Origin of the sequence: Massilia cavernae (assembly GCF_003590855.1) — a bacterium.
In the GTDB taxonomy this organism is placed as follows: Bacteria; Pseudomonadota; Gammaproteobacteria; order Burkholderiales; family Burkholderiaceae_D; genus Telluria_A; species Telluria_A cavernae.
The window spans coordinates 1-49,444 of the sequence record NZ_QYUP01000116.1 but is presented as its reverse complement, the minus strand read 5'-3'; the positions used below and the strand labels follow the sequence as shown (position 1 = coordinate 49,444).

The 49,444-nt window shown below is 64.6% G+C and carries 43 protein-coding genes, 2 pseudogenes and 1 riboswitch; of the genes and pseudogenes, 21 read left to right on the top strand and 24 right to left on the bottom strand.

Annotation, left to right across the window (positions count from 1 at the left end; genetic code table 11):
- Positions 1-1,069: ISAs1 family transposase (locus tag D3872_RS13135; protein ID WP_229459315.1), on the bottom strand; the 1,069-nt coding region annotated here is incomplete at its 3' end.
- Positions 1,070-1,256: 187 nt separating this feature from the next.
- Between D3872_RS13135 and D3872_RS13130 the strand changes: the two genes are divergently transcribed.
- The 7 genes and pseudogenes from D3872_RS13130 to D3872_RS13105 form a co-directional block, all read left to right on the top strand.
- Entirely contained in the window at positions 1,257-2,726 is a 1,470-nt protein-coding gene (locus D3872_RS13130; protein ID WP_119811182.1) for a sodium:solute symporter, read from the top strand.
- Positions 2,727-2,815: 89 nt separating this feature from the next.
- Positions 2,816-3,865, top strand: coding sequence for a S49 family peptidase (locus D3872_RS26510; protein ID WP_229459314.1), 1,050 nt, complete (start codon positions 2,816-2,818; stop codon positions 3,863-3,865).
- Positions 3,787-4,668 (top strand): signal peptide peptidase SppA, encoded by an 882-nt coding sequence (sppA, locus tag D3872_RS26505; protein ID WP_229459313.1) that lies wholly within the window; start codon positions 3,787-3,789, stop codon positions 4,666-4,668. Before D3872_RS26510 ends, sppA begins: the two co-directional genes overlap by 79 nt.
- Before the next feature lie 134 nt (positions 4,669-4,802).
- On the top strand, positions 4,803-5,072 hold the full coding sequence (locus D3872_RS13120; RefSeq protein ID WP_119811181.1) for a hypothetical protein: 270 nt from the start codon (positions 4,803-4,805) through the stop codon (positions 5,070-5,072).
- A gap of 632 nt (positions 5,073-5,704) precedes the next feature.
- Positions 5,705-6,667 (top strand): efflux RND transporter periplasmic adaptor subunit, encoded by a 963-nt coding sequence (locus D3872_RS13115; protein ID WP_370660965.1) that lies wholly within the window; start codon positions 5,705-5,707, stop codon positions 6,665-6,667.
- An 83-nt stretch (positions 6,668-6,750) separates the two neighbouring features.
- Positions 6,751-7,356 (top strand): annotated as a pseudogene (locus tag D3872_RS13110) (efflux RND transporter permease subunit); the annotation flags it as partial.
- Positions 7,350-7,928 (top strand): annotated as a pseudogene (locus D3872_RS13105) (TolC family protein); the annotation flags it as partial. The pseudogenes D3872_RS13110 and D3872_RS13105, both read left to right, overlap by 7 nt.
- 104 nt (positions 7,929-8,032) lie before the next feature.
- Here D3872_RS13105 and D3872_RS13100 read toward each other — a convergent pair.
- Positions 8,033-9,505, bottom strand: a complete 1,473-nt coding sequence (locus tag D3872_RS13100) for a serine hydrolase domain-containing protein (protein ID WP_119811179.1) — start codon at positions 9,503-9,505, stop codon at positions 8,033-8,035.
- A 163-nt stretch (positions 9,506-9,668) separates the two neighbouring features.
- Here D3872_RS13100 and D3872_RS13095 point away from each other — a divergent pair, with 163 nt between their 5' ends.
- Together D3872_RS13095 and D3872_RS13090 are read left to right on the top strand one after the other, a co-directional pair.
- Complete coding sequence (locus tag D3872_RS13095; RefSeq protein ID WP_119811178.1) at positions 9,669-10,163, top strand: SET domain-containing protein; 495 nt, start codon at positions 9,669-9,671, stop codon at positions 10,161-10,163.
- A complete protein-coding gene (locus tag D3872_RS13090) occupies positions 10,160-11,005 on the top strand; it encodes a CAP domain-containing protein (RefSeq protein ID WP_119811177.1) in 846 nt (281 codons plus the stop codon). The genes D3872_RS13095 and D3872_RS13090 overlap by 4 nt, the downstream gene beginning before the upstream one ends.
- Before the next feature lie 107 nt (positions 11,006-11,112).
- Here the strand turns inward: D3872_RS13090 and D3872_RS13085 are convergent, their stop codons facing one another.
- The gene (locus tag D3872_RS13085; RefSeq protein ID WP_119811176.1) at positions 11,113-12,405 is read right to left on the bottom strand and encodes an IS701 family transposase; all 1,293 of its coding nucleotides are present in this window, start codon (positions 12,403-12,405) and stop codon (positions 11,113-11,115) included.
- Between the two features lie 137 nt (positions 12,406-12,542).
- Complete coding sequence (locus tag D3872_RS13080; protein ID WP_229459312.1) at positions 12,543-12,923, bottom strand: cupin domain-containing protein; 381 nt, start codon at positions 12,921-12,923, stop codon at positions 12,543-12,545.
- A gap of 488 nt (positions 12,924-13,411) precedes the next feature.
- On the opposite strand from D3872_RS13080, the gene D3872_RS13075 reads away from it, so the two are divergent.
- From D3872_RS13075 to D3872_RS13065, 3 genes are all read left to right on the top strand, one after another.
- Positions 13,412-15,559 (top strand): S46 family peptidase, encoded by a 2,148-nt coding sequence (locus D3872_RS13075; protein WP_119811174.1) that lies wholly within the window; start codon positions 13,412-13,414, stop codon positions 15,557-15,559.
- Between the two features lie 82 nt (positions 15,560-15,641).
- The gene (gene pnuC, locus D3872_RS13070; protein WP_119811173.1) at positions 15,642-16,244 is read left to right on the top strand and encodes a nicotinamide riboside transporter PnuC; all 603 of its coding nucleotides are present in this window, start codon (positions 15,642-15,644) and stop codon (positions 16,242-16,244) included.
- Positions 16,241-16,765, top strand: coding sequence for an AAA family ATPase (locus D3872_RS13065; RefSeq protein WP_119811172.1), 525 nt, complete (start codon positions 16,241-16,243; stop codon positions 16,763-16,765). The genes pnuC and D3872_RS13065 overlap by 4 nt, the downstream gene beginning before the upstream one ends.
- 50 nt (positions 16,766-16,815) lie before the next feature.
- Here the strand turns inward: D3872_RS13065 and D3872_RS13060 are convergent, their stop codons facing one another.
- From D3872_RS13060 to D3872_RS13045, 4 genes are all read right to left on the bottom strand, one after another.
- A complete protein-coding gene (locus tag D3872_RS13060; protein WP_119811171.1) occupies positions 16,816-18,936 on the bottom strand; it encodes a TonB-dependent siderophore receptor in 2,121 nt (706 codons plus the stop codon).
- Positions 18,937-19,018: 82 nt separating this feature from the next.
- A riboswitch (TPP riboswitch) is annotated at positions 19,019-19,117 on the bottom strand.
- A 41-nt stretch (positions 19,118-19,158) separates the two neighbouring features.
- Positions 19,159-20,316, bottom strand: coding sequence for an iron-containing alcohol dehydrogenase (locus D3872_RS13055; RefSeq protein ID WP_119811170.1), 1,158 nt, complete (start codon positions 20,314-20,316; stop codon positions 19,159-19,161).
- Between the two features lie 73 nt (positions 20,317-20,389).
- Positions 20,390-21,016: a hypothetical protein gene (locus D3872_RS25275; RefSeq protein ID WP_147373875.1), complete on the bottom strand. Its 627-nt coding sequence runs from the start codon at positions 21,014-21,016 to the stop codon at positions 20,390-20,392.
- Between the two features lie 7 nt (positions 21,017-21,023).
- Positions 21,024-21,551, bottom strand: coding sequence for an SRPBCC family protein (locus tag D3872_RS13045; RefSeq protein ID WP_119811192.1), 528 nt, complete (start codon positions 21,549-21,551; stop codon positions 21,024-21,026).
- Between the two features lie 113 nt (positions 21,552-21,664).
- Between D3872_RS13045 and D3872_RS13040 the strand changes: the two genes are divergently transcribed.
- Positions 21,665-22,384 carry a glutathione S-transferase gene (locus D3872_RS13040; protein WP_119811168.1) on the top strand — a complete coding sequence of 240 codons (720 nt, stop codon included), beginning with the start codon at positions 21,665-21,667 and terminating at the stop codon, positions 22,382-22,384.
- On the opposite strand, the gene D3872_RS13035 is transcribed toward D3872_RS13040, so the two are convergent.
- Positions 22,381-23,586, bottom strand: a complete 1,206-nt coding sequence (locus tag D3872_RS13035; RefSeq protein WP_119811191.1) for an MFS transporter — start codon at positions 23,584-23,586, stop codon at positions 22,381-22,383. The genes D3872_RS13040 and D3872_RS13035 overlap by 4 nt on opposite strands.
- A gap of 99 nt (positions 23,587-23,685) precedes the next feature.
- Between D3872_RS13035 and D3872_RS13030 the strand changes: the two genes are divergently transcribed.
- From D3872_RS13030 to D3872_RS13015, 4 genes are all read left to right on the top strand, one after another.
- Entirely contained in the window at positions 23,686-24,585 is a 900-nt protein-coding gene (locus D3872_RS13030; protein WP_119811167.1) for a LysR family transcriptional regulator, read from the top strand.
- Positions 24,586-24,652: 67 nt separating this feature from the next.
- A complete protein-coding gene (locus tag D3872_RS13025; RefSeq protein WP_119811166.1) occupies positions 24,653-25,300 on the top strand; it encodes a hypothetical protein in 648 nt (215 codons plus the stop codon).
- Between the two features lie 90 nt (positions 25,301-25,390).
- On the top strand, positions 25,391-25,714 hold the full coding sequence (locus D3872_RS13020; RefSeq protein ID WP_119811165.1) for a thioredoxin family protein: 324 nt from the start codon (positions 25,391-25,393) through the stop codon (positions 25,712-25,714).
- Between the two features lie 58 nt (positions 25,715-25,772).
- Complete coding sequence (locus D3872_RS13015; protein ID WP_119811164.1) at positions 25,773-26,339, top strand: hypothetical protein; 567 nt, start codon at positions 25,773-25,775, stop codon at positions 26,337-26,339.
- Here D3872_RS13015 and D3872_RS13010 read toward each other — a convergent pair.
- From D3872_RS13010 to ompR, 3 genes are all read right to left on the bottom strand, one after another.
- Entirely contained in the window at positions 26,299-26,676 is a 378-nt protein-coding gene (locus D3872_RS13010; RefSeq protein WP_119811163.1) for a RidA family protein, read from the bottom strand. The two genes, D3872_RS13015 and D3872_RS13010, sit on opposite strands and share 41 nt — an antisense overlap.
- 103 nt (positions 26,677-26,779) lie before the next feature.
- On the bottom strand, positions 26,780-28,153 hold the full coding sequence (locus tag D3872_RS13005; RefSeq protein ID WP_229459311.1) for a sensor histidine kinase family protein: 1,374 nt from the start codon (positions 28,151-28,153) through the stop codon (positions 26,780-26,782).
- The gene (gene ompR / locus D3872_RS13000) at positions 28,153-28,854 is read right to left on the bottom strand and encodes an osmolarity response regulator transcription factor OmpR (RefSeq protein ID WP_229459310.1); all 702 of its coding nucleotides are present in this window, start codon (positions 28,852-28,854) and stop codon (positions 28,153-28,155) included. Before ompR ends, D3872_RS13005 begins: the two co-directional genes overlap by 1 nt.
- Positions 28,855-29,124: 270 nt before the next feature.
- On the opposite strand from ompR, the gene D3872_RS12995 reads away from it, so the two are divergent.
- The 3 genes from D3872_RS12995 to D3872_RS12985 all read left to right on the top strand — a co-directional run bounded on the left by D3872_RS12995 (position 29,125) and on the right by D3872_RS12985 (position 32,260).
- Positions 29,125-29,556, top strand: a complete 432-nt coding sequence (locus D3872_RS12995; protein WP_229459309.1) for a hypothetical protein — start codon at positions 29,125-29,127, stop codon at positions 29,554-29,556.
- Between the two features lie 162 nt (positions 29,557-29,718).
- A complete protein-coding gene (locus D3872_RS12990; RefSeq protein ID WP_119811188.1) occupies positions 29,719-31,611 on the top strand; it encodes a flagellar assembly protein A in 1,893 nt (630 codons plus the stop codon).
- Between the two features lie 151 nt (positions 31,612-31,762).
- The gene (locus tag D3872_RS12985; RefSeq protein WP_119811187.1) at positions 31,763-32,260 is read left to right on the top strand and encodes a chemotaxis protein CheW; all 498 of its coding nucleotides are present in this window, start codon (positions 31,763-31,765) and stop codon (positions 32,258-32,260) included.
- Between the two features lie 18 nt (positions 32,261-32,278).
- Here the strand turns inward: D3872_RS12985 and D3872_RS12980 are convergent, their stop codons facing one another.
- The 11 genes from D3872_RS12980 to D3872_RS12930 form a co-directional block, all read right to left on the bottom strand.
- Positions 32,279-34,276, bottom strand: a complete 1,998-nt coding sequence (locus D3872_RS12980; protein ID WP_119811161.1) for an ATP-binding cassette domain-containing protein — start codon at positions 34,274-34,276, stop codon at positions 32,279-32,281.
- A 158-nt stretch (positions 34,277-34,434) separates the two neighbouring features.
- Positions 34,435-35,328 carry a 50S ribosomal protein L3 N(5)-glutamine methyltransferase gene (prmB, locus tag D3872_RS12975; protein ID WP_119811160.1) on the bottom strand — a complete coding sequence of 298 codons (894 nt, stop codon included), beginning with the start codon at positions 35,326-35,328 and terminating at the stop codon, positions 34,435-34,437.
- A 26-nt stretch (positions 35,329-35,354) separates the two neighbouring features.
- Positions 35,355-36,488, bottom strand: a complete 1,134-nt coding sequence (gene dapE / locus D3872_RS12970; protein WP_119811159.1) for a succinyl-diaminopimelate desuccinylase — start codon at positions 36,486-36,488, stop codon at positions 35,355-35,357.
- Positions 36,485-36,844: an ArsC family reductase gene (locus D3872_RS12965; RefSeq protein ID WP_119811158.1), complete on the bottom strand. Its 360-nt coding sequence runs from the start codon at positions 36,842-36,844 to the stop codon at positions 36,485-36,487. Before D3872_RS12965 ends, dapE begins: the two co-directional genes overlap by 4 nt.
- Positions 36,845-37,002: 158 nt before the next feature.
- Positions 37,003-38,145, bottom strand: coding sequence for a PilT/PilU family type 4a pilus ATPase (locus D3872_RS12960; protein WP_119811186.1), 1,143 nt, complete (start codon positions 38,143-38,145; stop codon positions 37,003-37,005).
- 254 nt (positions 38,146-38,399) lie between these two features.
- Positions 38,400-39,227, bottom strand: a complete 828-nt coding sequence (gene dapD / locus D3872_RS12955; protein ID WP_119811157.1) for a 2,3,4,5-tetrahydropyridine-2,6-dicarboxylate N-succinyltransferase — start codon at positions 39,225-39,227, stop codon at positions 38,400-38,402.
- Positions 39,228-39,249: 22 nt separating this feature from the next.
- Entirely contained in the window at positions 39,250-40,458 is a 1,209-nt protein-coding gene (dapC, locus tag D3872_RS12950) for a succinyldiaminopimelate transaminase (RefSeq protein ID WP_119811156.1), read from the bottom strand.
- Positions 40,459-40,545: 87 nt separating this feature from the next.
- Entirely contained in the window at positions 40,546-41,889 is a 1,344-nt protein-coding gene (locus D3872_RS12945) for a diguanylate cyclase (protein WP_119811155.1), read from the bottom strand.
- 265 nt (positions 41,890-42,154) lie between these two features.
- Entirely contained in the window at positions 42,155-43,348 is a 1,194-nt protein-coding gene (locus D3872_RS12940) for an aminotransferase-like domain-containing protein (RefSeq protein WP_119811154.1), read from the bottom strand.
- A 107-nt stretch (positions 43,349-43,455) separates the two neighbouring features.
- A complete protein-coding gene (locus tag D3872_RS12935) occupies positions 43,456-43,920 on the bottom strand; it encodes a RidA family protein (protein ID WP_119811185.1) in 465 nt (154 codons plus the stop codon).
- Positions 43,921-44,002: 82 nt separating this feature from the next.
- Entirely contained in the window at positions 44,003-44,881 is an 879-nt protein-coding gene (locus tag D3872_RS12930; protein WP_229459308.1) for a DMT family transporter, read from the bottom strand.
- Positions 44,882-45,033: 152 nt separating this feature from the next.
- On the opposite strand from D3872_RS12930, the gene D3872_RS12925 reads away from it, so the two are divergent.
- Positions 45,034-46,521 carry an aminotransferase-like domain-containing protein gene (locus tag D3872_RS12925; protein WP_119811153.1) on the top strand — a complete coding sequence of 496 codons (1,488 nt, stop codon included), beginning with the start codon at positions 45,034-45,036 and terminating at the stop codon, positions 46,519-46,521.
- An 82-nt stretch (positions 46,522-46,603) separates the two neighbouring features.
- Here D3872_RS12925 and carB read toward each other — a convergent pair.
- A partial coding sequence (carB, locus tag D3872_RS12920; RefSeq protein WP_119811152.1) for a carbamoyl-phosphate synthase large subunit occupies positions 46,604-49,444 on the bottom strand: 2,841 nt, incomplete at its 5' end.

The window sequence follows — 49,444 nt, the reverse complement described above, 5'->3', positions numbered from 1 at the left end:
CGATCCCGAGCTTCGTGGTCTTCTCGTTTTTCAGTAGGTTGAGAGCAATTCGACGCAGGATGGCGAAATTTTGCGCAGCTTCGCCTACGCGGATACGGCAATCGTCCTCGCGAAATGCGACGTCCAGAACCCAGTGCATGCAGTTTTCGATGCCCCAGTGTGCCCGTACGGTCTGAGCGAGATGCGCCGCTTTGGCCGGCAGGCTGCTGATGTAGTATCGGCGTTCGACGCTGGTTTTGCCGCTACTGTTTCTGCCAATAATTTCACGCGTCGATTCGATCATGATTAGGCTTTGCAGGCCGGACCAGTGCTGGTTTTGCTGACCGAGCCAGGCGACGTCGTTGGTTACCAAGCAGCGCCGGGTTTCGATCCGTCCGTGATCTTTTTCCGTCTGGCTGTCATCCCAGAACGGGCGATCCAACTTGCCGCTATCTGCGGCATCGAACCACAGCTTGACGGCTTCGGACAGACCGGGCTGGTTGTCCTTCACGCCCAGCACATAGTCGGCGCCGCTTGCGACGATATTGGCCGCGATGTCGTGCTGGCATCCCATCGCGTCAATCGTGATTATGGCGCCTTTGATGTCCAGCGTCGCCAACAGTTCCGGTATCGCCGTGATCTCGTTACTCTTGTCGGCTGTCCGGACCTGTCCCAGCGTCAAACCGCTTGCGCTGCTCCATGCCGACACTAGGTGAATGGCACTCTGCTTGCCATCATGCGAGCCACGTACGCACTTGCCATCGATGGCAATGTGCTGTCCCTTCAGCGAGGGACACATTGAACTCATCCAGCGCACGAAGCATGCCTCGAACTGCGTTGCGTCGAGCAGCGAAAAGACCCGTCCGAAGGTGTCGTGCGAGGCGATGCCATTGGCAAATGGAAGGTGCTGGCGCAACCAGTCGAGCTTCATCTCGCTCCATTCGACAACATTGGTCCAGCTCTCTGCCCCACTGATGACGGCGCAGATCGCGGCCAACAGTAATTCGTCGAGTTGATATGCGCATTGCCGCGCACGCGGATCGCGCAATTCATCGAATGCTTCCACCAACGACATCGGTCCGTTTGCCATTTTCTCGCTCAAATATCGAGAGTAAACGCCATTCTGAGCGAGTTTACAAGCAATACTTGCAACCTTTGCTCATGACAACGAGATCGCCTTCATGCAATTGCCCTGGCTGGGGGGCGGCTGGCGCTCCTCCGGGTGCCGGGATGGGTGTATATTGCTGGCGAACTCGTCAATTCGCAATGGAACGCCTATGTCCCCGGTACTACTTTTCTGTGTCCTGATTGCCTACTTCGCCTTGTTGATGGGCGTGGCCTGGGCCACCTCGCGCAACGCCAACAACGACAGTTTCTACATCGGTAACAAGAGCTCCAACTGGATGCTGGTCGCCTTCGGCATGGTCGGCACCACGCTGTCGGGCGCCACCTTCATCAGCGTGCCCGGCGCGGTCGGCTCGGACGCCTTCGGCTACGGACAGATCCTGATCGGCTACGTGATCGGCTACATTGCGGTGGCCTACATCCTGCTGCCGCTGTACTACCGGCTCAAGCTGACCTCGATCTACCATTACCTGGACGTGCGCCTCGGCCGCCGCTCCTACCAGTCCGGGGCCTCCTTCTTCATCCTCTCGCGCCTGCTGGGCGCCACCGCGCGCCTCTACCTCGTGGTCAACATCCTGCAGGCGATCATCCTCGACAGCCTGGGCGTGCCGTTCTGGCTTACCACCCTGGTCATCCTCGGCATGATCCTGATGTACACCTACGAAGGCGGCGTCAAGACCATCGTCTGGACCGACACCCTGCAGACGACTTGCATGCTGATTGGCCTGGTGGCCTGCGTGGTCTACCTGCTGACCCAGCTCGACATGTCGGTCGGCCAGAGCCTGGCGGCCATGGACGCGCGCGGCCTGTCGACCATCTTCACCACCGACTTCGACAGCCCGAACTTCTTCCTCAAGCAGATCGTCGCCGGCGCCTTCATCGTCCTGACGATGACCGGCATGGACCAGGAAATGATGCAGAAGACGATCTCGGTGAAAACCCTGAAGGACTCGCAAAAGAACCTGCTGAGCCTGACCCTGATCCTGATGGTGGTGCTGTCGATCTTCCTGTTCCTCGGCGGCCTGCTGTACCTGTACGCGCCCGTGGCTGGCGTCACCGCCACCGGCGACAAGATATTCCCGGCGGTCGTCATGGGCCAGCTGCCCGCGGCGGTGCAGATCATCTTCCTGATCGCGCTGATCTCGGCCCTGTTCCCCAGCGCCGACGGCGCCATCACCGCGCTGACCTCGAGCTTCTGCATCGACCTGCTGGGCCTGAAACGCCGCGACGACCTGTCGGAGGCGGACAAGGTGAAATGGCGCCAGCGCGTCCACCTCGGCTTCGCCTTCCTGTTCCTGCTGCTGGTGATGGCCTTCAAGTGGGCCGACAACCCGAGCATGATCATCGTGATCCTGAAGCTGGCCAGCTACACCTACGGCCCGCTGCTTGGCCTGTTCGCCTTCGGCATCCTGACCAGCCGCCACCTGAACGACCGCTGGGTGCCGGCGATCGCGGTCGGTGCCCCCATCCTGTGCGGTTTGCTTGAGTTCAATCAGGCGCACATCCTCGGCAGCTACCGCCTTGGACTTGAACTCCTGATGGTCAACGGTATATTGGTGTTTGCCGGCTTGTGGGCCATTTCGAGCCGCGAGCGGCGCGATACGGCCGCGGTTGCGGCCTGATTCTTCCGAGAACATAATGACAACGAAGCCCGGTTTTCGCTTACAGTGCTTATCGGGATTACCGTAATCACTTATTTGCTGGAGTATCGATGTCATTCAAGCCCATGTATTACCTGCGCCGCGGCTTCGGCATGTTCTGGACCGCGCTCGACGCGACCCGGCGCACCTTCTTCAACCTGCTGTTCCTGCTGATCGTCATCCTGCTGGTATGGGGCGTGTTCTTCGGCGGCGCCAAGCCGATCGCCAGCAAGACCGCGCTGGTGCTCGACCTGAAGGGCAGGCTGGTCGAGCAGCACAGCGGCACGCTGCGCGAAGCACTGGTGGCCAACGTGCGCGGCGACGAGCGCCGCACCGTGCAGCTGCGCGATGTGCTGGCCGTGCTGGATGCGGCCGCCATGGACCCGCAGATTACCAGCGTGGTGCTGATGCTCGACGAACTCGAAGGCGGCGGCCAGGCCATGCTCAATGAAGTCGGCGGCGCGCTGGAGCGCGTGAAGGCGACCGGCAAGCCGGTGGTGGCCTGGGGCGGCAGTTACGACCAGCGCCAGTACCGCATCGCCTCGCACGCCAACGAGGTCTACCTGCACCCGATGGGCATGGTGCTCATCGAAGGCATGGGCCGCTACCGCAACTACTACCGCGATGCGCTCGACAAGGTCGGCGTCACCGTCAACCTGATGAAGGTCGGCACCTACAAGAGCTTCGCCGAGCCCTTCATCGGCAACGGCCCGTCGGAAGAGGCGGCCGAAGCGGACGCCTTCCTGTACCACGCGCTGTGGGGCAGCTACACCGCCAGCGTCGAGAAGAACCGCAAGCTGCCGGCCGGCGCGATCGACAAGGCCATCCAGGCCCTGCCCGAAACCATGACCGCGCTGAACGGCGACACCGGCAAGCTGGCGCTGCAAGCCAAAATGGTCGACGGCCTGAAAACCCGCGACGAAGTGCGCGAGCTGATGATGAAGCGCGGCGCACCCGACCTGGAGAAGAAACCTTCCGCCAGGTCTCGTTCAACGAATACCTGGCGCGCCAGCGTCCCAAGCTGTTCGGCGACGGCGTCGGCGTGGTGGTCGCCTCCGGCGACATCATCGACGGTAACGCCAGCCCGGGCACGATCGGCGGCGTGTCCACTGCAAACCTGATCCGCCGCGCACGCGAGGACGAGCAGATCAAGGCCATCGTGCTGCGCGTCGACTCGCCGGGCGGCAGCGCCTACGGCTCGGAACTGATCCGGCGCGAGCTGGAACTGGCGCGCAAGGCCGGCAAGCCGGTGGTGGTTTCGATGGGCAATGTGGCGGCTTCCGGCGGCTACTGGATTTCGATGGCGTCCGACGAAGTGATCGCCGACCCGACCACCATCACCGGCTCGATCGGCGTGTTCGCCATCCTGCCGACCGCGGAAAAAGTGGTCGGCAAGATGGGCATCCACACCGCCGGCGTGCGCACTACGTGGCTGGCGGACGCCTACAATCCACTGCGTCCGCTCGACCCGCGCTTCGGCCAGCTGGTCCAGTCGAGCATCAACCACATCTACAGCGAGTTCACCACCAAGGCCGCCGCGGCGCGCAACACGACGCCGGCAAAGATCGACGAAGTGGGCCAGGGCAGGGTATGGACCGGCGTGCAGGCGCAGGAACGCGGCCTGGTCGACACGCTTGGCGGCTACCACGACGCGATCGCTTCGGCGGCGCGGCGCGCGAAGCTTGGCGCCGACTACCGGGTGGCCTACATCGAACAGGACAGCTCGCGCTTCGAGCGCTTCCTGCAGATGTTCGGCGCGTCGGCCGCCACCGCGGTGAACATCGAGCTCAAGCTTGGCATGCTGCCGACCGGGATCCCAACCGGCGCGGTGGCCGGCGTGACCCGCGACCTTGGGTGGCTGGCCGACCTGACCGAGGGCCGCAAGCCGTTCGCGGCGGTCACCCATTGCATGTGCGGCGAATAGCGTACCTGTCGGCGGATTGACAGCGGCGGCCCTGGTGGCCGCCGTTTTCAATTCCGGGGTGCGCCAGCTAACAGACCCGCCGGCGCAGCCGTCCTACCATCCGTTTTCAGGCTCAACGAGCGAAGGAGAATGACGTGGACGAACAGGACCCGAAACGCAAAAACATGCAACCGCCGATTCCGAGCCACCTGCCGGACCAGGCGCCGAAGGAAGACGAGGAAAAGATCGCGGGCACCGACCAGGTGCCGGGGCACGGGCCGCACGACAAGCCATTGGCCGGGTCGCCGGGGCTGGCCTCCGGCCCGAAGATGGACAACGTCGGCGGTGCAGGGCTGGGCAAGGCGCCCGGTGACGGCGACTCGACCACGCGTGACCGCGATACGAAAGTCGATCAAAAACCATAAGCACCGTCGTTTCCGGCATTGCCGGAACCGACTGCCCGCGAAAGCGGGCACCCATACTGAGTGTGCGTCATCGATTCAGCATGGGTGCCCGCCTCCGCGGGCACGACGTGATCAGAGTTGTAGCCAGTATGTAACGCCATGTACGGCAGTTACATCTAAAGCAAGCTGCCCGGTTCTTCCTCTGCGGCATGCCAGTCAGCCGCTCATCACTACCCCTCCCGAACCCTGCAAACACCCTGTATTGTCGCGTTCAGCGTGCGGTATGAGACATAAGTAATCCATGTCTCCATGCTAGAGTTCTTGCAAGAAATGAATCATTTTTTGCGCCGCCCGGCACACAAGGACCAGCATGATGGAACGACACTTACAACGCCGCCGACATCCCATGCCCGTTACCCCGCGCAACCGGCGCGCCAAAATCATCGGCACCGATGATCGCGGTACTCCGCGATAGATCGCGCTTGCGCCCTGCCTGGTGATCTCAGCGAAAAGCCCGACGCCGGCGGCGAGCTCCCCGGGAGGGCCCGGTCCCGCAGCGCAGCAGCTCCCCGGCCCAAGGCGGGCGGGCGGACCGAGCGGCACGCGGCCCTTGCCGACGGGGAGGACGCAGGGCTCCCGCAACCACCGTCGGCGTGGCCACCGCCGAACTGGCCGACATCCCGGTCGTCATCGACGCCCTGGGCACCGTTACCGCGGCGGCCACCACCACGGTGCGCCCGCAGGTTTCGGGCATCCTCCAGAAAGTCCACTTCACTGAGGGCCAGCTGGTCAGGCAGGGGCAGGTAATGGCCACCATCGACCCGCGCTCGTTCGACATGGCGCTGCTACAGGCGACCGGCCAGCGCCAGCGCAACGAGGCGCAGCTGGAAAGCGCGCGCGTCACGCTGTCGCGCTTCCGCACGCTGCTGGTACAGGACTCGATCGCGCGCCAGGAAGTCGACACCCAGGCCGCGCTGGTCAAGCAGCTCGAAGGCACCATCATGACCGACCGCGCGGCCGAAGGCGTGGCGCGCCTTAACCTCAGCCACACCCACGTCAAGGCTCCGATCACGGGCCGGGTCGGCCTGCGCGTGGTCGACATGGGCAACCTGGTGGGCAGCGGCGACGCCAACGGCATCGCCGTCATCACCCAGCTGTCGCCGATCGACGTCGAATTCGCGGTGCCGCAGGACCAGGTGCCGCTGCTGCAGGAGCAGATCGCCGGCGGCGGCACCTTGCCCGCCACCGCGCTCGACCGCACTCGCAGCAGGACGCTTGCCAGCGGCCGCTTCGCCGCGCTGGACAACCAGGTCGATACGCAAACCGGCACGGTGCGCGCCAAGGCCAGGTTCGAGAACACGAAGCAGTTGCTGTTCCCCAGCCAGTTCGTCAACCTGCGCCTTCAGCTGCGCACCATCGAGGATGCCGTGATGGTGCCGGTGACCGCGCTGCGCCACGGCGCCAAGGGCGATTTCGTCTACGTGCTCGACCCGGACAAGCGCACGGTCGCCGTGCGCGAGGTCGCGCGCGGCCAGGCGACCGTCGACAAGGTGCAGGTGCGCACCGGGCTGAAGGCGGGCGAACAGGTGATCACCGAAGGGGCCGACCGCCTGTAGGACGGCGCCAGCGTTACGCTGGCGGGCGACCAGCCGGCAGCCGGCGCCGGGCAACGCGGCCGCCGCCAGCGCGAGAGGCAGTAATGAATCCGTCCGGCCCCTTCATCGCGCGCCCGGTCGCCACGGCGCTGCTGATGCTGGCGATCGTGCTGTCCGGCCTGGTGGGCTTCCGCTTCCTGCCGCTGTCGGCGCTGCCGCAGGTCGACTACCCGACCATCCAGGTGCAGACGCTGTACCCCGGCGCCAGCCCGGAAGTGATGTCGCGCACCGTCACCGCGCCGCTGGAACGGCAGTTCGGCCTCGGCCAGACGCTCGACGTCGCCGAACAGGAAGTGCAGGCGGCGATCAATGCGGGCAGCTCGCTGCTGCCCGCCGACCTGCCGGCGCCGCCGGTCTACGCCAAGGTCAACCCGGCCGACGCGCCGGTGCTGACCCTGGCGATCACCTCCGACACGCTGCCGCTGACCGAAGTGCAAAACCTGGTCAACACCCGCCTCGCGCTGAAGATCAGCCAGGTGTCCGGCGTCGGCCTCGTGACCCTGAGCGGCGGCCAGCGTCCCGCCGTGCGCATCCAGGCCGACACGGATGCGCTGGCGACCCAGGGCCTCGGCCTCGATACGCTGCGCACCGCCATCGCGGCCGCCAACGCCAACAGCGCCAAGGGCAATTTCGACGGCCCGACCCGCTCCGACCGGTCGGCGTGCCGTCGACCCTGCTCGAGCGCCGCCCGGACATCGCGGCCGCCGAACGCCGGGTGGAGGCGGCCAATGCGCAGATCGGCATCGCGCGCTCGGCCTACTACCCGAACATCGGCCTGTCCGGTTCCATCGGCAGCGGCGGCAGCCGGGTGTCGGACCTGTTCAGCGTGTCGAACGCGGTGTGGTCGTTCGGCCTGTCGGTGGCGCAGAGCATTTTCAACGCGGGCGCCACGCGCGCGGGCGTCCAGGGCGCGGAAGCTTCGCACCAGGTCGCGGTGGCGCGCTACCGCCAGACCGTTCTCGATGCCTTCGGCGATGTCGAGAACCAGCTGTACGCGGCGCGCGTGCTGGCCGACCAGCAGGTGTTGCGCAAGCAGGCGTCGGACGCGGCCGACCAGGTCGAAACCCAGATGCTCAACCGCTACAAGGCGGGGCAGGTGGGCTATTCGGAAGTCGTGCAGGCGCAGACCAGCGCGCTGGTGCAGGTGCAGGCCGACCGCCAAGCGACGGCAGTGGCCCTGATCCAGTCGCTGGGCGGCGGCTGGCACGCCACGCCCCGGTAAGGGCTAGTGCGCGGCGGCCGGCGGGTTGATGTCGACCTGCTGGACTTTCGGGTCGCGTTCCGGCGTCAGCGTGAAGAACACGTCCATCGTGCCAGTTTCACCGATCAGCGCGAAGGTTCGCGCAGCTGGTTCTCGGCCCTGAGCGGCCCCACTGACTTGATCCGGCCGATCGGCGCCAGCTTTTCGCGCGCATGGACAATCCAGTCTTCGCGCGAGCGGTCCATGAAGAAGTTCTCGGCCACGATGGCTGCGCCAAGCGGCTGGTCCCATGACTGCAGCAGTTCGGCCACCTGTTTGTGGCGCTGCGCCAGCACGGCCGACGGCATCGCCGCGCGCGCGGGCAGCTTCGCCTTCTCGACCAGCAGGTTGAGCGCCTTGCTGGTCGGACCGTACACCTGGCCGTAGCGCAGGTTAGTAAAGGCGATGACGCCGATACCGTGGTCGGGCGCGAAGCGGTACTGGCTGCCGTAGCCGGGCAGGCCGCCGGCGTGGCCGACGGTGACGACGTTGCGGCTGTCGCGTGCCCAGTGCAGGCCGTAGCCGTAGAAGCCGACCTTCGGATTCGGCGTCTTGTCGTCGGTGAGGGTGGCCTTCGGCGCCATCGAGGCGAACATGTGCGGCTGCTGCATTTCGCGCACCGAGGCGCGCCGCAGCGGCCCGGCCTCAAGCCCGTCGCGGGCCGGCCATGCGTCGAGGTGGAAGGCAACGTAGCGCGCGAAATCGTCCATGGTCGTGATCAGGCCGCCCATCGCGGCGCCGTCGCCGTCATGCAGCACTGGTTCGGCCACCCAGTTGTCGCGGTCGCGCCGGTAGCCCTGGGCGAAACGTTCGCGCGGCACCTCGTCGAATTCCCATACCGTGTTCTTCATGCCCAGCGGGCGCAGGATGTTCTGCGTGATGTAGTCCTGGAAGCGCAGTCCCGATACTTTAGTGATGACTTTACCCAGCAGGATGTAGCCCAGGTTGCTGTACTCGTACTCCATGCCGGGCGCGTTCGAGAACGACAGGCCGGCGCCGACGATGCGCGCGATGGCCTCATTGTCCACAGCCATCTGGCGGTCGCCCCAGGGATTATCCTCGGGCAATCCGGTCGACATGGTCAGCAGGTGGCGCAAGGTGAGCGGCGGCGAATCGGCGGTCGGCAGGCGCAGCGTGCGCAGTTCCGGCAGGTAGTCGGCGGCCGCGTCGTCGAGGCGCAGCTTGCCGCGGTCGCGCAGCTGCAGCACCGCCATCGCGGCGAAGCTCTTGGTCATCGAGGCGATGCGGAACGGTGTGGTGGCGCCGGCGGGCGTCTTGCGCTCGACATTGGAGAACCCGATCGAGCGCACGTGCGCAAGCCTGCCGTCCATGACCACGCCGTACACCAGGCCCGGCAGCCGTTCCTTCTTCGCCAGGTCGGCATACATCGCGTCGATTTCCGGCAGCAGCGCGGACACGCGCGCGGCGCGTCCGGCGTCGGCAAAGGCCGGCGGCACGAAGCTGCCGGCGGCAGGTGCAAGCTGGGCAAATGCGGGTGCGCCGGTGGCGGCAAGCATCAGGACAAGGGCGGTCGTTGCGATGCTGCGTGGTCTTTTCATGCGCGATGATCCTTTGTTGTTGGCTGGCGGCTGGCGCTGCCCGGATTAATTTACGGAACCAGGGCAATGATACAAGTTCAATCGGAAGCTGTGTGTGTCATGGCGGTCTCGTTGTGGTGTAATGCGTCTGAAGCAGCGCCCATAATTTTTCTTTGAATCGCAGATGACCAATACCACCAAAACCGACAGCGTGCCCTACGTGGTGCGCCGCTCCAACATTCACGGCAACGGCGTGTTCGCGCGCCGCAAGATCCGCGAGGGCGAAGTGATCGACGAATACAAGGGCGAACGGATCGATTGGGATGAAGCCAACCGGCGCGCCGAACAGGCGGACGGACCGCTGAACCACACCTTCTTCTTTTCGCTCGCCGACGGCCGCGTGATCGACGGCGGCAGCCAGGGCAACGACGCGCGCTTCATCAACCACGCGTGCGAGCCGAATTGCGAAGCGCAGGAAGACGACGGCAGAGTGTTCATCCACGCGCTGCGCGACATCGAGCGCGGCGAGGAGTTGAACTACAACTACGCGCTGGTATACGAGGAACGCCACACGGCGGCGGTCAAGCGCCAGTTCGCCTGCAACTGCGGCTCGCCCGGCTGCACCGGGACCATGCTGGCGCCCAAACGCAAGGCTAGAAAGGCCGCGGCCAAGAAGTGAGCATCCGGAGTGCCGCCATCGGGCTGTCGCTGCTCGCCGCCATGCCGGCGCGGGCCGACAGCAACGCGGACCTGATCGGCTTGATCAACGCCTACCGCGCCGCACCTGGCGAGTGCGCGGGACGCCAGGCCCGCCCCGCACCGCCGCTGGCGCCGTCAAAAGCGCTGTCCGCCATTCGCATCGGCACCGGCACCATCCTGCAGGCCGCGCTCGAGGATGCCGGCTATGTGTCGCGCCGCGCCGAAGCCATCACCGTGTCCGGCCCGTCGGATCCGCGTGAGGTGATGGAGCTCATCGAGCGCAGGTACTGCGCCTCGCTGCTGAGCCCCCAGTTCACCGAAGCGGGCGTGCGGCGCGACGGCGGTGAGTGGCAGCTCGTGCTTGCGCAGCCTATCCCAAAAGTCGTACTGCCCGATTGGCCCGTGGCGGGACGCACCATGCTCGGCGCCGTGAACGCCGCGCGCGCCGTCGCGCGCAGCTGCGGCGAGGAAGACTTTCCGCCCGCGCCCGCACTTTCGTGGAACCAGGCACTGGGCGAAGCGGCCCAGGCCCACAGCCGCGTGATGGCCAGGACCAAACGGCTGACCCACCAGGAGCCGGACGGCAGCCAGGTGGGCGAGCGCGCCTCGCGCGCCGGCTACCGCTGGCTGCGCATCGGCGAGAACATCGCGTCCGGCCAGCCCACGCCGGAAGAAGCGGTGGCAAGCTGGCTGACCAGCCCGGGCCACTGTGCCAACATCATGAGCGCCGGCTTTACCGAGATGGGCGCGGGCTACGCCATTAATCCCGACAAGCGCCTTGGCACCGTGTACTGGACCCAGGTATTCGGCATGCCGCGCTAGTCTTACTGTGTCACAAATTAAATCGTGTCATGCGGCGGCAGCAAGGACAGTGCTGTAGTTGTGCTGCGATGGCACTGGCGATTTGCCATCGCAGCGTTGCAATAGAGTCAGACACATGACGCTGCGCTCGCCCGGCTTCCGCGAGCGACGTAATCGTTGGGTAAACCAGGCGTTTTTGGTTCCGCAGTGTTTTTTTTAGCGCCTGGATGCTTGAGGCGCTGCATGGTCAAAAAGCCGTAAGCGGCAATGCAAAGCGTGGCGTGATGGTGAAACCCCCGCCAACCGCGACCCTCGTAATGCCCGAGCCCGAATTCTTGCTTCAGTTCCTGATAGTCGCGCTCGATTCGCCAACGCATTTTTGTCACGAATACGATTTGCTCAAGGGTTGCATCGTCGGGCGCTGTCGAGAGGAAGTATTTCAGAGGCTCCACGTCGCCCTCCGGCCATTCGATCAGCAGCCATTCCTCGGCGCGCATCTCGGTACCGAGGTAGTCTCGGTGAGCGGGACGCACCCGCACGGCGGCAAAGCGAGAGGACAGGTTGGTATTGGAACCTTCCCTCCATATGACCGAGCGGTAGGCTTGCGACGGCAGCGACATTGCCAATGCTTTCACGGAAACCGGCTCGTTGCCGACCTCGCGGCGTAGCCGCGTCGGACGTATGCCACGACCACTCCATGCCTTGGGCGGCAGCGGCGCAGTGCCTGGCGCCCACACCGTGGTCGCCGGCCGAATGCCAACCGCATACAGCATGCCCAGTTCGGTAATGCCATCGCGAAAGCCAGTGTCGTCACCATACCCAGCGTCGGCCAGGACCACGCCCGGTGGCGTGCCCGATTCAAGCGCGCCGCGCAGTTGCTCAAGCGCGATTTCGGGCTTGGTCGCAAAGGCGATCTCTTCCGGCACTCCAGCCACAGCTCGACGTTCCGGATCGCTTGCCCAATCTTTGGGAAGGTAAAGTTGATAAGCGATTGGCATACTACCCAGCTCGGTGGCGAGCGACAAGCTGACGGCAACCTGGCAGTTGTCCTGCTTGCCAAGTTGACCGCAATACTGACGCGCCACGCCCACCGAATGCTTGCCTTTCTTTGGGAAACCTGTGTCGTCGATGATCCAATAATGTCCGGTATCGGTGACCAACAGCGGTTTGACGTGATCACACACCGATGCCAGTACGGCGTTGTCCGACCACGCCGACTTCGCCACAAAATGATGGAGGGATTGATGTCTGGCGCGCACACGTATCGGCTCGATATGCGCCGCGAGCGGCTCGACGCTCTTGCGGGCAATCGGAAGCATGAGTCCTTTGCAGTAATCCTTCAAGCTTGCCCTGCGATCCATGTGGCCCAATGCCTCGCAGAGGTGCTCAAGGTAGATATCCAGCTCAGCCAAATTCGCCATTCCCGTCTCCTGTCGTTATAGACAGTTCAACAGTATACGCACATAATTTACTTTATGACACAGTAAGACTAGGTGGTTGGATCGATAAACTGCACCCAAATGCCGTTCGACCGATCCAACAGTTCGCCTGCACTACACTATTTCTTCCTCGGGTCGTCTGCGGGGTTGACGTAGTTAATGGCCCAAGGCCCCACACCGTGAACTTGAACGATGGTCGCCTTCTTAGTCCAACCAAAGTGATTGGTCTTCGGCTGCATGATGGCGACGCTGCCGGCGGATAGTGCCTTTGTCTTGGATCGGTCCAGTTTGTCCCCGGTGCCCATGTTGAAAGTACCGGAGATCACCGTGACGTGCTCGATCGCCGGATGCCAGTGGGCGGGTATCTGGTAGTTCGCCGGGAGTTTCACACGAATGGTAAACGGCACCGCCTCGTTGAGCGGGCCTTCGATTACAGCAAGCTTCGCTCCAGCCGGCAACGATGGTACGTCCGTCCACTTGAACTCATCCGGGGTGACCATTATGTGGGTATCCGATTGGGCCCAGGTTGCGGGCCCTCCCAGGCAGCTTAGGGCGAGAGTTACGAACAGTGCAGGAAGCGTGTTTCTCATAGTGATCTCCTACGAACGTTTTTGTTGGAGCCATGAAAGATGGCCGGCGGGCATCGGCTCCATCACGCCCGCCTAGCGCCTGAGTTAAGGGCACCAGCGGCACAAAAAAACCAACCATTTGGCCCACGAACCGCTGAATGACGAAACCGTAAATTTTGCTGCGTCGAACGTGAAGTAGACACCCCCAACCGCCTCCTCCTCCCCCGACCAGTCTTGAGATTCCGCACGGAAGACCAGTGCCTTTATTTTATTATCAAAAAATTACCTTACTTTAGCATACCCGAATCCTACTAAGCGAAACATCGTCAATACGCCCGCCATTCCACGATACAAAATGATTCTCACCTAATTGCAACAGCGATATACTCCCCGCTTGCTTTCTTTTTTGGGGTTATATTTTGTTCAAATCCATCGCATTGCCAGTCATCTTGCTGGGCGTTTTCGCCACCGCGCAAGCCGACGAAGGCCAATGGCAGCCGCACCAGTTGCCGCAGCTGAAATCCGAACTCAAGCGCATCGGGATCACCATCCCGGCCGAAAAGCTGAACGACCTGACCCGCCACCCGATGAGCGCCATCGTGTCGCTGGGCGGCTGCTCGGCCTCGTTCGTGTCGCCTGACGGCCTGGTTGTCACCAACCACCACTGCGCGTACGGCTCGATCCAGCGCAACGCGACCCCGGAAAAGAACTACATCGTCAACGGCTTCCTGGCAAAGACCCGCGCCGAAGAACTGCCGGGCGGCCCGAACGCGCTGGTGTATGTGACCGAAAAGGTCGAAAACGTCACCGACCGCGTGCTCAAGGGCCTGTCGCCGGCGATGAGCGGACGCGAACGCCACGAGACCGTGGAAGGCCGCGTCAAGCAACTGATCGCCGAATGCGAGTCCGACAAGGCCTACCGCTGCTCGGTGCCGAGCTTCCATCGCGGCCTCGAGTACTACCGCATCAAGCAGCTGATGATCAAGGACGTACGCGTGGTGTACGCGCCGCCCGACATGGTCGGCAACTACGGCGGCGACGTCGATAACTTCGAGTGGCCGCGCCAGACCGGCGACTTCGCCTTCCTGCGCGCCTACGTCGGCAAGGACGGCCGCCCGGCCGATCCGTCGCCGGACAACGTGCCTTACAAGTCGAAGGACTTCCTGGTGGTGTCGGCCGAAGGCCTGAAGAACGGCGACCCGATCCTGCTGGCCGGCTACCCTGGCCGCACCAGCCGCTACAAGCTGCCGTCCGAGATCCGTTTCGCGCGCGACGCCAACTTCCCGCTGCGCGTGACCGAGATGCAGGCAGACCTGGCCACCATTGCCACCGCCACCAAGGGCAATGCGCAGTACGACGTGCGCTACGCCAGCGTGGTCAAGAGCATCAACAACGTGCTGAAGAAAACCCAGGGTCTGCTGGACGGCTTCGCGCGCAAGGACATCGCCGCCATCAAGGACGTGCAGGACGCCGAGTTCCGCGCATGGTTCAACCAGCCGGCCAACCAGAAGGGCGCATCCAAGACCCTGCTGGCCGACCTGGACGCGGTGATCGCCGCCGACATGGCGCTGTCGGAAGAGGAGTTCGGATGGGCGGTCGCTACCAACAGCGACCTGCTCAAGAGCGCACGCACGCTGTACCGCCTGGCGCTGGAACAGCAGAAGCCCGACGCCCAGCGCGAAAGCGGCTACCAGGAGCGCGACCTGTCCTTCATCAAGGCGCGCCTGACCCGCCTCGAGCAGTCGTTCGTGGTGTCGGTCGATGAGGCTCGCTTCATCGGATCGCTGCAGCGCTACGGCAAGCTGGCCGCGAAGATTCACCCGCAGGGCCTCGACCCGCTGCTGCCTGCCACCGACGCCGTCGGTGCTCTGTACAAGCAGACGCAATTGGGCGACACCGCCCAGCGCCTCGGCTGGATCGGCAAGGACGCCGCAAGCTTCAAGGCTTCCGACGACGCCTTCATCAAGCTGGCGGTCAAGCTGCATGACACCGCGCTGTCGCTCGAGAACCGCCGCAAGGAAATCGACGGCAACCTCGAACGCGTAATCCCGCAATACATGTCGGCCGTGATCGCATGGAAGAAGTCGCAGGGCAAGCCGGTCTACCCGGACGCCAATTCCACGCTGCGCGTCACCTACGGCACCGTGGCGCCTTACTCGCCGCGCGACGGCCTGGTCAAAGGCCCGTTCTCGACCGTGGAAGGCATCGTTGAGAAGCACACTGGCGCCGATCCGTTCAACGCGCCGGCACCGCTGCTGGACGCCATCAAGGGCAAGCGCTACGGCGTGTTCAAGGACGCGGCACTGGGCACCGTGCCCGTCAACTTCCTGTCGAGCGCGGACACCACCGGCGGCAACTCCGGTTCGGCCGTCATGAACAAGCGCGGCGAACTGATTGGCCTGAACTTCGACTCGACCTACGAGTCGATCACCAAGGACTGGTACTTCGACAGCGCGATCACCCGCGCGATCCACGTCGACATCCGCTACATGCTGTGGGTGATGAAGGAAGTCGACCATGCCGACAGCCTGCTCAAGGAAATGACCATCAAGTATCCGAAAAAGTAAGTAAAACGAAGGGCCGCGCAAGCGGCCTTTTTTGTATAATCGCTTCGCCCCCATACCCCGCGCTCCACCGCCTGCTCCGCTGATGAACGAATCGCTTCCCTTACTCGGTTTTACGACCACGCCGCTCGAACTTGTTTCCTTTGTACTGGCGGTGATCACCGTGCTGCTGAACATCCGCCAGAACCACTGGGCCTGGCTGTTTGCTATCCTCTCGTCCGCGACCTACGGGGTCGTGTTCTTCGGCGCGCTGCTGTATGGCGACATGGCGCTGCAGCTGGTATTCATCGCGGTATCGGTATGGGGCTGGTACCAGTGGCTGCACGGTGGCGCGCACCACGAATCGCTCCAGGTGACGCGCCTCAAGCAGCGCGGCATCGCATACTCCATCGGCGCCTGGATCGCCGGCTTTGTGCTGATCGCGCTGTTCCTCCGGACTTATACCAACACCGACGTGCCGCACATCGACGGCTTCCTGACCGCCGGCAGCCTGGTCGGGCAGCTCCTGCTGTCGCGCAAGAAGGTCGAGAACTGGCACGTGTGGATCGCGGTCGACGTGCTGTATGTCGGCCTGTACGTCTACAAGGGCTTGATGCTGACGGCCATCCTGTACGCGGTGTTCGTGGTGATGGCGTGGATCGGGCTGCGCGCCTGGAGCCGCTCCGCGCAGCAGGGATTGCCGGCATGAGCGGCGTACTGCGCGTGGCGCTGCTGGGCGCGGAGTCGTCCGGCAAGTCGACGCTGGCTGCCGCGCTGGCGACACATTTCGATACCGTCTGGGTGCCGGAGTACCTGCGCGAATTCGTCGACACGAAGGGACGGGTCCCGGTTGAGCACGAGCAGCTTGGCATCGCGCGCACGCAGATGGAGCGTGAATATGCTGCCGCTGCGGTCGCGAACCGTTTCCTGTTCTGCGATACCACGCCGCTGATGACGGCCATTTACAGCCGCCACTACTGGGGCAGGTTGGATGAGGAACTGGCCGAGCTGGAACTGGTGCACGACTACGCGTTCACGCTGGTGACGGCGCCGGATAGCCCTTGGACGCCCGACGGCCTGCAACGCGAGTCGGATGAGGTGCGCCAGCGGGTGCATGGAGAAGTGATGCGCGTGCTGGACGAGCGCGCGATTCCGTTCATGGTGGTGACGGGGAGTTTGCCGGAACGGGTGATGCAGGTGGATCGCTTGCTGAAGGTGGCGCGGGGATAGGGACGGCTTTTGGGCTACCGCGGCCCCGCGGTAGCCCATGCTGACTTAAATCAGAAGTCGACCTGCGCCGACACCCTGAACGTACGCGGGGCACCCGGCAGCAGGTAACCGCCCAGCGCCGGCGTCACATCGCGCCAGTAAAACTTGTCCGTCACGTTCTGCACGCCCGCGCGGAAGGTCGTGTTCGCACCCGCCACGCGGGTCGCCCAGGCCGCGCCCAGGTCCAGCGTGTGATATCCCGGCACGATGGTGCGGTTTTCCACGTCGAAGGCCTTGTTGCCCGCATACTGCCAAACGCCGTTGACCTTCAGCCCTGGCACGCCAGCCACCGCATACTCTACCCACGCAGCCGATTTGAACTTTGGCACGTTGGTCACGCGCTTGCCGTCCATGCTGTCTTGCCCCGTGCCCGACTGCTCGGTGTCCAGCGCCGCCAGCGACAGGCTGTATTTCAGGTCCTTGGTCGCCTTGCCCTGCACGCCCAGTTCCAGGCCGCGGTGCTGCGCTTCGCCGGCGCGCACAAAGGTGCTCGTTTGGTCCGCGTTCAAACGGGTGAATTCCAGCCCCTTGGTGATCTGGAACAGCGCGACGGACACGTTGAAGTCATTGCCCAGTGCACCCTTGACGCCGAATTCGAGCTGCTTCGAACGGCTCGGATCCAGCGCGCGGTTGGCGTTGGTGGTTTCGATCTCCGCTACGCCGCCATGTTCGAGGCCGTGCGCCAGCGAGCCGTAGACGGTCCAGTCCTGAGTCGGGTTGAAGACCAGCGAGACGTTCGGCAGTGTGAACGAAGTGTCGCTCGGCGCGATCTCGAACTCGGTGCGCTTGACCTGCACATGGCGCAGGCCGGCGTGCAGCTTGAACTGCTGCGACAGCGTCAGGATGTCCTGTACGAATACGGAGCGTTCGTTTTCGCGGCGGCGTTCGAACACTGGGCCGGTGGTCGGGTTGCCTTCCGCAGGCGGCACGATCAGGTTCTGGTAGATGTTGCTGTAACCGGCGTAGTCGTACACGTAGTCGCCGAAGCGGTCCTTGCGGCGGAACAGCGAAGCGCCGAAGGTCAGTTCATGGCCGATGCCGCCGGTCGCCAGCTTGCCCTGCAGGAGGGCCTGCGCGCTGAACGGCGACTTCGATTCGCCCACGCTCTGGTAATCGTACACGTCGTAGTCGCCATTCGAGCAGTAGCCCGGATAGAAGCCTTCGCCCTCGTTGCTGCAGCCGTAAGGGAAGGCGGTATAGTCGTCGCGCTGGAACTTGTGCTTGTTCATCGCGAGGCTGGTGCGCCAGTCGTTCGGCAGCCGGTACTCGAAGCGCAGGCCGATGTTCGAGCTCTTGGTCTCGACCGGCTTGGTCCACGGCTGGTCGTTCAGCAGCGTCTTGGCCGACACGCCGGTTGGCAGCACTTCATTGCGGATTAGCTGGTAGCCGGGCGCGGTGATCTGCGACTTGTACTGGTAGTCCATGTCCAGCTGCAGCAGAGCGTTGTTCGAGATTTGCCAGTCGAACGCACCGGACACGAACTCGCGCTCGCCGTCGGCACCCTTGACGTAGGAGCGCAGGCGTTCGCCGGCCGCGTTGATGCGGTAGCCGAAGCGCCGGTCGTCCGAGCGTCCGCCCAGGTCGACCGCGCCGTACAAGGTACCGCGTTCACGCGCTTCAACCGTCACCGAACGCAGCGGGGTGTTGGTCGGACGCTTTACAACGTAGTTGACGATGCCGCCGGGCGCCGCGACGCCGGCCTGCAGGCCGGCCAGGCCCTTGAGCACTTCGATGCGTTCCTTGTTCTCCAGCGGGATCTGGGTGTCGCCCGGGATCGCCATGCCGTCCTTGCGGTAGCTCGACGAATTATCCAGCGCGAAGCCGCGGATCGAGAACTGCTCGGCGTAGCCGACTGCGTTGTAGGCATCGCTGACGCTGGCGTCGAACTTGGCGGCGTCGGTGGTGTTGCGGATGCCGAGGTCCTGCATCTCTTCACGGCTGATCGCGGTGATCGATGCCGGCGTGTACAGCAACGGGGTGTCGGAGAATCCGCCGATGCCGGCGCGGCCTGCCGCGGTCGACTGGCCCTTGATGACGACTTCGGGCATGGCGCTTTGCGCGCTGGCGGAGGTAGCGAAGGCCTGCAGGAGCGCAAGGGCGATCGCGGTGTGCTTCAGGTTTTGTGATGACATTGAGTGTGCTCGTAATCCGCGCCGCAATAGCTGCGCGTTGCTTATAAAAAGCCGGAGCCAACGGGGGGGAGCAAACAAAGGGGGGAAGGACTTTGCGCTTTCCTTCGCTGGCATTATCCAGATCAGGTACGGAGGGTATCTCTCACCCGGAACAAACGTTCCAGGACCCCTAGCAATGTCGATTTTATCACGAACATGCGGTTCGTGATGCAGCCTGCATGCTTACAGGCTCATTTGTAGTACCTTGCGCGACACCTCGGCGGTCACGTCGCGGTGTTCGCCCAGCCGCGTCATGCGGTGCGCTTCCAGCGCCGCGATCACCGGCTCGATGCTCTCAGGCCCGAGGCCGTAGTCGCCCAGGCGGGTGCCGACGCCCATCTTGTTGAAGAACTCCTCGGTGCGTGCGATGGCCGCCTCGATGCGGGTGTCTTCGTCGCCGCCGGCCAGGCCCCAAACGCGCTGCGCGTACTGCAGCAGCTTGGCGCGCTTTTCTTCCTTGCGGGCACGCAGCATGCTCGGCAGGATCACCGCCAGCGTCTGGGCGTGGTCCAGGTTGTACAGGGCAGTCAGCTCGTGGCCGACCATGTGGGTAGCCCAGTCGTGCGGAACACCCGCGCCGATCAGGCCATTCAGGGCCAGCGTAGCGCACCACATCACGTTCGAACGCACGTCGTAGTCGTCGGTATTGGCCAGCGCCTGCGGCCCTTCCTCGATCAGCGTCAGCAGCAGTCCCTCGGCGAAGCGGTCCTGCACTTTTGCGTTGACGGGGTAGGTCAGGTACTGTTCCATGATGTGGGCGAAGGCGTCGACCACGCCGTTGCCGACCTGGCGCGGAGGCAGCGAGAAGGTCTTGGACGGATCGAGGATCGAGAACTGCGGGAACACCTTGCGGCTCATGAAGGAGCGCTTTTCCTGCGTGGACTTGCGGGTGACGACGCTGCCGCTGTTCATCTCGGAGCCGGTTGCCGGCAGCGTCAGCACGGTACCGAAAGGCAGCGCGCTCACGATGTTGGCGCTGCGCTGCTCGAAGATCGACCACGGGTCGTCGTCGAGCATCGCGCCGGCCGCGACGAACTTGGTGCCGTCGATGACGGAGCCGCCGCCAACGGCCAGCAGGAAGTCGATGTTTTCCGCCTTGACCTGGGCGATAGCGCGCACCAGGGTTTCGTAGCTCGGGTTGGGTTCGATGCCGCCGAATTCGAGGACTTTGTGGTCCGTCAGCGCCGCCATGACTTCGTCGTACACGCCGTTCTGCCGGATGCTGCCGCCGCCGTACAGCATCATGACGCGCGCGCCGGCCGGCACCAGGTTCGCGAGCGATGCGATCTGGCCCTGGCCGAACAGGATCTGGGTGGGATTGTAGAAGTCGAAGTTGAGCAAGGTGTACCTCGGTGAGCGATAGGCAAGGCAGCGATTATCGCCGAAATGGGGTGCATCGCGCTGGAGGCGCTCCTTATTTGACGCGGCATTTGCCGGTCATGACAGTCTTGGCGAAGAAGGGGATTGCGAGCAGTCCGCCGACGCCGATCGTGATGCCGCCGAGTTTTATCGCGGGCGGGTCGTGCTTCATCGGATCGGAGCCAAGGCAGTAGGGGACAGTGGCGAAGTCGGCATCGTCAGCGAAGCGTTCGTACTTGTTCTTCGCGCGGCCGGACTTGACGAACTTCTGGGTGTCTTCGCGCGCCTTTTGTTCGTCGAACGCGGCCTGGATGGCGGCGCGCACTACGCCCTTGTCCAGGCTGCGCGCGATGACGCTTTCCTGTTGCGCCAACGGGTCCGGCGAATCGGTTTCGGGCGGCGTTTCGGAAGGCTGGGGAGTGGGTTGTTCGGTGACGGGCCGCGATTGGACTGGCTTTCGGCGCGGCCTGGGAATGTGTGCTGCCGTGGTGGTGCTTGCAACGACGGATGCGGGGGCCGGGGCGGGCGGCTCCGGCCTTACCCACACAAGCCGCATGCGCGACGGTTCGGGGAGATCCGCATCGCGGGGCCGCAGCTGCCATGCGAACATGGCGTAGAACCCGGCGTTCAGGACCAGCGCAAGAGTCAGCCCGGCGAGCCGCCGGTTCCACGGGTGCGGCACGGCCGGCTTACTTCTCCGCCACCGCCTTCATCTGCGCCAGGCCTTTTTCGAAGTCCTTGCCGATCATCTTGTCCATGCTCATGAAGACGCTCATGATCTTGGAGACGAACGGCATCGGCCCGCTCATGTTCCAGGTAACGGTGGTGCTGTCGCCTTGCGGGACGAAGTTGAACCGGGTGACATTGGAGGACTCGAACGGCTCGACGAAATCGAGCTTGATGGTAACCTTGGAGGGCAGGGTCTGGTCGGTGATTTCCATGCGGCCCTGGCCGACGTCGTCGTTGCCGTTCCAGGTGTAGACCGCGCCGACGCCGCTGGCCGGGCCGCTGAAGCCGCGCTGCATTTTCGGGTCGAGTTGTTCCCACGGCGACCAGCTGGTCCAGTTATGGAAGTCGTTTACCAGAGGAACGATTTTCTCTGCTGGAGCCTTGATGGTCGTGCTGCGGGTAACCGTGAAACTGTCCGGTTGCATGGCAGCCATGCCGAGGATGACGGCCAGGATGACGACGACGGCGAGTGCGATTTTTTTTAGCATGTTCTGATCCTTTTTTTTCATCGTTTTGGGCGGCTTGCGCCTGAGCGGAAGAGTAGCATGATTGTCTAGCCAAGTTGGCACAATTATTCGGCAGAACGGGAAGGGAGAAAAGCATGGAATACCAGCTGTTTTACTGGCCCACGATACAGGGCCGGGGCGAGTTCGTGCGGCTGGCGCTGGAGGAGGCCGGCGCTCATTATGTCGACGTGGCGCGCGGGGAGGGCGGCATGGACAAGCTGGCGGCGGCGCTGCGCGAAGTGGAACACCCGGCCTTCGCGCCGCCCTTCCTGAAGGCCGGCAGAATGACAATCGCGCAGACCGCCAACATCCTCCTGTATCTTGGGGCGCAGCACGGACTGTCGCCGCGCGCCCAGGAAGGCCGGCTGTGGGCGCACCAGCTGCAGCTGACGGTCGCCGACCTGGTCAACGAAGTCCACGACACCCATCATCCGATCAGCGTGGCGCTCCACTACGAAGAGCAGAAGGACGAAGCGAAGCGGCGCGCGGCCGAGTTCATCGCCTCGCGCATCCCCAAGTTCCTGGGCTACTTCGAGAAAGTGATGTCGCAGCCTGGGCACCGCGGGCACTACATGCTGGGCGCCCGGCTGTCGTACGTCGACCTGTCGGTGTTCCAGGCGATCGAAGGGTTGCGCTATGCCTTCCCGAATGCGATGGCGCGCATCGAGCCGATGCATCCGAAACTGCACAAGCTGCACGAGCGCGTGGCGGGACGGGCCAACATCGCCCGCTACCTCGCTTCGCCGCGGCGCATCCCGTTCAACGAGCAGGGCATCTTCCGCCACTACCCGGAACTGGACGAAGCGCCGGCCTAGTGCGCCGCCACGGTGCGCGCGCCGGCCGATACAGGAGCGATGCCGTCGCGGCGGTCAAGCAAGCCGGCCAGCGTGGTCAGTCCCAGCGCGCCGGCGACGATCAGGGCGCCGATCCACGGGGTGGCCATCAGGCCGAGGTGGGTGACCACCAGGCCGCCGCCCCAGGCGCCGATGGCGATGCCGACGTTGAAGGCGGCGATGTTCAGGCCGGAGGCCACGTCGACCGCATGCGGCGCGTCGCGTTCGGCGCGCTGCACGACATACACCTGCAGGCCGGGTACGTTGCCGAAGGCGACCGCGCCCCAGGCCAGCACGGTGGCCACTACGAGCCACGGGCTGGCGGCGGTGAAGGCGAGCACCAGCAGCACCAGCGCGAGCAGCGCAAACACCACCTGCAGCGCGCGCACCGGGCCGTGGCGGTCGGCCAGTTTGCCGCCCCAGATATTCCCCACCGCGACCGACACGCCGTATACCAGCATCACCAGCCCCACGCTGGACGGCGCGAAGCCGGCCACCTCCTGCAGGATGGGCGCGAGATAGGTGAAGGCGATGAACGAACCGCCGTAGCCCAGCGCCGTGATCGCGTAGACCAGCAGCAGGCGCGGCTTCTTCAGCACCGCCAGCTGCGCCATGATGCCGGACGGCTTGCCGTTCGGGATATCGGATGGCACCAGCAGCCAGCTGCCGGCAACAGCGATGAGGCCCAGCAGCGACACCGCCAGGAAGGTCGACTGCCAGCCGAAGGCCTGGCCGATGAAGGTGCCGAGCGGGACCCCGGTGACCAGCGCCACCGTCAGGCCCGAGAACATCAGCGCGATCGCACTGGCCGCCTTGTCGCGCGCCACCAGCCCGGTGGCGATGGTGGAGCCGATCGAGAAGAACACGCCGTGGGCGAGGCCGGTCAGCACCCGCGCCGCCATCAGGGACGCATAGTTGGGCGCCATCCAGGCCACCAGGTTCCCGGCGGTGAACAGCACCATCAGCCCGATCAGCAGCTGCTTGCGCGGGATGCGGCCGGTCAGCGCGGTCAGGACCGGCGCGCCGACGGCGACGCCGAGGGCGTACAGGCTGACCAGCAGCCCGGCGGAGGGAACGGACACGCCGAGCGAGACGGCAATGGTCGGGATCAGCCCGACGATGACGAATTCGGTGGTTCCGATGGCGAAAGCGCTGAGTGTCAGCGCCCAGAGTGCGAGAGGCATGGTTTTTTCCTTGTGGTACATGTGAAGCCGCAGTGTGCGCGTGCGCCCGCAAGAGAAAAATGCCTTGCCGTACAATACTCTTTTGACTTGGAGTCACGAATGCTGAATGTCGGCGCCCTGATTACCTTCGCCACGGTGATAGATACCGGCTCGTTTTCCGCCGCCGCGGAACAGCTCGGCCAGACCCCGTCCGGCGTCAGCCGCAGCATTTCGCGGCTCGAAGCGCAGCTCGGCACCACGCTGATCCTGCGCACCACGCGGCGGCTGGACCTGACCGAGGAGGGCGAGTGGCTGCTGGAGCGGGCGCGCAAGGTGATCGCCGACCTGGAGGACACCGAAGCGCAGGTGGCGGCGCGCAGGTCGCAGCCATCGGGGCTGGTGCGGGTCAACGCGGCCACGCCGGTGCTGGACCACTTGCTGGCGCCGCTGGTCGCGGACTTCATGGACGCCTATCCCCTGGTCCGGCTTGAACTGGCCAGCGGCGAAACCGTGATCGACCTGATCGAAGAGCGCGCCGACCTCGCCATCCGGATCGGCCCGCTGGTGGATTCGACGCTGAATGCGCGCAGCCTCGGGCACAGCCGGATCCGGGTGCTGGCCGCGCCATCCTACCTGCAGCGCCATGGAACGCCGTCCTCGGTGGACGACTTGGCCTCGCACCGGCTGCTGGGATTTACGGCACCGCAATCGCTCAACACCTGGCCGCTGGCGCACCGTGACGGCGAAGGACTTGCCGTGGCGCCCGCGGTGCACGCTTCCGGTGACGGGACCATGCACCAGCTTGCCCTTGGCGGAGCGGGCATTGCCTGCCTTGCGGATTTTCTAACGCGCGGCGACCAGCGCAGCGGCGCCCTGGTGCCTGTCCTTCCGGACGTGGCGCTTGCATGGACGCAGCCGGTGTGGGCGGTTTTTTACAAGCAGGGCGCACTCGCGCCGCGGGTGGCGGCGCTGGTGGACTTCCTGGCTCAGCGCATCGGCAAGTTGCTCGACCCGCCATGAGCCGCACTTTACATACCGTGGCCAGGCCTCATACTACGGGAACCTCCAACTTCAAACTGTCGCCCCCATGATCCGACCTGTGCTCCTGACCGTGCTGCTGCTGTCGCCGCAAGCTTTCGCCGCCGCGCCGGTGGAACTGGAGCGGCGCGAGGCCACGCCGCAGGAAGTGGCTTCCTTCAAGGAGTTCTATGTCAGCGCGCCGGGCCAGCCGGTCTTCAGCGCCACCCGTGCGCCAGGTGCGCGGGCGTGGGAGGTCGGGGCGGTGGTGTCCGGCGCCCCATACCGCGGCCTGGGCGCCCTGTGCCGCGCGACGAAGCGGGAGTTCGCCTACGACGCCCGCGCGCCGAAGGAGTCGCGCTGGAGCGAGCGGCGCACGGTACGGCTGGCGTGGCTGGACCGCAGGGCCGGCTGTCCGGCGCCGGCCCGCCCGGCCGAACTCGCGCAGCGCATCCCCGATGCCGAGCTGATACCGCTGATGAACAACTACATCACCCTGCTACAGCGCGCGCGCCTGCTTTTTTCGGGGAACACCAGCTGTGCGCCGCTACGCTCCGACCGCTTCGCACTGAGGTCGTTCGACGTCAGCGCACCGCCGTTTGGCAAGGAAGAGCTGCACGGCCTCGTGTTCGAAAACGAGCGCGGTGCGCGCGCCACGGTATGGGTCAAGAAGCGCGGCGCCGAACTGCTGCCCTGGGACGTGGCCTGTTCACAGTAGGGCTGCCTTCGGTGCGCGACGCCCGCGGGCGGCATGGCATACTTTGATTGACCGGGGCAATCGGCCCTTCCGGGATATCTAGGAGCCAGCATGGGAAAAGCATACGAAACCACGCAGCCGGAACGCAGCGCCATCGACGCCATGCCCGGTATTGTCGCACTGGAATTCGGCACCGGATGGTGCGGCTACTGCCGCGCCGCCGAGCCGCACATCGCCTCGGCGCTGTCGTCCAATCCCGCCATCCAGCACATCAAGGTCGAGGACGGCCCGGGAAGGCCGCTGGGCCGTTCGTTCCGCGTCAAGCTGTGGCCTACCGTCGTGGTGCTCAAGGACGGCAAGGAGATGGCGCGCGTGGTGCGGCCGGGCGATACCAACGAGGTGCGCCAGGCCTTGGCCGAGGCGGCGAAGGAATAAGGTTGACACCGGCGCGGCGCGCGCCTATCGTGCTTTCACTTTCAACAGGGGAGCATCGATGACATTCCTTCGAACGGGCGCCATGCTTGGCGCGCTGGCCGTATCCGGCCTGGCCCATGCGCAGGCGGACGCGGGAGCCGCCTTCTTTGCCGGCCTTGGCGCCTTGTGCGGCAGTTACTTCGAAGGCGCGTCGGTGTATCCGCGCGATCCGGGCGACCCCTTCGCCGGCAAGAAGCTGGTGGCGCACGTGGCCAGCTGCACAGCCAATGAAATCCGCATTCCCTTCACCGTGGGCGAGGACAAGTCGCGCACCTGGATCATCCGCAAGACGCCAGCCGGGCTGGAACTCAAGCACGACCACCGCCACGAAGACGGCACGCCGGACGCGCAGACCATGTACGGCGGCCTCGCGGGCGGCCAGGGCACGGCGCTGGCGCAGTCCTTCCACGCCGACGCCTATACTGCCGCGCTGATTCCGGCGGCGGCCACCAATGTATGGACGATCAGCCTGGCGGCGGACGGCCGCGCGATGGCCTACAACCTCGAACGCGGCGGCAAGCCGCGCTTCAGGGCCGAGCTGGCGCTCAGGGCTTCGCCACCGCCACCATCTGCACCTCGACGCTGAACCCATGATGCAGTTCCGGCACCGGCACCACGGCCCGCGCCGGTTTGTGCACGCCAAATCGGCGCGCGTAGATCGCATTGAACAGCGGCCAGTTGGCGACGCCGACGATGTAGGCGGTGCACTGGACCACGTCGCTGAAGCCGCAGCCTGCGGCATGCAGGATCTGTTCGCACTGGTCGAACACCGATGCGCACTGGGTGTCGAAGCTGTCGGAGGCGGGATCGGCCGCGCCCCGCTGCGGCAGCACGCCTGACAGGTAGACGAAACCGTTGGCCTCGACCGCCTTGGAGTAGTGGCCTGCCGGCGCGGGCAGGCCGGGCGCCTGGATCAGCTTCATGGCGCGCTCGATGCCGCGATGACGTCGGGACGCTTCGCGGCTTGTTCGATGTCTGTGTAAGTAAGCATGTCGGTCAGCGGTAAGGAGAATGCGACAGTATGGCTTATTCGGCCAAGGGCATCGCGATCTGGATGCGCAGGCCGCCGCCTTCGCGGTTGCCGACGCTGAGCTCCGCGTGGTGGCGGGAGACGACGCGCTCGACGATCGCCAGCCCAAGCCCGGCGCCGTTGGCCTGGCCGCGCGCCGTGTCCATGCGCGTGAACGGCTTGAGCAGCTGTTCGATCTGGTCGGCCGGCACGCCCGGCCCACGGTCCTGCACCTCGATCAGCGCGCGCTTGCCGTGGCCGGTCGGCTTCACCCGCAGCGAGATGTCGATCTCGGTGACGTCGGTCCCCGGCGTCTGGCCGTAGCGGCGCGCGTTTTCGATCAGGTTGTTGATCACGCGGCGCAGGTCGGTGGCGTTGCCCATCACGAGGATGTCCCGCGCGATCTCGCATTTGACCTTCATCCCGGGAAGGCGCTCGGCGGCGCGCGCGCTGTCTTCCAGCAGCCCGCTGATGTCGATTGGGACGAAGGTGGCCGTTTCGGTCGGTTTGGCGTAGTCGAGGAACTGGCCGATGATGGCGTCCATCTGCGCGATATCCGACTGCATGCCCTCGCGCGCCTCGTTGCCCAGCTGGGCCATCTCGAGTTCGAGCTGCATGCGCGCCAGCGGCGTGCGCAGGTCGTGCGAGATGCCGGCCAAAATCACGGCGCGGTCGGACTCGACCTGCTGCAGGTCGTCCACCATCTGGTTGAAGCTGCGGTTGGCCTCGATGATCTCCTTCGATCCTTTTTCCGGCAGCGGGGAGGGGCGCTTGCCTTGCGCGATCTCGCGCGCGGCCGCCGTCAGGCGCGCCAGCGGCAGGTTGACCAGGCTGGAAATGAGCGCCGCGCCCAGCACCGACAGCACGCCGACCACCGTTGCCCAGCCCAGCCACTGCACGCCGGTCAGCCCGGACAGGCGCTCGCGTTCGAGCATCAGCCAGTATTTGTCGTCGTCGATGTTAAAGCTGATCCAGAAGCCCGCCACGCCGCCCACGCGGCTCGAGAAGCGGGTGTCGGCGCCCAGCTTGTCCTTGACGATGCGCTCGATTTCCGGCATCAGCGGGTTGTCCGGCGGCGGGTCGACCAGGTCCGAGTCTTCCAGCGGGAAGATGCGGATGCCTTCGTTCGATACCAGTTCGAACAGCAGCTCGCGGCGCAGCTCCGGCGCCGAGTGGGTCAGCGCGGCGCGCGTGATGGTGACCACGGAGATGACCAGCTGCGCGGTCTGCTCCACTTGGGGGCCGCGCTGGACACGGTTGATCATGCCGATCCACGATGCCATCGACACCGTGGTCAGCGCGCTGAGCAAAAGGAAGGTGCGCCAGAACAGGCCGCTCCTGAACCAGGCCAGGCGCGGCGTGCGGCGCCGTTCTGCAGTCGGTGGAAGCACTAGCGCGGCTGGCCTTCAGGGATGAATACGTAACCCAGTCCCCATACGGTCTGGATGTACAGCGGGCTCGATGGATCGGGTTCGATCAGCTTGCGCAGGCGCGAGATCTGGACGTCGAGGCTGCGGTCGAACACTTCGTACTCGCGCCCGCGCGCCAGTTCCATCAGCTTCTCGCGCGACAGCGGCTGGCGCGCATGGCGCGCGAATACCTTCAGCACCGAGAATTCGCCGGTCGTCAGCGGCACCGTTTCGCCGTTTTTCTTGAGCGTGCGCGTGCCCAGGTCGAGTACGAACTGGCCGAACTCGAAGGTCTGCGGGGTTTCCGACGGCGCGCCCGGGATTTCGTCCGGCTGCTTGCGGCGCAAGACCGCGCCGATGCGGGCCACCAGTTCGCGCGGGTTGAACGGCTTGGGAAGGTAGTCGTCGGCGCCCATCTCGAGGCCGACGATGCGGTCCACGTCTTCGCCTTTGGCGGTCAGCATGATGATCGGGGTCTGGTCGCCGGCGCCGCGCAGGCGGCGGCAGATCGACAGGCCGTCTTCGCCGGGCAGCATCAGGTCGAGCACCAGCAGGTCATAGCGTTCGCGCAGCCACAGCTTGTTCATCGCTGGCGCACTTTCCGCGGTGACCACCGAGAATCCTTGCTCGGTCAGGTAGCGGCGCAACAGGTCGCGCAAGCGGACGTCGTCGTCTACTACCATAATCTTCGCGCTGTGGCCACTGGCAGGAGTGGTCGTTGTATTGTTACCTGAGTTCGGTGTGGTTGGCTGGTTCATATGGCTGTCAAATTTGTCATATTCATGTCGCTATGGTAACGTCATATCGCTCAGCATTATCGCGTTGCCCTGTGATCATTACATACTGTTACAAACCTTACCCATTTGGACTAACACCCCTGGGTGAATGCTCATACACTGGGGGCAAGCGAAAAGAAGCTTATCTGTTTATATGGCATCGCGGAAGAGGAACACATGAATAACCTGCACAACAAAATCGACGCGGCAGCAAGCGCCCAATTTTTCGGCCGGTTTTCGTTCGTCCGCCGCATCCTGGTGGGTTGCGCCATTGCGGGCGCCATGGCGTCCGTGGCCCATGCCGGTCCTGGCGACCGCGACGACCAGCGCGCCCAGCGCCCCGACCACCAGATGCCATCGCCGCAGGAGCGGCAGGACCGCCAGCGCCAGTTCGACACGCGCCAGTTCGATGCGCGCCAGTTCGATGCGCGCAACTTCGAGGCGCGCGCCGAAGAGCAGCGCCGCAACCTGCAGATGCAGCAGGACCAGCAACGCGGCAACGAGATGCGCCGCGGCGGCCGCCTGACCCCGGACGAGCGCCGCGACCTGCGCCGCCAGATCAACGAAGCAGGGATCGACCTGTATCCAAACGCCCAGCGCGGGCGCTGATCGCACCTCCTTTTCGCCTTAAAAGTGACAATTCGGTGATTTTCTTGCCGGCACTTGTGTTGACAAGTGCCGCGTCGTGCTAATCTTGCTAAAAGTCTTACTATGAAAGTAAGAATATTTGCAATTCGCTAAGAAAATTCAACCAGTCCCTGGGGTGTGGTCGTGACAATCGAGTCTACTGTTGTGCCGCCGGCGCAGGCCGCAACCGGAGCCGGCTTGCAGGCCGCGGCGCTGGAACACTGCATCGTCCGGCGCGGCGACGGCATCTATGTCGACCCCGCCGTTGCCGGCGCGACCCTGCAGGCGGCTGTCGACAGCGTTTTCACCAGCAAGAACTACTTCTCCGGCATCGACTACGCCTACCTGGTCAACGCCATCTACAAGCGCGGCGCCCAGCCGGCGCGGCCGGGCGACATGGTGCGCTTCGCATCCGACATCGTCGCCTTCCCCACCGACCGGCGCGGCCTGTACAAGGCGGTCAAGGTCAGCGACGGCAAGGCCGAATACTATTTTGAACCAGTCTACTTGCCCAATCCCGACGACCCCGGCGGAGAGGGCGTGCCCGCGCGGCTGAACGCCGACGAATTCGTGGCCGACCTGTGGACCAAGGGTATCCGCTTCGGCATCGACATCGGCGCCGTGCGCGCGGCCATCGCCGGCGGCAAGGCCGAGCGCGTGGTGGTGGCGCAGCAGCTGGACGCGGTGCCCGGCGTCGACGCCCACATCATCGAGGTCAGCGACGACCTGCACCGCAGCGATGCGCCGCGCCAGCTCGCCAACGGCAAGCTTGACCTGATGGCGTTCCAGAACCGATTCCCGCAAATCCAGAAGGGCGCGCGCCTGTTGAAGAAGGTGCCGCGCGCGGCCGGCTCCAACGGTTTCGAGCTGTCCGGACGCGTGCTGGAACCCGACATGCCGAAGGACGTTGACCTGCAGGTGATGGTGGGCCCCGGCACCACCATCGAAAACAATGCCGACGGCGAGTTCTTGGTGGCGTTGCAGGACGGCTTCCTCAATGTCGACCGCGCCACCAGCCAGGTGTCCGTCGGCGACAAGATCGTCAGCCGCGACGGCGTCAGCGCCAGGACCACCGGCAACCTCGAACTCAAGGGCGATTACGAGGAGTTCGGCGAGGTGCAGGAAAAGCGCGTGCTGGAAGGCGAGAGCATCACCGTCCACGCCGACGTGTACGGCAACCTGGTCTCGCGCGGCGGCACGGTCCTCCTGGACAGCAACCTGGTGGGCGGTTCGGTCCACAACGCCGACGGCAATATCACGGTGCAGGGCGTGGCCTCGGCCGCCATCATCCAGACCTCGAAAGGCGAGGTAAGGCTGGCGCGGGCGGAAGGCTGCGTGATCTCCGGTACGCGCGTGTTCGTCGACCATGCGGTCAACTGCGACATCATCGGCGACGACGTGGTGGTGCGCCAGGCCGAGGGCTGCGCGATCGCTGCGCGCCGGATCGAGGTCGAATCGGCGGGCGCCCGCAAGAACACCGAAATGCTGCTGTACGTGCTGCAGCCGGATACCAAGCGGATCGACGAGGTGATGACGCAGATCGGCGCGCGGGTGGGCGAGTTCGTCCAGCTGGCGGCGCAGCGCAAGGCCGAACTGCAGGCGCTGGCCGGCCAGCCCGACGTGCGCCAGTACATGCTGCTGGCGACCCGCGTGCGCAAGGGAGAACTGGTGCTGACGGCCGAACAGGCGCCGCAGTTCCAGAAGATGGGCGTGGCAGTCGGCCCGGGGTTGCGGGCGATCGGCAGACTCAATGAAGACATCAAGGCCGCCGAAGCCGAACAGCAGGCCGGCACCGCGCTGCTGGAGAAGCTGCAGGGCCAGCGCATCGCCAGCGCCGGGCTCAATTCGGTCAAGGTCGGCATGCTGACCGGCGAAACCACCGTGCGCTCGATGGTCTACCGTCCGGACGACAGCAGCAACTACGACCTGCCGCCGCGCGAAATCAAGGCCAAGCTGCGCGCCGGGGTTCCGGCGGGCGAGCGGATCTTCAGCGGCAGCGTCGGCACGGTGGACTGGAACAGCGGCTCGGCGCTTTAAGCCGCAGCGGTAGACCAAACGGAGCAGTGGCCCGCGGTGCGAATAATGCCGCCCGTGAACTGTTGATTGCAGTCAACGCCCACTAGGCGCTATCCCCGTACTATAGGAATTCGTTACCTTGCCGCATCCCCGCAGCGACGAAAGGACCGCCATGTACCATTCCGACAGCCACCCCTGGACCGGCCAGATCGAATTCCTGAGCTTCCGGCTCGGCGGGCTCGAGTACGGGCTCGAGTTCAGCAAGGTGCAGGAACTGCGCAGCCTGAAATCGCTGGAGCGCTTTGCGTCGGACGGCGAAATCATCAGTGGGGTGGCGGTGTCGCGCGGGGTGATCATGCCGATCGTGGACATGCGGGTCGCATTCGACGACAGCGCGCGTGCGCCGGGGCAGACCGACGTGATCGTCCTGCAGCTGTCGAGCTGCATCATGGGAGTGGTGGTGGATGGCGTGACCAATGTGGTGACGCTGGACGCCAGCCAGATCTCGCCGCTGCCGGGCAGCGGCCAGGTGTGCGAGCCGGGATACGACTACCTGATGGGGCTGGGCGAGGCCGACGGCCGCCGCCTGGTCCTGGTGGATATCGACAAGCTGATGTCGATCAGGCGCAAGGCGGGCAGGGAGGCTGCGGGGACGCAGCAGGCCGCCTAGCGCCCGGGTGAAATCGCGTCAGGCCGCAATCCCTTCCAGCTGCTCCTGCAACTCCATCCATTCCCCCTCCAGCTGCGCCAGGTCCTTCGTGTAGAAAGCCTGGTCCGCCAGCAGCGGCTTCAGTTTCGCCTTGTTGGCCGCTTCGTACACCGACGGCTCGGCCAGCTTCGCATCGACGTCGTTCTTCTGCTCCGTGCGTTTGGCGATCTGCTCTTCGAGGCGCTTGATCTTGTTTTCGATCGGCTTGCGCAACGCCGCCATTTTCTGGCGCTGCTCGGCGTCGAGACGCTTCTGGTCCTTGCTGCTGACCGCAGGCGCGGCCACTGGCGCAACCGGCGACGCCGACGGATACACCGTCTTGTTTTCCTTGCCCGCGGCCGGCAGCACGCTGGTTCCCTTGCCAAGCTTGGTCTGGAACAGCCAGTCCTTGTAGTCGTCCAGGTCGCCGTCGAAAGGCTGCAGCTTGCCGTCGGCGACGATGATGAACTGGTCGGTGGTCGCGCGCAACAGGTGGCGGTCGTGCGAAACGACGACCAGCGTGCCTTCGAACTGCGCCAGCGCCATCGTCAGCGCCTCGCGCGTTTCGAGGTCGAGGTGGTTGGTCGGTTCATCGAGCAGCAGCAGGTTGGGGCGCTGCCACACGATCAGCGCCAGCGCCAGGCGCGCCTTCTCGCCGCCGGAGAACGGCGCGATCGGGCTGGTCACCATCGTGCCCGGGAAGTTAAAGCCGCCCAGGAAGTTGCGCAGTTCCTGCTCGCGCACCGTCGGCGCGATTTTCGCCAGGTGCCACAGCGGCGATTCGTCGTGGCGCAGCATCTCGACCTGGTGCTGGGCAAAGTAGCCGATCGCCAGGCCCTTGCCGACGGTGACCTCGCCGGTCAGCGGCGCCAGTTCGCCCGCGATGGTCTTGATCAGGGTCGACTTGCCGGCGCCGTTCACGCCCAGGAGGCCGATGCGCTGGCCGATCTGCAGCGAGAACTTGATGTGCGAAACGATGGTCTTGTCGCCGACCTTGTCGCCGTGGCTGTCGAGGATCGGATAGCCGGCGTTGACGTCTTCCATCACCAGCAGCGGGTTCGGCGCGGCGAGCGGTTCGCGGAACTCGAACGAGAATTCGGCGGCGGCGCGCAGCGGCGCCAGTTCTTCCATCTTGGCCAGCGCCTTCATGCGGCTCTGGGCCTGGCGCGCCTTCGAGGCCTGGGCCTTGAAGCGGTTGACGAAGGATTCGAGGTGGGCGCGCTGGCGCATCTGCTTCTCGAGGGCGCCGGCGGCCAGGATCATCTGGGCCGCGCGCTGGCGTTCGAAGCCGGAGTAGTTGCCGGAGTAGCGTTTCAGCTTGCGTTCGTCGATGTGGACGATGACGTTGACGATCTCGTCGAGGAAGTCGCGGTCGTGCGAGATGATGATCAGGGTGCCGGCGTAGCGTTTCAGCCAGTCTTCCAGCCAGATGATGGCGTCGAGGTCGAGGTGGTTGGTCGGTTCATCGAGCAGCAGCAGTTCGGAAGGGCACATCAGTGCCTGCGCCAGGTTCAGGCGCATGCGCCAGCCGCCCGAGAAGCTGGCCACCGGCTGCTGCATCTGCTCCATGCTGAAGCCGAGTCCCAGCAGCAGCTGTTCGCCGCGCGACTGCACGGTGTAGGCGTCGGCATCGGCCAGCGCGCTGTACACCTCGCCGATGGCGATGCCGTTGTCGCTCGATTCCGGCTCGGCTTCGAGGCGTTCGAGTTCGGCCTGCAGGCGGCGCAGGTTGACGTCGCCGTCGATGGCGTAGTCGAGGGCGGCGCGGTCGAGCGGCGGGGTTTCCTGGGCCACGTAAGCCATGCGCCACTTGGCGGGGAAGTCGATTTCCCCCTGGTCCGGGTGCAGCTCGCCGCGCAGCATCGCGAACAGGCTGGATTTGCCGGCGCCGTTGGCGCCGATCAGGCCGATCTTGTCGCCGGGGTTGAGCGTGAGGTCCACGCCGTCGAGCAGCGGCTTGGTGCCGCGCATGAGGCTTACGTTGATGAAGCGGATCATTGAGTACTTTGAAAGAGTTCTTGGCTGGGCATGGCGGATGCGGCCTCGGCGGCAGCCTGCTTATCCGCCCTACCGGCCATTGTCTGCGTAGGGCGGATAAGCGGGCTGCCGCCGAGGCCGCATCCGCCGTTTGTTGCCTGTTAGGCGTTTTGAAGCTGTTAGGCGTTTTGAAGCTGTTCGGCGGTGAGCATGAACACCATGTCGTCGCCGGCGCTGGTGGTCACCCAGGTCAGACCCAGGTGGCCGAAGGCGGCTTCGGCGTATTCGCGCTCGTTGCCGATTTCGACCATCAGGATACCGTCCGGCGTCAGGCGTTCGGCCGCGCCGGCGACGATCTTGCGCACCAGGTCCATGCCGTCGGCGCCGCCGTCGAGCGCCAGCTGCGGCTCGTGCAGGTATTCCTGCGGCAGCTGCGACATCGAGTCCGAATTCACATACGGCGGGTTGGTGACGATCAGGTTGTATTTCTTGAACGGGACGTTCTGGTACAGGTCGGAGTGGATCGGGTTGACCCGGCCTTCGAGCTTGTACTCGCGGATGTTACGCTCGGCGACAGCCAGCGCGTCGGTCGAGATGTCGACCGCATCGACCACCGCATTCGGGAAGGCGTCGGCCATCATGATCGCCAGGCAGCCGGAACCTGTGCACAGTTCGAGGATGTTCTCGACCGCGAAAGGATCTTCCACCCACGGGCTGAGCGACTGCGGGATCAGTTCGGCGATGAAGGAGCGCGGCACGATCACGCGCTCGTCGACGTAGAACGGATAGGTGCCCAGCCACGCTTCCTTGGTGATGTAGGCCGCCGGCACGCGCTCGGTGGCGCGGCGCTCGATCACGGCCAGCACGTTCAGCACTTCATCGGGCAGCAGCCGCGCGTCGAGGAAGGGTTCGAGCTTGTCGAGCGGGAGCTTGAGCGTGTGCAGGATCAGGTAGGCGGCTTCGTCCAGCGCCTCGGCGCTGCCGTGGCCGAAGAACAGTTTCGCACCGTTGAAGCGGGTGACCGCATAGCGCAGCAGGTCGCGCGGCGTGGTGAAGATGGTATTGGTAGTCATGGCTGTTCTCTCGGTTTTTGGCGAGCTTACGCCAGCAGGTTTTCCAGGGTACGGCGGTAGATGTTCTTGAGCGGATCGACGTAACGCAGTTCGATGTGTTCGTCGATCTTGTGGATGCTGGCATTCGGAGGCCCGAATTCTATCACCTGCGGGCAGATGCGGGCGATGAAGCGGCCGTCCGAGGTCCCGCCGGTAGTCGACAGTTCGGTGTGCACGCCGGTCTCGCTTTCGATCGCCTGCGCCACCGCGTTCGACAAGGTGCCGCGCGGGGTCAGGAAGGGCAGGCCGGACAGCGTCCAATCCAGCTCGTACTCGAGGTTATGCTTGTCGAGGATGGCGTGGACGCGCGCTTCCAGGCCATCGGCGGTGCTGGCGGTGGAAAAACGGAAGTTGAAATCCAGGGCCAGCTCGCCCGGGATGACGTTGTTGGCGCCGGTGCCGGCGTGGATGTTCGATACCTGCCATGAGGTGGGCAGGTAGTACTCGTTCCCCTGGTCCCACTGCTCGGCCGCGAGTTCGGCCAGCGCGGGCGCGGCCTGGTGGATCGGGTTGCGCGCGTGCTGGGGATAGGCGATATGGCCCTGGATGCCCTTGATGCGCAGCTTGCCCGACAGCGAACCGCGGCGGCCGTTCTTGATCATGTCGCCCAGGACGTGGGCCGAGGTCGGCTCGCCGACCAGGCAGTAGTCGAGCGTCTCGCCGCGTTCCTCCAGGCGTTCGCACACCACCACGGTGCCGTCGACGGCAGGTCCTTCCTCGTCGCTGGTGATCAGGAAGGCGATCGAGCCCTTGTGCTTCGGATGCGCGGCGACGAATTCTTCGCAGGCGACGGCCATGGCGGCCAGCGAGGTTTTCATGTCGGCCGCGCCGCGGCCATACAGCTTGCCGTCGCGGCGGGTGGGCGTGAAGGGCTGCGAGTGCCACTGGTCGACCGGGCCGGTGGGCACGACGTCGGTGTGGCCGGCGAAGACGAACACCGGCGACTCGGTACCGCGGCGCGCCCACAGGTTGGTGACGCCGTTCGATTCGATGGTCTCGCACACGAAGCCCAGCGGCTCGAGCAGTTCGGCCATGCGCTGCTGGCAGCCTTTGTCCTCGGGCGTGACCGAGGACTGCGCGATCAGCGCTTCGGTAAGCTGCAAGGTGCGCGAGGCGATCATGGCCGGGCCTTGAAAAGCTCGCTGTACTGGGCGCCGGAGAAACCGACCGACAGGCTGGCCGCGCCTTGCAGCACCGGGCGCTTGATCACCGACGGGAATTCGAGCATCAGGTCGAGCGCTGCGTCCTTGCCGGTGACGGCTGCGCGGCGCTCCTCGGGCAGATTGCGCCAGGTCGTTCCCTTGCGGTTGACCAGCACCTCCCAGTCGAGCTGCTCGAGCCAGACGGCGGCGGTGGCGCGCTCCAGCCCCTGCTTCTTGAAATCATGGAAGACGAAGTCGTGGCCGTTGGCGGAAAGCCAGGTGCGGGCCTTCTTGACGGTGTCGCAGTTGGGGATGCCGTAGAGAACTTTATTCATATTATATACGTGTGCGGTACATGGGCGACGAGCGGCCGCCAGTCTGGAAATGACGGCGTCAACTGCGCATGGGGACGGGCGCAGCATACCATATGGGCAGCCGCGGCGGCGGAAGGGAGGCCGTTCCTGAACTGTCGCGCCGGGCGCGGCCGGTTTGCTCAGGAATTGAGGGTGAACTCGGTGAAGGAAGGCGAATCGTCCTTCTTGCCGGGTTCGGGCGCGGCGTCGGTAGCCTTGCTGTCCGGGCCATTGTTGAGCAGCCAAAGCAAGTTGGTGGCGGAATCGGCGTTGGCCAGCGCCTCGTCCTGGGTGACCAGGCCACTCTGCACCAGCTGCAGCAGGGCGTACTCGAACGACTGCGAGCCGGGCGACAAGCTCTTGTCGATGGCTTCCTTGATCTGGCTGATCTCGCCCTTTTCGATCAGGTCGGCGACGTAGCGCGTGTTGACCATGATCTCGACGGCGGCCTGGCGGGTGCCGCCCGCGCTTGATCGCACCAGGCGCTGCGACACCACCGCCTTGACGGCGGACGACAGGTCCTGCAGCAGCGCGGCGCGGTTCTCGATCGGGTAGAAGCTGATGATGCGGTTCAGCGCGTTATAGCTGTTGTTCGCGTGCAGGGTCGCCAGCACCAGGTGGCCCGACTGCGCGTAGGCGAGGGCGGCCGACATGGTTTCCTTGTCGCGGATCTCTCCGATCAGGATGCAGTCCGGCGCCTGGCGCATCGAATTGCGCAGCGCCACCTGCAGGCTGGATGCATCGCTGCCGATTTCGCGCTGGTTGACGATCGACTTCTTGTTCTTGAAGAGATACTCGATAGGATCTTCGAGCGTCAGGATGTGGCCTGCGCGCAGCTCGTTGCGATGGTCGAGCATCGAAGCGATGGTGGTCGACTTGCCCGAGCCGGTGGCGCCGACGAGCAGCAGCAGGCCGCGCTTTTCCATGATCAGGTCGGCCAGGACCGGCGGCAGGCCGAGCTCGGACAGGGCCGGAATATTCGCCGGCACGAAGCGGAACACAGCGGAGACGGAGCCGCGCTGGCGGAACGCCGACAGGCGGAAGCGGCCCAGGTTGGGGACCGAGATACCCATGTTCAGCTCGTTATCGCGTTCCAGTTCCTGCAGCTGCTCGGGCGAAGCGACTTCGGCCAGCAGCGACATGATGTTTTCCGGATCCAGCTTCTGCTGGTTAATCGGGATCAGGTTGCCGTTGATCTTGATATGCACCGGTGAATTCACCGCGAAGAACATATCCGACGCGTTCTTTTCCTTCATCAACTGAAACAAACGGTCCATCGCCATCATCGTCTCCTGTTACCAAAATCGGGGTCAGACCCCAACAAAATTCGGCCAACCGGCCGAAACAAATTCGGGGTCAAATTCGGGGTCAGACCCCAACAAAATTCGGCCAACCGGCTGAAAACTGCTCATATATCGGGGTCTGACCCCGATCTTGTTCGAGTTCGTGGTCTGTCCCCGATCTTGTTCGGGGACTTCGCGCAAAAGAATTTGAACATTGGGGTCTGACCCCGAATTGGGGTCTGTCCCCGATTTGCTTAGATGCCGCGCAGGAGCTCGTTGATGCCGGTCTTGGCGCGGGTCTTGGCGTCCACGCGCTTGACGATCACCGCGCAGTACAGGCTGTATTTGCCGTCGTCCGATGGCAAATTGCCCGATACGACCACCGAACCCGCCGGCACCCGGCCGTACGTCACTTCGCCCGTCGCGCGGTCGTAGATCTTGGTCGACTGGCCAATGTATACGCCCATCGAAATCACCGAGTTCTCTTCGACGATCACGCCTTCCACAATCTCCGAACGCGCTCCGATGAAGCAGTTGTCTTCGATGATGGTCGGATTGGCCTGCATCGGTTCGAGCACGCCGCCGATGCCGACGCCGCCCGACAGGTGCACGTTCTTGCCGATCTGCGCGCACGAACCCACCGTCGCCCAGGTGTCGACCATCGCGCCTTCATCGACGTACGCGCCGATGTTGACGTAGGACGGCATCAGCACCACGTTCTTCGCGATGAAGCTGCCGCGCCGCGCTACCGCCGGCGGCACCACGCGGAAGCCGCCCTTGGCGAAGTCGTCGGCCGTGTAGCTGGCGAACTTGGTCGGTACCTTGTCGTAGAACTGCATGGTGCCGTCGCCGCTCATGACGGCGTTGTTCTCGAGGCGGAACGACAGCAGCACGGCTTTCTTGATCCATTGGTTGACGATCCACTCGCCGCTGTCCTTCTGGGCGACGCGCAGGCTGCCGTCGTCAAGGCCGGCGATGACGTGGGCTACCGCGTCGCGCAGTTCGGCGCTGCCGTTGCCCGGGTTGATTTCGGCGCGCTGTTCCCAGGCGGTGTCGATGATGTTCTGGAATTGTTGGGTCATGATGGTCCGTAGTGGTGAGTGCTTAGAGGTCTTTGCAAAACTGGACGATGCGCTGGGCCGCTTCGAGCCCTTCGTCGATTTCGGCGACGAGGGCCATGCGGATCCGCCCGGTGCCCGGATTGATGCCGTGTGCATCGCGCGCGAGGTAGCTGCCCGGCAGGACAGTGACATTGTATTCGGCATACAGGCGGCGGGCGAATTCTTCGTCCGACAGCCCGCTGCCGCGCACGTCCGCCCACAGGTAGAAGCCGGCGTCGGGAAGTTCGACGTCCATCACTTCTTTCAGCAGCGGCGTGACGAGGCTGAACTTTTCGCGGTACTTGTTGCGGTTCTCGACGACGTGGCTTTCGTCGCTCCATGCGGCCACCGACGCGGCCTGCACCGGCGGCGACATCGCGCCGCCGCAATAGGTGCGGTACAGCAGGAACTTCTTGACGATGGCGGCATTCCCGGCGACGAAGCCGGAGCGCATGCCCGGCACGTTCGAGCGCTTGGACAGGCTGGAGAACACCACCAGGTTGGCATACGGGTTGTCGCCGCCCGCGCGGCCCAGCTCGCGCGCGGCTTCCAGCGCGCCCAGCGGGGCGCTGCCGCCGTGGTAGATCTCGGAATAGCATTCGTCGGCCGCGATCACGAAGCCATAGCGGTCGGACAGCTCGAACACCTGCTTCCAGTCGTCCATGCTCAGGGTGGCGCCGGTCGGATTGCCGGGCGAGCAGATGTACATCAGCTGCACGTTCGGCCACACGTCGGCCGGCACGCTGCCGTAGTCGCAGCCGAAATTGCGGGCCGGGTCGGAGTTGACGAACCAGGGCGCGGCGCCGGACAGGTAGGCCGCGCCTTCGTAGATCTGGTAGAACGGGTTGGGGCACATCACCAGCGCGCCGGGGCGGGCGCCGTCGATCACGCAGTGGGCGATGCCGAACAGCGCCTCGCGCGAGCCGTTCACCGGCAGCACCTGGGTCGCGGCATCGAGTTCGACGCCGTAGCGGTGCTCGATCCAGTTGGCGATGGCGCTGCGCAGCGGGTCGCTGCCGTGGGTGGTCGGGTAGGTGGCCATGCCTTGCAGGTTGTGCGCCAGCGCTTTCTGGATGAAGGCGGGCGTCGGATGCTTCGGCTCGCCGATGCCGAGGCTGATCGGCTGGTACTCAGGATTGGGCGTCACGCCTTCGAACAGGCGGCGCAGCTTTTCGAACGGGTAGGGGTGCAGTTTGTCGAGGTGTGGATTCACAGCGGGTACCAGGTGGTATAGGCGGAATGGCGGGCTTCATTATAACGCCGATATGCTTGCCCCGTTGCCAACGGCCCCGGTGCCGGGCTAGCGCTTGACCAGCGACTTGACCGCGTCCCACGCCATGCCGCCATTGTCGACCGCCACCACGCGGTTGCGGCCTGCTTCCTTGGCGCCGTACATGGCGCGGTCGGCCGCGACAAACAGCTTTTCGACGTCGTCGAGCTGGGTCGGCACCATGGTGGCCACGCCGATGCTGACCGTGATCGATCCGGAACTCGGCGAGCGCGGATGCGGCATCTGCAGTGCCTCCACCTCGGCTCGGATGGTTTCGGCCAGCGCCGCGGCGTCGGCGGCAGGCGTGGCTGCAAACAGCACCACGAATTCCTCGCCGCCGTAGCGCGCCGCCAGGTCGGTGACGCGCAGCGCGTGCGCCTGCAGCACGCCGGCCACCTGCTGCAGCGCGATGTCGCCGGCCGGGTGGCCGAGCGTGTCGTTGTACAGCTTGAAGTGGTCGACGTCGAGCACCACCAGCGACAGCGGCTCGCCACTGCGCACCGCGCGCTGCCATTCCAGCTCGATGAAGCTGTCGAAGTGGCGGCGGTTGGCGATCTTGGTGAGCGGGTCGAGCAGGGCGGCGCGCTGCAGCGCGGTTTCGGACTGCTTGTGGTGGGTGATGTCGTGCAGCAGGCCGATGAACAGGGTTTCGTGCATCGCCATCGGCGCCAGCGTCAGGTCCATCGCGCGCCCCGAACCGTCGCAGCGGCGGACGATGACTTCGCGCGCACCGGGCTGCGGCGCGAATTCCGGCTCCTCGGCGCAGCGCGCGAAGTAGTCGAGGTATTCCTGCGCCACCGGGGCGCATAGCAGGTCGTCCAGCGATTTCTTTTCCAGCGCCTCCGGCGTGCAGCCCAGGTAGCGGCCGCAGGCCGGGTTGGCGTACTGGATGCGCCCCGACGCTTCGATGATCATCAGGCCTTCGACCATGCTGTCGACGATGGTGCGCAGGCGTTCGGCCTGCTCGTGCTGGCTGTCGTTGGTGCTGCGGATCTGCAGCTGGGCGCGCACCCGCGCGCACACTTCGGCCATGCGCAGCGGCTTGCTGATGTAGTCGACTGCGCCGATGTCGAAGCCGGCGACGACGTCCTCGGTGCCGGTGCGGGCGCTCATGAAGATCACGGGAATGCGCTGGGTGCTCGGGTGGTCCTTGAGCTGGCGGCAGGTTTCCAGGCCGTCCATCCCGGGCATCACGACGTCGAGCAGGATCAGGTCGGGGCGCACGCGGCGCGCGATGCTGAGCGCGCGCTCGCCCGAATTGGCGACGAAGGTCTGGTAGCCCTGCTGAATCATCAGCTTGCGCAGCAAGCCAAGGTTGGCCGGAGCGTCGTCGACTATCAGGATGGCGGCATCGCGGCGCGCTGGAAGATTCATAATGGCAGGAAGCTACATGCTTGGCCTTGGCCAGTTAGAAGAAAAATGCTTCCAGATGATAATAACGCCCTGATATCTCGCCAAGCAAGAAATGTTTCCCAAAGGTTAGTATTGACTGGAACATCCCTCCTGGCTTTCCCCTCTGTAAACGGAAAGCCCTCCGCGAGGGAGGGCTTGTTGTAGCCGCGCAACCGCCGGTGGCTGCGGCGTTGCTACCGATGGCAGGCGTGTGGCGGCAGCCATGCGCTTGCCATCAGCTGGGGGCTTACATCTGCGCGGCGATCAGCTTGCCGAGGATGGCGATGCCTTCGCGGATACGCTCCGGCGGCACCGTCACGAACGACAGGCGCAGCGTGTTGGTTTCCGGATCGTTGGCGTAGAACGGCGCGCCCGGCACGAAGGCCACCTTGGCGGCGATCGCCTGGTCCAGCAGCTTCATCGCGTCGATGTGCTTCGGCAGCGTCACCCAGATGAACATGCCGCCTTCCGGGCGGGTCCACTGGACGCCCTTCGGGAACTGCTCGGCCATCGCGTCCAGCATCACCTGGCACTGGTTGGCGTACAGGGTGCGGATGCTTGGAATGTGCTGCTGCAGGAAGCCGTCCTTGACCACTTCGTGCACCACCATCTGGGTGATCTGCGCGGTGTGCAGGTCGGCGGCCTGCTTGGCCAGCTCGAGGCGGCGCACCAGCGGCAGCGGAGCCACCACGTAGCCGAGGCGGATGCCTGGGGTCAGCACCTTCGAGAACGAGCCCATGTAGATGACGCCGTCCGGGTTCATGTTCAGCAGCTTCGGGTAGGGCTCGCCCTTGTAGCTCAGCGCGCCGTACGGGTCGTCCTCGATCAGCGGGATGCCGAGGCGGGCGCAGGTTTCCACCAGTTCGATGCGGCGCTCGACCGACAGGCTGCGGCCGGTCGGGTTCTGGAAGTTCGGCAGCGCGTACAGCAGGCGCGCGCCTTCGGCCACAGCCGGAATCGACGACGGCACCAGGCCGTGGTCGTCGGTCTCGACCGACTTGAATTCAGGGCGGTACACCGAGAACGCCTGCAGCGCGCCCAGGTAGCTCGGGGTTTCGACCAGCACGCGGCTGCCTTCGTCGATCAGCACCTTGCCGATCAGGTCGAGCGCCTGCTGCGAGCCGGACACCATCAGCACCTGCTCGGGCACGATCTTGCAGCTATCGGTGGACAGGTAATCGGCAATCCATTCGCGCAGTGGCGCGTAACCGTCGGTCGGGCCGTACTGCAGCGCCATCTTGCCGTTCTCGGACAGCACCTTGTCGTAGGCCGCCTTCATCTGTTCGACAGGGAAGGTGGCTGGCGACGGCAGGCCGCCGGCGAACGAGATGATCTCGGGACGCTGGGTGATCTTCAGGATTTCGCGGATGAACGAGCTTTGCAGCTGGCTGGCGCGGTCCGAAAAACGCCACTGGATCGGGTTGGGATTTTCAATTTTCATGCTGGTCTCACAGAGGTAGGGCCGTGCGGGTGCCAGGCCATTATAGAGTACGCTGGGTAAGCGTACTCGGGAAGGGCCGCACTGGATAAGTGTTGCCCGGGTCTAGTTCAGACGGCGATTTCGACGATCATTTCGATCTCGACGCAGGCGCCGCGCGGGATCTGCGCCACGCCGAAGGCCGAGCGCGCGTGCTTGCCGGCGTCGCCGAACAGTTCGCCCAGCAGTTCGGAGGCGCCGTTGGTGACCAGGTGCTGGTCGGTGAAGTCGGCGGTCGAATTCACCAGGCTCATCAGCTTGACGATGCGCTTGACGCGGGTCAGGTCGCCGTTGCAGGCTTCCTGCAGGGTGCCCACCAGGTCGATGGCGATGGCGCGCGCGGCAGCCTGGCCTTCTTCCAGTGTCTTGTTCTTGCCCAGCTGGCCGATGTTGACCGAGCCGTCGGCGTTCTTGGCGATGTGGCCGGAGATGAACACCAGGTTGCCCGTCTGTGCGTACATGACGTAGGCCGCGGCAGGCGCGGCGGGAGGGGCCAGGGTGATATTCAGTTCTTTGAGTTTTTCGTAGACGGACATGGTATTCCCGGTTTCGGTAAAAATAGACAAGGCAGTATTGTACGTCGGCCACGACAACTTGCCTAAGCTTTTGGCGCCAGGCTCAGCGCCTGACCTGCATCTTGCGGCCCGCCGCCACCACGGCAATGACGGCCAGCGCAAACACGAAATTCGATGTTTCGAGCGGTTCGCCAAGGATCAGGGCGGCCCCGGCCAAGGTCATGAAGGGCTGCACCAGTTGTACCTGGCCGACCCGGGCGATGCCGCCCAGCGCCATTCCCCGGTACCAGAAGAAGAAGCCGATCAGCATCGAAAATGCCGCCACATAGGCGAATCCTGCCCATGCCGCCGGTCCGGCCGCGGCGAGCGCCGCGTGGTGCGGCCAGGTCAGCCACAACACCACGGGTGCCAGCAGCGGCGCCGACAGCACCAGCGCCCAGCAGATCACCTGCACGCCACCCAGCGTCCGCGCCAGCCGCCCGCCCTCGGCGTAGCCGGCCGCCCCCAATACCACCGCGCCCAGCATCAGCAGGTCGGCCGGATGCAGGCTACCACCGCTCTGGCGCAGCGCGAAGCCGACCGTCAGCGCAGCGCCGAGCAGCGCCATGCCCCAGAAACCGGCCGAGGGTTGTTCGTTGCCGCGCAGTGCGGAAAACACGGCCGTCGCCAGCGGCAGGATGCCGACCAGCACCGCGCCGTGGGAGGCGGGAAGGGAGCGCAGCGCGACCGAGGTCAGCCACGGGAAGCCGATCACGCAACCAACCGCCACCACCGCCAGCGAGGCCAGCGCCGAACGGGGCGGGACGGGTGCGCGCTTCCACGCCAGCCAGGCGCCGGCAAGCAGCGCCGCCACCAGTGCGCGGCCGAGGGCAACAAACACCGGCGGCAGGTCGGCCACCGCCATCCGGGTGAAGGGCAGGGTAAGGCTGAACATGGCGACGCCCACCAGGCCGAGCAGCATGCCGCGGGTTTCGTCGGACATGGCCCGCGCGGCGGGGCGGGAGGTGACTGTGCGTTCTGCATGCATGTGCGGCTTTCGGTGGATTTTCGGGTTCAATAGGGTTATCCTAACCGAAAGCACCAGTACACTACCTATACACTTACCCAGATAATTACGCATACTGTGACGGCGAAATGACCAATACAACATCCGGCAACCCGAGCCGTGCCGCCGGCCCCCCTGTGGCGCCGCTGCTCGCGCGCGATGCCGGCGAGACGCTGATGGACCAGATCGTGCGTTCGATTCGCATCCGGATCGACGACAAGCTGCTGCGCGGCGGCAGCCGCATGCCGTCGATCCGGCGCTTCGCCGCTTCGCATGGCGTCTCCGCGTTCACGGTGGTGGCCAGCTACGACAAGCTGGTCGCCCAGGGCTACCTCGAATCGCGCCGTGGCGCCGGGTTTTTCGTGCGCGAGCGCTCGCCCCTGAACACCGGCGAGCGTTCAGGGGCCGCGCCGGCGAGCCTGGCGCCCCTTGACGCCGGCGAGCCGCAGCCGCTGGACGTGGTCTGGCTGATCCGCAACATGTTTCGCGGCGATCCCTTGCCGCACGTTCCGGGCACCGGCGTGCTGCCGCCCGACTGGCTGGACGGCGCTGCCGTCGCCAACGCCCTGCGCAGCGTCGGCCGCCAGCCCGGCAGCATGCTGCTGGGCTATGGCACGCCCCAGGGCTTCCTGCCGCTGCGCCAGCAGCTCCAGCTCAAGCTGGCCGAGCATGAAATCGAGGCCGCCCCGCACCAGATCGTCACCACGGTGGGCGTGACCCAGGCGCTCGACCTGGTGGCGCGCGAATTCACGCGGCCCGGCGACACCATCTTCGTCGACGACCCGGCCTGGTTCCTGATGTTCGGCTCGTTCGCCGCCACCGGCGCGCGCCTGGTCGGCATCCCGCGCCTGGCCGACGGCCCCGACCTGGCCCGGCTGGCCGAGCTGGCGGCGCTGCACAAGCCGCGCCTGTACGTGATCAACTCGGTGCTGCACAACCCCACTTCGACCTCGCTGTCGGCGGCCAAGGCGTTCCAGGTGCTGCGCCTGGCCGAGGAGCATGGCTTCACGATCGTCGAGGACGACATCTATTGCGACCTGCATCCCGGCAGCGCGGTGCAGCCGGCCACCCGGCTGGCGGCGCTGGACCAGCTAAACCGGGTCATCTACCTGGGCGGATTTTCCAAGACGATGGCGGCCAACCTGCGGATCGGCTTCATCGCCACCTCGCCGGAATGGGCGCAGCGGCTGGCCGACCGCAAGATGCTGGGCACGCTCACCAGCAGCGACATCGGCGAGCGGGTCGCGTACAAGATCCTGTCGGAAGGGTTGTTCCGCAAACACCTGGACCGGGTCCGGGCCCGCCTCGATACGGTGAGGAGCAAGGTGTTCCGGCAGCTGGAGCGCATCGGGCTCGACGCCGGGCCGGCGCCGGCGGCCGGCATGTTCGCCTGGGTCGACAGCGGCAGCAACACCAACCTGCTGGCGGAACGGGCGATGGCCGAAGGCATCCTGCTGGCCCCGGGCAGCCTGTTCTCGCCCAGCCAGCTGCCGTCCACCCGCATGCGGCTGAATGTGGCGGCGATGCAGGATCCGCGTATCTGGGAATTCCTGGAACGACAGCTTGGCAAGCCTTGAATTCATGTCGCCATTGGGCATCCGAACTAGCGCGCACTCGCTTTGTGAATCCCGAAAATGACTGCGTACCGACGATGAAATCTCACACCTGGGCCCAGGTTTCGCATTCGATGGACGTTGGAGCGCCCCCCAATACTTTGGTATTGAAGAAATGATGAATACCCCGTCTTAAGTCGCTAACATGGTCGAATTCGAGATAGGTAACATCGCACAAATCTTCCAGCTCCTTGAGCAAGGTGGTTTTGATCGGCGCATGTTTCCACACGAGGAACAAGATTGGCGTGCGTTTTCCCTTGAAAATATGATAGGCCAGTTCAAAGGCACTACTCTCGCTCATGCCGACACGAATATTAATGACCGCATCGGCCTGTGCGAGCAATCCCAGTCTGTGCTGCCTGAAATTGTGCGGAGTGAACGGCACCTCGACTTCGCGCTCAAACGACTTCTTGAAGGTTGCAGCGCTTTCCGCTTGAATTCCGGTTAGATAATTGAATGCGTACGGAGCGCCGTTTGCGCTATCGATCACCTGCAGAACCTCCGCAATCAAGCGTTGCTGCTCCTGATCCGATTCGGTGAAAGGTTGCCGGATAAAGAGATTCACCGGCACCCCGCCCATTTTCGTGACACGGGGCTCGGCACGCCGTGTAACGGTGATGGCCGCTGCTGCCACGTCTTCCGGGCTCGGTACCAGGCGCTCGGCCCTGGCTGTACGTGCGGTGCTCGCCGGCAATACCTTCTGATGCAACTCTTGCAAGGAATATAGTTCATAGGTGTCGATATGAGGCATGGCTTCGACTGCCGCTTCGGCCCCGCCTATCGTCGTATATGCCGGGGCGCCCGCCTTCAGTGCCGCTACGCGAATCGCGCACGAAGCGACGACCGCGCTGCGCTTTTCTTCGACGGTAATGATGACGAGCGCGATTTCCTTCCTGGCGAGCCTTTCCAGGATCTCTGCATCGTCGACGGTGGTCACATCGATGCCTGCCGCGGCGATGATTGTTGCTGTCACCTCGCTTGCGACAATGGAAAATCCGAGCGATTCCAGCTGGCGCGCGATGGCAACCGCACGCGCCTGATCGCTCCTTTTGACACGTATGAAAACGCGGCCGGGATGCGCGCAGCCCGGTATCGGCAACCTGACGCCGCTGCCCAACTGCGATTTGAAGTAGGCCTCGCCGAAAGTCTTGCCCACGCCCATCACTTCACCGGTCGATTTCATCTCAGGCCCCAATATCGTATCGATGCCCGGGAATTTCGCGAATGGGAAAACCGCTTCCTTTACGCTGAAATAGGGAGGCACGACTTCCTCGGTGATGCCCTGGCTTTCCAGCGATTGTCCTGCCATGCAGCGCGCGGCGATCTTCGCCAGCGGCAAGCCGGTCGCTTTCGACACGAACGGCACCGTGCGTGAAGCGCGCGGATTGACCTCCAGCACATAGATGACGTCCCGCATCCTGCCGTCGACCTTGTTTTGCTGGATCGCAAACTGCACATTCATCAAGCCGACCACGTTCAAGCCCTTGGCCATCAATGCGGTCTGGCGCCGTAATTCGTCGATCGTTTCCCGCGACAGGGAATACGGGGGCAGCGCGCAGGCCGAGTCACCCGAATGCACACCGGCCTGTTCAATATGTTCCATCACGCCGCCGATAAAGGTGCGTTTCCCGTCGGACAGGCAATCGACATCGACTTCGATCGCATCGGTCAGGAAGCGGTCGAGCAGCACCGGCGAATCATGCGAGACCTCGACCGCCTCGCGCATGTAGCGCTCCAGGTCAACTTGTTCATGGACGATTTCCATCGCCCGCCCGCCCAGTACGTAGGATGGACGAACCACCAGCGGATAGCCGATTTCCTGTGCCATGCGGCGTGCTTCTTCCTCGGTGCGCGCGCTACGATTGGCTGGCTGGCGCAGACCCAATGCATGCAGCAACTGCTGGAAGCGTTCGCGGTCTTCGGCCGCATCGATCATGTCGGGCGAGGTGCCGATGATGGGCACGCCAGCCGCTTCCAGCGCCAGCGCCAGCTTGAGCGGCGTCTGGCCGCCATATTGCACGATGACGCCGACCGGTTTTTCCAGGTGGACGATTTCCAGCACGTCTTCCAGCGTCAGCGATTCAAAGTACAGGCGGTCGGACGTATCATAGTCGGTTGACACGGTCTCCGGGTTGCAGTTGACCATAATGGTTTCGTAGCCGTCTTCGCGCATGGCGAGCGCGGCATGCACGCAGCAATAGTCGAACTCGATGCCCTGGCCGATTCGGTTCGGGCCGCCACCCAGGACCATGATCTTCTTGTTGTCGGTCGGCTGCGCTTCGCACTCTTCCTCGTAGGTCGAGTACATGTACGCCGTATTGGTCGTGAATTCACCTGCACAGGTATCGACCCGCTTATATACCGGGCGGACGTTGAGCACATGGCGCTTGTCACGCACTACCTGCTCTCTTGTGTACAGCAATGTCGCAAGACGGCGGTCGGCGAAACCCATTTGCTTCAGCTTGAACAAGATATCCTTGTCGAGTGCATCCAGCGTCTGGGTTTCCAGCCAAAGTTCGATATCGACGATTTCCTTGATCTGTACCAGGAACCACGGGTCGATATGGGTAAGCTCGTGCACCTCTTCCAGCGAAAAACCCTGTGCGAACGCATCTCCGACATACAAAATCCGCTCCGGACCTGGCGCGCGGAGTTCTTCTTCGATTACGGTGCGACCGGTAATCCTCCGGCACAGGCCATCAACGCCGACTTCGAGCCCGCGCAATGCTTTCTGGAACGACTCCTGGAAAGTACGGCCGATGGCCATCACCTCGCCCACCGATTTCATCTGTGTGGTCAGGCGGGTGTCGGCAGTCGGGAATTTTTCGAACGCGAAGCGCGGCACCTTGGTGACGACATAGTCAATGCTGGGCTCGAACGATGCGGG

Excerpts from the sequence above, each read along its gene's own strand:
- D3872_RS13130 (WP_119811182.1), top strand. The coding sequence starts at position 1,257 with ATGTCCCCGGTACTACTTTTCTGTGTCCTGATTGCCTACTTCGCCTTG.
- D3872_RS26510 (WP_229459314.1), top strand. The coding sequence starts at position 2,816 with ATGTCATTCAAGCCCATGTATTACCTGCGCCGCGGCTTCGGCATGTTC.
- D3872_RS13100 (WP_119811179.1), bottom strand. The coding sequence starts at position 9,505 with ATGAAAAGACCACGCAGCATCGCAACGACCGCCCTTGTCCTGATGCTT.
- D3872_RS13095 (WP_119811178.1), top strand. The coding sequence starts at position 9,669 with ATGACCAATACCACCAAAACCGACAGCGTGCCCTACGTGGTGCGCCGC.
- D3872_RS13085 (WP_119811176.1), bottom strand. The coding sequence starts at position 12,405 with ATGGCGAATTTGGCTGAGCTGGATATCTACCTTGAGCACCTCTGCGAG.
- D3872_RS13080 (WP_229459312.1), bottom strand. The coding sequence starts at position 12,923 with ATGGTCACCCCGGATGAGTTCAAGTGGACGGACGTACCATCGTTGCCG.
- pnuC (WP_119811173.1), top strand. The coding sequence starts at position 15,642 with ATGAACGAATCGCTTCCCTTACTCGGTTTTACGACCACGCCGCTCGAA.
- D3872_RS13065 (WP_119811172.1), top strand. The coding sequence starts at position 16,241 with ATGAGCGGCGTACTGCGCGTGGCGCTGCTGGGCGCGGAGTCGTCCGGC.
- D3872_RS13060 (WP_119811171.1), bottom strand. The coding sequence starts at position 18,936 with ATGTCATCACAAAACCTGAAGCACACCGCGATCGCCCTTGCGCTCCTG.
- D3872_RS13045 (WP_119811192.1), bottom strand. The coding sequence starts at position 21,551 with ATGCTAAAAAAAATCGCACTCGCCGTCGTCGTCATCCTGGCCGTCATC.
- D3872_RS13040 (WP_119811168.1), top strand. The coding sequence starts at position 21,665 with ATGGAATACCAGCTGTTTTACTGGCCCACGATACAGGGCCGGGGCGAG.
- D3872_RS13035 (WP_119811191.1), bottom strand. The coding sequence starts at position 23,586 with ATGCCTCTCGCACTCTGGGCGCTGACACTCAGCGCTTTCGCCATCGGA.
- D3872_RS13030 (WP_119811167.1), top strand. The coding sequence starts at position 23,686 with ATGCTGAATGTCGGCGCCCTGATTACCTTCGCCACGGTGATAGATACC.
- D3872_RS13025 (WP_119811166.1), top strand. The coding sequence starts at position 24,653 with ATGATCCGACCTGTGCTCCTGACCGTGCTGCTGCTGTCGCCGCAAGCT.
- D3872_RS13020 (WP_119811165.1), top strand. The coding sequence starts at position 25,391 with ATGGGAAAAGCATACGAAACCACGCAGCCGGAACGCAGCGCCATCGAC.
- D3872_RS13015 (WP_119811164.1), top strand. The coding sequence starts at position 25,773 with ATGACATTCCTTCGAACGGGCGCCATGCTTGGCGCGCTGGCCGTATCC.
- D3872_RS13010 (WP_119811163.1), bottom strand. The coding sequence starts at position 26,676 with ATGAAGCTGATCCAGGCGCCCGGCCTGCCCGCGCCGGCAGGCCACTAC.
- ompR (WP_229459310.1), bottom strand. The coding sequence starts at position 28,854 with ATGGTAGTAGACGACGACGTCCGCTTGCGCGACCTGTTGCGCCGCTAC.
- D3872_RS12995 (WP_229459309.1), top strand. The coding sequence starts at position 29,125 with ATGAATAACCTGCACAACAAAATCGACGCGGCAGCAAGCGCCCAATTT.
- D3872_RS12985 (WP_119811187.1), top strand. The coding sequence starts at position 31,763 with ATGTACCATTCCGACAGCCACCCCTGGACCGGCCAGATCGAATTCCTG.
- D3872_RS12980 (WP_119811161.1), bottom strand. The coding sequence starts at position 34,276 with ATGATCCGCTTCATCAACGTAAGCCTCATGCGCGGCACCAAGCCGCTG.
- prmB (WP_119811160.1), bottom strand. The coding sequence starts at position 35,328 with ATGACTACCAATACCATCTTCACCACGCCGCGCGACCTGCTGCGCTAT.
- dapE (WP_119811159.1), bottom strand. The coding sequence starts at position 36,488 with ATGATCGCCTCGCGCACCTTGCAGCTTACCGAAGCGCTGATCGCGCAG.
- D3872_RS12965 (WP_119811158.1), bottom strand. The coding sequence starts at position 36,844 with ATGAATAAAGTTCTCTACGGCATCCCCAACTGCGACACCGTCAAGAAG.
- D3872_RS12960 (WP_119811186.1), bottom strand. The coding sequence starts at position 38,145 with ATGGCGATGGACCGTTTGTTTCAGTTGATGAAGGAAAAGAACGCGTCG.
- dapD (WP_119811157.1), bottom strand. The coding sequence starts at position 39,227 with ATGACCCAACAATTCCAGAACATCATCGACACCGCCTGGGAACAGCGC.
- D3872_RS12945 (WP_119811155.1), bottom strand. The coding sequence starts at position 41,889 with ATGAATCTTCCAGCGCGCCGCGATGCCGCCATCCTGATAGTCGACGAC.
- D3872_RS12940 (WP_119811154.1), bottom strand. The coding sequence starts at position 43,348 with ATGAAAATTGAAAATCCCAACCCGATCCAGTGGCGTTTTTCGGACCGC.
- D3872_RS12935 (WP_119811185.1), bottom strand. The coding sequence starts at position 43,920 with ATGTCCGTCTACGAAAAACTCAAAGAACTGAATATCACCCTGGCCCCT.
- D3872_RS12930 (WP_229459308.1), bottom strand. The coding sequence starts at position 44,881 with ATGTCCGACGAAACCCGCGGCATGCTGCTCGGCCTGGTGGGCGTCGCC.
- D3872_RS12925 (WP_119811153.1), top strand. The coding sequence starts at position 45,034 with ATGACCAATACAACATCCGGCAACCCGAGCCGTGCCGCCGGCCCCCCT.